This window comes from Variovorax sp. AC103 (assembly GCF_979254005.1).
This window is the reverse complement of record NZ_CEEDFC010000014.1, coordinates 1-56,642: the sequence shown is the minus strand read 5'-3', so window position 1 is coordinate 56,642 and position 56,642 is coordinate 1. Positions and strand designations below refer to the sequence as shown.

The following is a 56,642-nucleotide window of genomic DNA, read 5'->3' as shown; positions in this document are numbered from 1 at the left end:
CAGGGCGTAGAGCGGGCGCACGCGCACCGTCACCGTCTGCTGCACGGTGCGGTTGAGCGACGTCCAGCCGCAGGCCAGCTGGTTGTTGGTGGTGCCGGTGCCGGTGGGCTGGGTGGTGTTCGGCTGCGTGGTGCAACTGCCGCCGCCCGAGGCGGTGGCCGAGATGAACATCAGGTTGGCCGGCAATGTGTCGAGCACGCGCACGTCGTAGGCGCGGCTGAAGCTGCCCTGCGGCACGTCGCGGTTCACGGCCGTCAGCGTGTAGGTGAGCAGCTGGCCGACCGGCACCGAGGCCGGGCTGGCGCTCTTGGTCACCAGCACGTCGGTGCGCGCGGTGTACCAGGCCGTGGCGCTGGCGTCGTTGTTGGCAAGGTTCGGGTCCGCCGGCGTCGCGCCCACGGCGCGCGCCGTGTTGTCGATCTGGAAGCCGTGGTCGGTGGCCGAGGCGCCGTCGCCGTAGTGCGAGGCGACGACGCGCACCACCGGGCACAGCGGCAAGGCGCTGGCGGCGTCCGTGCTGGCGCGGCAGACCGGCAGCACCGACAGCGTGCAGCCGCCGAGCGTGGCGGTGCCGAAGCCGTTGCCGTTGGCCGGCAGCGCGCAAGTGCCCGAGAAGGTGCCGCCGTTGGCCACCTGGGTGACGGCACCGGCGCCGACCACCTGCGCGAAGCTGTCGCTCACGACCACGTTCTGCGCCTCGCGCGGGCCGGTGTTGACCACCTCGATTTCCCAGGTGACGGCCTGGCCCGCGGTCTGGCGGTTGGCGGCGCTGTCGCCGATGCCCACCACGCGCTTGAGTGTCCTGACGTCGGCGGCATCGCCCGCTTCGTTCACGCCCGTGCCCAGGTTCACGCAGTCGTTGCCGGTCTGCGCGTCGGGGTCGGTGCCCGAGGCCAGCGCCACGTTCACGCACATGTTGTTGACGATCTGGTCGCCCGGGGCCAGTGCCGCGGGAATGGTGGCGTTCACGACCACGTAGCCGGCGTTGCGCGCGGTGGCGCCGTTGGAGGTGTCGACGCCGATGTCGGCCGTGAGCACGCGCGAGCAGTTCACCGTGGCGGGGCCGTCCACCGGCGCGACGACGGTCGCGCCGCCCTTGACGATGGTGCAGCTGTAGCCGTCGGGCGAGGACACGCTGTTGATGCGCACGCCGGCCGGCATGCTGTCGACCAGGCTGACGGTGCTGCCGGCCAGCAGGCGCGTGGGGCCGAGGTTGGTGGCGCCTACCTGGTAGTCGAAGGCCTGGCCCACGGGCACGTTGCTTTGCGGCCAGCCGCGGCGCTTGTCGGCGCGGAAGTCGGTCTCGGACACCGCCACGTCGGCGGACACGCTGCCCGTGGCCGAGCCGACCACCGGGCCGGTGGCGCTGACGGTGGCTTCGTTGACCACGCCCAGGCCGGGCGCCACGGCGATCACCGGGATCACGATGTCGCCGAGCGCCACGCCGGCGCCGCTGGTGCCGATGTCGGTGCGTGTGCAGCTGACCGTCTGCCCGGCGGCCGAGCAGCTCCAGCCCGCGGCTGCGCCGATGGGGGTCTGAACCTGGAAGTTGGCGGGCAGCGTGTCGCTCAGCGTGACGCCGGTGGGCGCGCTGCCGCTGAAGCTGGGCCTCAGCCTGAAGTTGAAGCGCTGGCCCACCAGCAGCTGTCCGCCGTCGTGGGTCTTGACGAGCTGCAGCACGGAGCCGGGCGTGACCGTGGTGTTGGCGGTGGCGCTGTTGTTGACGGAAACGCCGTCGTCGATGCCCCCGGCCGGCGCCACGGCCGGCTGGTGCGTGATGGTCGAGCCCGAGCCCGCGGTGACCACGCCGTTCACGTTGAGGGTGCGCGAGCCGTTCAGGGCGATGGCCGCGACATTGCAGGTCAGCGTGCCGCCGGCCACGGAGCAGCCTGCGGGCAGGCCGCTGCCGGAGACCGACAGGCCCGTGGGAATCGGGTAGGTCAGCGTCGAGCCCGAGCTGGCGTCGGGGCCGTTGTTGGTGAGCGTGAAGCCGATCACCACCGTGGAGCCGCTCGGGGCGCTGCCCGGCACGGCGATCGCCACGGCCATGTCGGCCCCCTGGTTCACGGTGATGGCCTTGGTTTCGATCGAGCCGCCGCCGCTGGGCGTGGCGGTGACGCTCAAGGTGCCCTGCTGCGTCGTGCGCAGCAGCACCTTGAACTCGCGCAGCTGGTTGGCCGCCAGCGTGATGCCCGAGCACGTCAGCGTGCCCGCGCCTGCGGCGCCCACGGCCACGGTGGACGTGCAACTGCCCACGGGCAACGGGCCGGTGCCCATGTAGATCGTGTCGGGCGGAATGGAGTAGGTGAACGAGGCGCCCGGCTCGTCGATCGCCAGGCTGTCGCTGTCGGCGATGGTGACGGTGCTGGTCACCGTGCCCCCGGCGGGGAGGATGTCGGGCACATGCACCAGGCTCGACACCTGCGGCACCGCATGGGCAGCGGCGGCGAAGAGCAGGCCGGCCAGCAGGGCCGTGAACGGGGCAGCCAGGCGCGCGATGCCGGACCGGCGCGCCAGCGGACCTTGCCCGCTGCGATGCCGCACCGGCGCTGCGTTGGAAGACACGTCGCGGCGCGCGCAAGCGGCGGCCGACAGATTCGTTGGGGTGCTGGACATCCTGTCCCTCGCGATGGCTCTGATGGACCGGGCACCGTGGGGTGGGGTGGCGCCGCTGCATGCGGCGGGGTGCTCCGGAAAGAGGGCGAGTCTTGGGCCGCGGGCCTGCGCGCACCTTTGGGATTCAGGACAAAACGTTTGCTTTAACTGACGTTTGTTTACGAATGCAACGTAATGTGAAATTCTTCACATGGCATTTCAGGGCGTCGCCCCTACCCTCGCGGCATGTCTTACTGGTCGACCATCCCGCCCCGCCGCGCGCACATCCTTCTCATCGACGACAACATCGAAGAAGTGCAGCTGCTGCTGGGCGCGCTGCGCGAGGCGGGGCACCGCATCAGCCTGGCGTTCGACGCCATGCAGGGCTACCGCCGCGTGACGGCGCTGCAGCCCGACCTGGTGCTGCTGGACGTGCGCATGGGCGCCACCAACGGCTACGCCACCTGCCGGCTGCTGAAGGCCGACCCCGCCACGGCGCACATTCCGGTGATCTTCGTGACCTCGTCGGGCTCGGTGGAAGAGCGCCTGACGGGGCTGCGCGAGGGCGCCGTCGACTACATCCTGAAGCCCTTCGAGCCGGCCGAAGTGCTGGCGCGCGTGGCGGTGCACCTGGCGCTGTCGGGCAGCCGCCAGCAGGCGCAGGCCTGCATGGCCGAGGCCGCGAGCGCGCTGGACAACGCCCGCGGCGAGCGCGCGAACGCCGGCAGGAACCCCGACAGCCTCGGCCGGGTGCTCGTGCAGGCCGCCGAACGCGTGGTGCGTGCGGACCTGGCGCAGGTGCCCGCCCTGCCCGAGCTCGCGGCGCGCGTGGGCACGCACGAAAAGCGCCTGTCGCGGGTGTTCCGCGAACAGACCGGCGGCTCGGTGTTCGCGTTCGTGCGCCAGGCGCGGCTGGGCGAAGCGCAGCGCCTGCTGGGCGCGTCGGCGCTCAGCGTGGAAGAGGTGGCGCAGGCGGTGGGATTCTCGAACGCAGCCAACTTCTCGACGGCGTTCCGCGAGCGCTTCGGCTGCACGCCCACGGCATTCCGCCACGCACCGGCGGCCGCACGGCAGGCACCGTCGTCATTGCCGGCACCGCTGGCATGAGCCGGCGGTGACCCCGGCGCGCGGGCTCGCCGCCCTGCTGCTGTGCGCGGTGTTCTGGCTGGCAGGCACGCCCGCGGCGCAGGCCGGCACGCTGCGCCTGGACGGCACGACGCAGTGGCCGCTGGACATCGACAACGCGCTGGAGCTGTTCGAGGACACCGGCGCGCAGCTGTCGCGCGACGAGGTCGACGCGCTGGGCAGCGACACGCCCGGCGGCTTCCAGCCCGGCAACCCGGCGCGCATGCGGCAGGGCTTTTCGAAGTCGGCCTTCTGGCTGCGGCTCAGGCTGTCGAACGAGAGCGGCGCGCCGCAGTCGCTGCGGCTGGTGCTCAACGCCACCTGGCTGCAGCACGCGGACTTTCACGTGCTTCAGGGCACCACGTCACGCGCCGCATGGGCCCATGAAGAGGCCGGCGTGTCGGTGCCGCTGCACGGCGCACGCGACCGGGTGCCCACGCTGTCGCTCGACCTGCGGCCCGGCGAGCAGGCGCGCGTGCTGGTGCGCGTGCAGTCGCGCAGCAGCGTCAAGCTGGCGCCCGAGCTGCACACTGCCGACAGCTGGCGCGAAGCCGAGAGCAGCCATGCCTTGCTCGACGGCCTGCTGATCGGCGGGCTGCTGGTGCTGGCGGTGTATTCGCTGGCGCTGTGGTTCATCTCGCGCAGCCTGCCGATGGCGCTGCAGAGCCTGGGCTTCGCCCTGGTGGCGCTCTACGAGAGCGTCTACCGCGGCCATGCGCGGCTCGCCCTGTGGCCCGACAACTTCGAGTGGAGCTACCGCGCGGCCGGCGTCACCGCCGGCTGCTGCGTGCTCAACCTGATGTGCCACCTGTATGCGGTGTCGCGGCGCGGGCCGGTGCGCGCACCCGGCCTGCCGGTGCTGCTGGCGCTGGCGGCGCTGCAGTGCGTGGTGGTGATCGGCATGGCGTGGGGCCCGTACGCGCCGGCCGCCAAGCTCGCCACGCTGAGCGGGCCGCTGGCGGTGATTGCGCTCACGATCAGCACCTTCGTGTACATGCGGCGCGCGGGCCCCGGCGGCCAGCTGGCCTTCGTGTTGATGTGCATCATCACCCTGGGCATGTGCCTGCGGCTCACCGAGCTGGTGATGCCGGCGCACACGATTCCCGGCTTCGACGCCTATGCGCTCGGCTTCCCGGGCATGCTGTTCGGCCTGGTGGCACTGGCCACGTGGACGCACCACCTGTCGCGCCAGCGCCTCGAGGCGCAGCGCACGCTGGGGCACTGGCAGGCCGACGAGCAGCAGCGCCTGCACGAAGAAGTGGCGCGCAAGACGCATGCGCTGAACGCCGCGCTCGAGCAGGCCGAGCACGAGGCGCGCGAGCGGACGCGGCTCATGGCCTATGTCAGCCACGACCTGCGCGCGCCGCTGGCCACCATCATCGGCAACGTGCGCCTGCTGCGCGACGAAAACCTGCCGCCGGCCGAGCGGCTGCAGGCCATCGAGCGCAGCGCAACCTACCAGCTCACGCTGATCGACGACCTGCTCGACTATGCCAAGGGCGAGCTGCTGCCCTTCTCGTTCGAACCCCGGCCGGTGCACCTGCGCGCGCTGATCGACGATATCGCGCAGTACGCCGACACGCTTGCGCAGCGCCAGCACAACCGGTTCGAACTGGAGGTGAAGGGCGCGCTGCCGATCGGTGTGCACCTGGACAGCAAGCGCTTCCTGCAGCTGCTGCTCAACCTGCTGTCGAACGCCGCCAGGTTCACGCGCGACGGCAAGATCGGCCTGCGCGTGCAGGCGCGGCCACGCGCGGACTCATGGCGGCTCCAGTTCGAGGTGTGGGACAGCGGCGTGGGCATCGACAAGGCCGACCAGGCGCGCATCTTCCAGGCCTTTGCGCAAGGTGCGGCGAGCGCGGACGGCAACGGGCTCGGGCTGATGATTGCGCGGCGAATCGTTCAGCGCATGGGCGGGCGGCTGCTGCTGGAAAGCCGCCGCGAACTCGGCACGCGCGTGCGCTTCTCGGTGATCGTGAAGGACGCGCCCAAGGAACTGCTGCCGTTCGCACTCGCCAAGCCGCAGCCTCCGCGCCCTGTCCCTGCGGCCCAGAGCCGCAGGCGGCGCCCGCCCCTGCCCGCGATCGCGCCGCTGCCTGCGGCGGTGCGCGAAGAACTGGAAATGCTCGCGCGCGACGGCCGCTGGAGCGACCTGCACGAATGGGCCGACCGGCTGGACGGCGACACGCCGCATTCGGCGTTGGTCGACGCGGTGCGGCACGCGCTGGACCTGCTGGACTTCGAGCACATCCGTCTGCTGGCGCGTGCCACGCCGAGCGCGGGTCAGTGACGCGGCGGTGCGCTGGCGCCCGCGCGGCGGTCAGGCCCGCGCAGCGGGTGATTCAGGTGCGGGCGCAGCGCCCTGTGCTGCGTCCTGCGGATGGCTTGCCGCATAGCGTTCGAGGAACAGGTAGAGCACCAGCCCGCCGGCCAGCGGCAGCAGGTAGTACAGCGCGCGGTACGCAAGCACGGCGCCCATCAGCGCGCCCTGCTTCACGGTGCCCGACAACAGCGCGAGGTAGACGGCCTCGAGCACGCCAAGCCCGGCCGGAATGGGTGTGATCACGCCGACGATGGACGCGGCGAGCAGCACGCCCAGCGTGGTCGCGTAGGGCACCTGCTGGCCCAGCAACAAGTACATGGCCGCGCCCATCAGCGCCCAGTTGCTCGCGGAAATCGTCAGCTGGACCACGGCCAGGCGCGCACTCGGCAGGTGGAGGCGCTTGCCCCTGAAGCGCCATTCGCGCCCGCGCGACACGGCACAGGCCACCACATAGGCCAAGGCCAGAAGAATCATCACCACGCCGAGCGCGCGCAATGCGAACTCGCCGATGTGCGCCTGGCGCGGCGGCTCTATCACGCCCGAGGCGAACAGCCCGCCAGCCAGCAGCCCGTAGCCGAGCCAGTTGGTGACGAGGCTGAGGCCGACGATCTGCGCGACGGTCGCGTCGTTCAGGCCGGCGCGCGCATAGAGGCGCGCGCGCATAGCGATGCCGCCGACCAGGGAGCCAAGGTTGAGGTTGAAGGCGTAGCTCGTCACCGCAATGGCCCAGGTGCGCCAATACGGGAGGCGGTGGCGCACATGGCGCTTGCCGATCAGGTCGAAGCAGCCGTAGAGCGCATGGCTGGCCGTCGCGAGCCCCAGCACCGCGAGCAGCAGCCAGGGCGAGTAGCGCTGCAACGCGTGCCAGGCGCCAGCCCAGTCGACCTTGTGCGCGTGCGACAGCAACAGGCCCAGCACGGCGATGCCGAGCAGAGGCAGCGCCCATTTGCGGCAGCGTTGCCACAGCGAGCCGGGCGGTCGTGCAGCGTCCTGCGCGGCGTCCAGAGAAGCAGCCGCGTGGGTCGTCTGGAAACTCATGGCCGTGCGCCTCAGGCCGGGTCTTGCTTGCCGCTCGTCGCGGGCGTCTTGGCTCCCGCGGAGCCCTTCTCCTGGAGCTTGTCGTTGCGCACCTGCTTCATCAGTTCCTCGCCCTCGGTGTCGCGGCCATCGCTGGGCACGGACTCTTCCTGCGTGACTTCGGGTTCTTCGTGCCTTGAAGGCTTGGACGTGGACATGGACGACTCCTCGATCTCTGTGTGGATGCGAAGAGTTTTCGGCGTCCGGGGCGCAGGCACCGCCATCCGTCGGCGACGACCGGTGCAGGACATTTGCCATAGCCGCAGGTCGGCGGGAGGCGCCCTCCGGCGCCCACGGCCTCGCCGCAGAGGTCACGATCTCATGCCGGCGGACCCTGGTCGGCTGCCTGCCTTACAGGGTCATTTGCTGCGGCAGCCAGGTCACGATGCCGGGCACGAAGTAGATGAGCAGCACGGCCAGAACCATCAGCAGGAACATGGGGAGTGCCACCTTCGCGATATACGGCAACTGGCGTCCCGTCATGCCTTGAAGGACGAAAAGGTTGAACCCGACGGGTGGCGTGATCTGCGCCATCTCGACCACGAGCACGATGAAAATGCCGAACCAGATCGGGTCGATGCCCGCCGCCAGCACGGTGGGCATGATCACACCCATCGTCAGGACCACCATCGAAATCCCGTCCAGGAAGCATCCCAGCACGATGTAGAAAATGGCCAGCATCATGATGAGCTGAAACTTCGATAGGCCCTGCGAACCGATCCACTCGGCAAGATGGCGTGGCAGACCGATGTAGCCCATGGCCAGCGTCAGAAAGGCCGCACCCGCCAGGATCAGCGCCATCATGCAGTACAGCCGCGTGGCCCCGAGGAGCGACTCCTTGAAGGAGCTCCAGTTCAGGGAACCTTGCACGGCCGAAATGACAAGGGCACCCACGACGCCGACCGCCGCAGCTTCCGTCGCCGTGGCAATCCCCGCGTAGATGGAGCCGAGCACCGCCAGGATCAGAAGCGCCACGGGAATCAAGCTGCGGGATTCGCGCAGTTTTTGCATGAAGCTCATCTTGGCGTCGGCCGGCGGAATTTGATCCGGGTGGCGCAGGGCCCACAGCGCGATGTAGCCGGAGAACAGCAATGCCAGGAGCACGCCGGGCAGGACACCGGCGATGAACAGCTTGGCAATGGACACGTCCGCGCTGACCCCATAGACGATCATGATGATCGAGGGCGGAATCAGCAGCCCCAGCGTACCGGCGCCGGCCAGCGTGCCAATGACCATGTCCTCCGGATAGCCGCGCTTCTTGAGTTCGGGAAGCGTCATCTTCCCGATGGTTGCGCAGGTTGCGGCACTCGACCCCGACACCGCTGCGAAGATGGCGCAGCCCACGACGTTGGTGTGCAGGAGCCGCCCTGGCAAGGCCTGCATCCAGGGCGCCAGACCCTTGAACATGTCCTGCGACAGCCTGGTGCGAAACAGGATCTCGCCCATCCATACAAAGAGCGGCAGCGCGGTCAATGTCCAGCTGGAAGCGGATCCCCAGATCGTGACGGCCATCGCATCCCCGGCGGAGCGCGACGAAAAGAGCTCCATGCCGATCCAAGCCACCCCGGAGAGGGTGAGGCCGATCCAGACACCGCTGCCGAGAATGAGGAACAGGCTGACGATCAGCAGGCCTGCAACGGCGATGTCATTCATGGCGCAGCGCCTCGTTGTTTTGAGGTGCTACCCGGCCACGCCACTCGAGGACAAATTCGTCGATCGAGGCGATGGCGAGGATCACGGTGCCGATGGCCATGGCCAGTTGAGGAATCCACAGCGCCGTCGCATCGTTGCCGGTGGAGATGTCGTTGAAGACATGGGAGTTCCAGACCAGCCGCACGCTGTAGAACGCGAACAGACCGGCAAGCAATGCGCCTGCGCCCATCGCCCAGCGCTCCAGCCAGCGCCGGGCGGAAGGCTTCAGACTGGAGACGATCAGCGTCACCCGGATGTGTTCGCCACGCTTGAGCGTGTGCGCCAGGGCCAGGAAGCCGGCGCCGGCCATGAGATAGCCAGCGTAGGCATCCGTGCCCGGTACGTTGAAGTGAAGCTGTCGTCCCACGATCGACAGCAGCACCATCAGCAGCAGACCGATCATGAAAAGCGCCGCCAGGGCGGCGGCACTGTCATAGAGAAAATCGAGCGTCTTGCGCATGGGATGAACGCCCGTGCCCTACATCTTCTTGTAGGCGTCGATGATGGCCTGGCCTTCGGGCCCGGACTTCTCGATCCATTCCTTCTGCATGGTCTCGCCCACCTTCTTCATGTCGGCCTTCAGCTGTGCGGACGGGACGTGGATCGTCATGCCGTTCTTCTTGAGCAGGTCGAGGTATTCGAGGTTCTTCTTCTTCGAGCTGTCCCAGCCACGCTTCTCCGCCTCGGCACCGGCCTTCAGCACGGCCTCCTGCGTCGGCTTGTCGAGCGCGTCGAACGCCTTCTTGCTGACCAGCACCGCGTTCTTCGGCAGCCAGGCCTGGGTGTCGTAGAAGTTCTTGATGTATTCATACGTCTTGGTGTCGTAGCCCGTCGAGCCGGAGGACATGTAGGACTCGATCACGCCGGTTGCCATGGCTTGCGAGAGCTCGGCTTGCTGCACGGTCACCGGCTGTGCGCCGACCAGATCTGCGATGCGCGCCGTCGCGGGGCTGTAGGCACGCCACTTCACACCTTTGAGGTCTGCGGCCGATTCGATGGTCTTCTTGACGAAGATGCCCTGAGGCGGCCATGCCACAGCGTAGAGCAGCATGATCCCTTGGTCGCCGAGTTTCTTTTCGAGCGCCGGCTTCTGCGCCTGATAGAGCTTCCATGCCGCGTCGTAGCTGTCCGCCAGAAATGGAAGACCATCCGCCCCGAAGCCCTGCCACTCGTTCTGGTAGTTGACCAGCAGGATTTCACCCATCTGTGCCTGCCCGCCTTGCACTGCGCGCTTGATCTCGGGGGCCTTGAAGAGTGACGCGTTCGCGTGAAGCGTGATCTTCAGCTTTTCACCGGAAGCCTTGTCGACGTCACCGACGAACTGGGCGAGATTTTCGGTATGAAAATTGTTCGCCGGGTACGCCGTCGGCAGGTCCCACTTGGTCTGGGCGAATGCAGAGACACCCAGTGTCAGACCAGCAAGGCCGAGACAGAACTTGAAATTCATGATTGCTCCGGTGGAAGGAATGTCGAGACGACAAGGATAGGAGCAAATACCGGGCCATCGTCTCCGGGTTGCCACGGGCTTTCCGCTCGCTCTGGTTGCCGCAGCTTCCGCCAGCCTTCTACAAGAGCATGAACGCTGCGGCAGCGACCATCGTCGGCCCGAGCGCTCCGAGCAGCAGGCCGCCGGCGCCGATCGTCTCGTCGGAGAACCCCTTCTTGAGAAGCGCAACGCCTGCCGGGTTCGGCGCGTTGGCGATCACCGTCAGTCCGCCGCCAGCCACCGCCCCGGCAAGGAGCATGTATTTGGACTCGTCCGAGATTCCCGCGATGAGCGACCCCAGATAGGTCAGCGCCGCGTTGTCCGTGATGGCTGTCAAGCCGAGGGCGCCGAAGAACAAGGCCACCGGCTCCAGGCTGGACACCACCGGCTGCAACCACCACTGCTGCATTCCGCCGAGCACCACCAGGCCAGCCAGGAAGAATCCGACGAGCAACGCCTCCTTGATGATCAGTGGGTTCTGATGCCGCTCGTAGGCTTGTGTGAACCCCAGGAACATCAGGAAGAGCCCGAGAAAGGCCACCGGATGGTGGGCGAACATCACGATGCCAGCAAGCAGGACCAGGTGTGTCAGCACCACCGGAACCGGTACCCGCGCATCGGAAGACGCCGCACTTGCAGAGACAACGGGCAAGTGCCTGCGCAACACATACGTGGCGACGGTGGCATTGACGAGCACAGCCAGCGCGGCCTTCCAGCCGAAGGTGACAACCATGAACGCGCTGTCCCACTGCCAGGTCGCGGCGACCATCAGAACGGGTGGCGCGGCATAGGAAGTGAGCGTGCCTCCGATCGACACGTTGACGAACAGCACTCCCAAGGCCAGGTATTTCAGCGACTCGGGCACCTGTGGTCTGAAAATCTGCGGCGCGAGCATCAACGCAGCGATGGTCATCGCCGCCGGTTCGGTGATCAGGGATCCGAGCAGCGGAACAGCCGCGAGCCCGAGCCAGGCCGCCGCGATCGGCGTAGGCAACGGCACCACCCGCGCAATGGTGTTCACGCTGGACATGACCGTCATCAGCACCGGCCGGGACGCAGCCACCACCATGACAACGAAGACGAAGAGCGGTTCTGTGTAGTTGCGCGACTCCGCGTAGGCCAGCGCGTGATCGCCGCCGACCACCAGCGCCATCGAAAGAACGAGCACGATGGCCCAGAACCCGAAGACGACCTCGACCTCGCCCAGCAAGTGAAACATGCCGGCATGCCGCGGAAAACGGTGCGACAGGCGCTCGAACTGCTTGACCGTGAAGGTATGGAGGAGCGCCACAGCAAAAAGGGCTGCGGCAATGTATTGGATGGCGGGTTCTTGCATCGGGTGCTGACGTTTCAATTCCGCGTGGCGGCCCGACCAGCGCAAGAACCTGCGTACCGCATCGAGCGGATCCGCACCCTGGTCTCAGTCTAACCGGCCTCGCACGAATGGCCTGTCGAAACGGGGGGCTTGGCTGCACGCAAATCCTGCCGCCCTGGTGCCTGCGCCGCCAGGGCGACCGACGGCGGACAACACAGATGGCCAATACCAAACCTCCAGCCGGCTCTTGCCGTAGAGGATTCATGGTGCCCTGCGAACTGCTCGAACGACTCTGCTCTGCCCAGTTACCGAGAACTACACAGAAGTCGTGCCCTTCGGCGGCGCATCTTCTGCCACCCGAGCGGCAGTCAATCGCGCAACCATCCATTCCTCGTTCGTGCGGATGACGCGCACCGTGACCCCGCTCCGGGCGACGGAGATCACATCGGCGCCCGCTGCGTTTCGCGCCGGGTCGAGGCGAACGCCGAGGAAGTCGAGCCCTTCGCAGATGCGCGCCCGCACCGGCGCGCAGTTTTCACCAATACCTCCGGCGAAGACCAGCGTGTCGAGCCCGCCAAGGGCGGCCGCATAGGCACCGACCCACTTCTTCGCCTGGTAGCAGAACAAGGCGATCGCATCGGCCGCTCTTGCATCGACCGCTTCGCGCGCGAGCAAGTCGCGAATGTCGGAACTGGTTTCCGAGATGCCGAGCAGTCCCGACGCATGGTTGGCCATGGCATCGAACTGCACGGGCGTCATGTGCTCGGTTCTCTCAAGATAGAGCGCCAGGCCGGGGTCCACGTCGCCGGAGCGCGTGCCCATGGGCATGCCGCTGGCGGGCGTGAAGCCCATGCTCGTGTCGATGCCCTCTCCGCCCTTCACGGCAGCCAGGCTGGCACCGCCGCCCAGGTGCGCGAGGATCACCCGCCCCTTCGCGGCAGCGGGACCGGCGGCGCGCGCAAGCGCCAGCATCAGGTATGCATACGACAGGCCGTGAAATCCGTAGCGGCGTACGCCCTTCTCACCCAGGCGCCGCGGAATGGCCAGCATCCTGGCCACCAGCGGCATGCGGCTGTGAAAAGCCGTGTCGAAGCACGCCACGTGCGGCAGCAACGGCACATGCTTGCGCACGGCCTCGATCAACTCGATCTCGTCTGGCAGGTGATCCGGGTCGACCCACTGGATCCGGCGCAGATCGTCCAGCAGGTCGCGCGTGACGAGTTCGGGGTCGGTGTGGCCCATGCCATGGACCAAGCGGTAGCCCACTGCAGTGAGCGTCTCGAAGACCTTGCGCGTGTCCAGCCAGTCGAGCACGGCCTTGGTGGCCGAGGTGTAGTCCCTGACCGCCTTGAGGGGAACTTCGTGTGCCACGCCGTCCACCCCGGCGAAGCGCAGACTGGAGCCACCAATGCCGATACGGTCCAGCTTGCCGTGGAGCTGGCACTCCGGCCTCCCGCCCATGCTGTACACGCCGAACCGGATGCTGGAGGACCCGCCATTCAAGGCGAGGATGACCGGACGCGCAGACTTCATGAGTCGCCGCAGTTTCCGGCGCGCGGCGAACGTAGGTCTGTGCGGTAACGAACATACCGAGCGGCGGACTCCCCGCGCCGGGGCCTCGGCGTCGGCCTGTTCCAGTTGGCCAGGCGGCATGCAAGCAGAACCGACTTGTTCGGGGAGCGGGCCAGATGGAACGGCACGCGCCGCCGGTACAGCCAAGTCCCCGGCCGAGCCCGAGCCCCTCCTTTTTGCGGCAGGCTGCGGATGAACTTAAAGCGCATTCAGCGGGATGCGAAGGTAGGAACCCGGCCAAGGTGCTCGGCATCCTGGATCTTGCCGGGACCGGGCCCCTCCCTGGCTTCGTCATGGTGGGGGCCATCGCTGTGGGCGCGCTGGCCTTCGGGCTGGCCAACCGCCGCGCCGTGTCCTTCCTGGGCGCCGAGATGCGGCTGCCTTGAGCGCGCCACATCGACCGCCGCATGGTCCTGGGCAGCATGCTCTTCGGCATCGGTTGGGGCGTCGCCGGCTTCTGCCCGGGCCCGGCCCTCGTGTCTCTCGGAATGGGCGAAGGTCAAGGCGCTCGTCTTCGTGGCTGCGATGCTGGCGGGCTTGGGCGCTTTCGAGCTTTTAGAAAGCCTCAAGCGCGCGCTCTTGGACCATTGGGCCTGAAATGCAAAAAGCCCTAAGTAGTTGATCTACTTAGGGCTTTTTGTCTTTAGCAGACGTCTGTGGACGACTGCAAAGTAATGAGTGGTGGCCTGGGGCGGAATCGAACCACCGACACGCGGATTTTCAATCCGCTGCTCTACCAACTGAGCTACCGGGCCATTGTGTGCAGCCTCGAATTATACAGCGCTTCTGCGCCCTCTTGAAAGATCCACACCAAGTTGTTTGAGTTTTCTGTACAGATGGGTGCGCTCGAGGCCGGTTTTCTCGGCCACGCGGGTCATGGACCCGTTCTCCATCGCGAGGTGGAATTCGAAGTACGCCTTCTCGAAACCGTCGCGCGCATCGCGCAGCGGGCGGTCGAGGTCGAAGCTCTGGGTCGATTGCGGACCGGCGTCGGCCACAGGCACGGAGGCCAGCGACGCCATCATCAGGCTGTCGCCTGTGGTGGTGATGGCTGCGGCCTGCATGCCGTTGGCCGGAGGGGGTACCACGCCGGCGGCGGCGCGACGTGCGCTTTCACGCGCCAGGCCCTGCTCCACCGCCTTGAGCAGCTTCTGCATGGTGATGGGCTTTTCGAGGAACGCGAAGGCGCCGATGCGCGTGGCGTCGACCGCGGTGTCAATGGTGGCGTGGCCGCTCATCATGATCACCGGCATGCTCAGCAGACCCGAGGTGGACCACTCCTTGAGCAGCGTCACCCCGTCGGTGTCGGGCATCCAGATGTCCAAAAGCACGAGGTCGGGCCGCGCGCGCTGGCGCGCAGCGCGGGCTTCGGCGGCGTTTTCCGCGAGCTCCACGTTGTGGCCTTCGTCATTGAGAATTTCGAAGAGCAGGTCCCGGATGCCCAGCTCGTCATCGACCACGAGAATGTTTGCCATGAGTGCTGCTTGTTGTATGCGCTGGTGTCTGCAAAGGTGTGTAGAAGTCCGCTGGCCCATCCGTCGCCCGTGCGACGGATTCGTGCAGCTCAGGCGGCGGAAGACTTCGAATCTTCGGTGTGAGCGACCGCTGCCCGCGACTCGCTTGCCAGCGCGAATGATAGCGAGACTTGCGCCCCTGCCACAGCCCCACCGACCATGCGGTTGGAAAGCTCGATGCGCGCGCCGTGTTCGTCCGCGATCTTCTTGACGACCGCAAGGCCCAAACCGGTACCTTTTGTTTTCGTGGTGACGTACGGTTCGAACGCGCGCTTCAGAATGTTTTCGGCAAAACCCGGCCCGCTGTCCTGCACCGTCAGGCGCACGCGCTGGCCCGAATCGCCGAGCCGCGTGCGAATGACAACCTCGCCCACCTTGCCCGTGCCGGTGGCACCGGCCTCGGCGGCGTCCTGCGCGTTCTGCAGCAGGTTGTGGATGACCTGGCGAATCTGCTGGTCGTCGCCGCGGATCGGCGGGCAGCGCTCGTCGAGCTCAAAGCGCAGCACGATCGGCAGGCTCTCGGTGTTGTAGAGCTGAAGCACGTCGGCCAGCAGGGCGTTGAGGTCGACCGGCTTCAGGTCGGCTGCGGGCAGCCGCGCGTAATCGCGGAATTCGTTCACCAGCCGCTTCATCGCATCGACCTGGTCGACGATGGTCTTCACCGACTTCACCAGGATGGCCTGCTCGGGCGGCGGCACCTTGCCCGACAGCTTCATCTCGAGCCGCTCGGCCGACAACTGGATGGGCGTGAGCGGGTTCTTGATCTCGTGCGCAAGGCGGCGCGCCACCTCGCCCCAGGCCTGCGCGCGCTGGGCCGAGACGATCTCGGAGATATCGTCGAACACCAGCAGCCGCGCCGCGCCGGGCAGCTCCGCCCCGCGCGCGACGATGTTGATGGCGCCGTCCTTGTGCGGCAGGTCATTCCCGGAGGCGTTCAGCTCGAACGCGTGCTGCCAGTGGTCCAGGCCGTGCTGCATGCGCTCGACGAGGAAGTCGTCGAACTGCTGCTGCACCTTGGCGCCGAACTCGGCCAGGCCCGGCACGTCGACGAGCGCCAGGCCCTCGTAGGCCGCCATCGGCGCGCGCAGCACGCGGGTGGCGCCCGGGTTGGTGGACAGCACCGTGCCCTTGGCGTCCAGAACGATCACGCCCGAGGTCAGGTTGTCCAGGATGGTCTGCAGGTTGGCACGGGCGGCGTCGAGCTGGCCCATGGTCTTCTCGACCGCGCCCCGGGCATCGGCCAGCTGCTGCGTCATGACGGCGAAAGAACGCGTGAGGCCGCCCAGCTCGTCCTTGCCCTGCAGCACGGCGGTGGGCCGCAAGTCGCCGGCCGCCACTTGGCGCACGCCGTCGGCCAGCACCAGCAACGGCCGCGCGAGCTGGTTGCCGAACAGCACGGCCAGCAGCACCGCGCCGAACACGGCCAGGAACAGGCTCAGCGTGAGCGTGCCGATGTACATGCGGCGCAGGCCTTCGCGCGCGAGCGCCCGCTCCTGGTACTCGCGGTTGGCCTCCTGCACGGCGAGCGCGTTGGCCACCACCGCCGGCGGCAGCGGGCGCGTGACCTGCAGATAGCGCGGCGCGGTGTCGAAGTCGAAGCCCGGCCTTTGCACCATGGCCAGCGCGCGCACGCTCGCGATCGGCGGCGCCGCGCCGGGCGCGGCGGTTTCGTCCAGCCCTTCGATGTGGGCCACGGCACGCTCCGGGCGAACCTGGCGAAACTGCTGCACCGTCGGACGCTCGGGGCTGAGCTGGAACCGCGAGGTGCCGGCGCTGGCCACCAGTTGACCGGTGCCGGTCCAGAGGATCACGTCGGTGGCCTCGAGCTGGTCGCGGATGCGCTCGAGCGACAGGCCCGCGCTGGCGTCGGGCACCTGTGCGAGCTGCGCGCTGGCACTGCGCGTCTTGGCCGCGAGGTCGTCGGACAGCGAATCGAGCGTGGCCCGCCCGAGGTTCAGGCCGGCGTCGAGCGCGCCTTCCACCTTCACGTCGAACCAGCTCTCGATGGAGCGCGCCACGAATTGGTAGGACACCACGTAGACCAGCGCACCGGGCACCACGCCCACCAGCGCGAAGATGGCCGCGAGCTTGATGAGCAGCCGGCTGCCGAACTTGCCTTGCCGCAACCGCCGCAGCAGGCGGACGGCGACCCAGCCGATCACCAGCACCAGCAGCACCGCCACCACCACGTTGATGCCGAACAGGCGCACGTAATAGCGCTCGTACAGCGCGCGGTTGTTGGTGGCCTGGGCCAGCAGGAACATCAGCACCAGGCCGATGGCCGTGACCAGGGCCGCGCCCACGCCGAGGGCCCAGCGCGTGGCCCGCGCGCGGCGCGCGGCCGGCGGTGCCGAAGCGCTGCTGCGCCCGGAAGTGCTCACTTCTGCTTCTCCACCGCGAGCCGGGCCGTGCGTTCGGCGGCGATGTTCCAGTCGGACTGGCCGACCACGCCGATCTGGAACGGTCGCGGCAGCTGCGAGGTATCGAGCCGGAAGCTGAAGGTGACCTGGTGCAGGGGGTCGTCACCGATTTCGGCGGTGTCGCCCAGGCGCAGACGGCCCACCCGCTTGATGGCGTCCAGCGCATCGGCCAGGGTGTCGAAGTTCTGGTTCAGCGAGATGCCCAGGCCGGCCGCGCTGCTGATCGGCGCCGCCGACACGTTCAGGCGCCAGCGCCGCGTGAGCGGCTGGTACGCCAGCCGCATGTGGCGCGTGACCTGGGCGACCTTGCGGTCGGTCCAGTACCAGCGCTCCTGGAAGATCTCGGCTTCGGCCACGAAGTAGATGGCAATGCCCTTGTCGAGCACCTCCTCGACCAGCGAGGGCAGGTCGAACTGCACGGCGGCACTGAAATAGACGCCGTCGTCGGCCTGCTCGAGGCGCATCTGCGTGATCGATGTCCCCACGCGTCCCTGCGCCGCCACCGGGGCCGGCAGCCAGGCCATCCATATCACCCACACCCAGAGCAGCACGGCCAGCAGGGCCGGACGGCACCGTTCAGTGCGAGCGTTTTTCGAGCAGTGCGTAGAAGAAACCGTCGTGGTCACCCAGCAGATTGTCCGGGACGCCGCGACCATTCGACCCGTTTTGGGGCAGCAAATGGCCGGGTGACGGCAGCAATCGTGCGTCGGTGTTGTGTACAAGAAACGCATCAATTTGTTGCGAACCTTCTTCGCGAAACACGGAGCAGGTGCAGTAAAGGAGACGGCCGCCGGGCCGCACCAGCGGCCAGAGCGCCGCCAGGAGTGCGGCCTGCTGCGCGGCCAGCTGGGCGGTGTCGCTCTCGCGGCGCAGCCAGCGCACGTCGGGATGGCGCCGCACGATGCCCGAGGCGGTGCATGGCGCATCGAGCAGGATGGCGTCGAACGGCGTGCCGTCCCACCACTGGGCGGGACGCGCCGCGTCAGCCACCAGCACCTTGGCCTTCATGCCGATGCGCAGCAGGGTCTCGTCGATGCGGCGGCTGCGCACGGCGTCGACTTCCAGCGCCGTGACCTCGACCGCGTCGGGGCCGGCCAGCTCGAGCAGGTGCGCAGTCTTGCCGCCGGGGGCGGCGCAGGCGTCGAGCACCCGCAACGGCGCGGCGCCGGGCCTGGCCGCCAGCAGGCCGTCGAGCAGCAGCGGAGCGGCCATTTGCGCGGCGGCGTCCTGCACCGAGCTGGCACCGCCGGCAAAGCCGGGCAGTTGCTGCACGGGCCGGGCGCGCGCCAGTTGCAGGCCGAAGGGGCCCACGCGCGTGGCCGCGAGACCGACGGCTTCCAGCTCCACCAGGTAAGAGGCCGGGGTCGCGCGTTGCGCATTGACCCGCAGCGTCATGGGCGCCTGCGCGTTGTCGGCGCTCAGCACACGCTGCCATTCGCGCGGATGGTCGCGCTTCAGGCGCTCGATCCACCAGCGCGGGTGGTTCCACTGCGCGACCGGCTCGCTGTCGGTCACGGCGACGAGTTCGTCGCGCTCGCGCAGAAAGCGACGCAGGCAGGCGTTGATGAAGCTGGCCTGCGCCCGCGTGGCGGGATTGCGCTTGGCGGCCTCGACCGCCTGGTCGACCAGCGTGAAAGGCTCGTAGGGCGCGCGCTCGCTGTCCCAGGCCAGCGCCAGCGCGGTGCACAGCAAGGCATCGGGCAGCGGCGGCGGCGTGCGCTTGGCCAGGTGGCGGCGCAGCGCCTCGGCGCGGCCGAGCCAGCGCAGCACCTGGAAGCCAAGCGCCTGCACGCCGGGGCGCAGCGCGGGTTCGACTGCCTCGAACGCGACCGACCCCGAGGTGCCGGCGCGGATCGACGCCAGCGCCACCGCGGTCAGTTGCAGTTGGCGCCAGAGCGGGGGTTGCAGCGACGGTGCGCTGCTGCTGCTCGAAGGATCGGAATGTAGTTCTGACAAGTTGGGGCGATGGTAACGGGCGCCTTGGAGCCGGACGCCGCGCAATGGAAAGAAAGAGGAGCCGCGCCGCCTGTTCAGAGCAACGGTGCGGCCGCACGCAGACGCACGGCCCATGCCACCAGAAGCGCCGGAAACTGGGCAATCGCCGCGTTGTAGTGCGCAACCGCCAGGTTGAACTGGCTGCGCGCGATTTCGGCGGCCGCCGACGGCTCCGGCCACGCGATCGGCTCGAACACACCGGGCGTCGCGGCGGCCGAGCCCGGCAGCAACGGCGCCGGCCGCGACAGCGTGCCGTCGGCGTCGAACACGGTCACATCGTCCGGGTGCTGGCGGCGCCACGCGCCGATCCACACCTGCAGCGCCGTGGCCAACGCCGCCATGCCGCCGGCATCGAGGGGATGCAGCCGCGTCGCGCCCAGCAACGTCGACAGTTGCGTGGTCGCCGCCTGCAGGGGCGCAATGGACGAGAGCGACTCGTTCAGCGGCGCTGCATCGTCCGGCGGCGCGGCGGCGATGCTGGCCTGCACGAAGTCCAGCTGCTTGCCCAGGGCCGCGTCGAGCGCGCCGTAGGCCTGCAGCACGGCCGAGCGCAGACGCACCAGCCGGTTGTAGGAACCGACAAACCAGAACAGCAGCACCGCGATCACGATCCAGCTGGCCAGCGATTCGGGCAGCACGCTCATCGACAACAACGCCTCTCGGACAAAACAAAGAAAAACGCCCCCCAACCGGGGGCGGTCGGGGGGCGTGGGGTACCGGTCATGGCCGGTGATGCTAACCAGTTATTCGGTCGCTGCGCCTTCGCTGGCGCTGACCGTGGCGGCTGCATCGCTGCTCTCGTTGGAGGCAGCCATGTCGGCGGCCTCCGACTCGGCAATGGCGCGGCGCTCGGCTTCGTCCATGGCGTCCTTGACCTTGCGTGCCTGGTGGTACGCCATGCCGGTGCCTGCAGGAATCAGGCGGCCGACGATCACGTTTTCCTTCAGACCGCGCAGTTCGTCGCGCTTGCCCATGATGGCCGCTTCGGTCAGCACGCGCGTCGTTTCCTGGAACGAAGCCGCCGAGATGAACGAGTCGGTCGACAGCGAGGCCTTCGTGATACCCAGCAGCAGGTTGGTGAACGTCGCGGGGATCTTGCCTTCGGCGCGCAGGGCGTCGTTGGTGTTGAGCATTTCGCTGCGTTCGACCTGTTCGCCGGAGATGTAGTTCGTCTCGCCGATGTTGTCGACCACGACGCGGCGCAGCATCTGGCGAACGATCACCTCGATGTGCTTGTCGTTGATCTTCACACCCTGCAAGCGGTACACGTCCTGCACTTCGTCCACGATGTAGCGCGCGAGTTCTTCCGAACCCAGCAGGCGCAGGATGTCCTGCGGATCCGCCGGGCCGTCGACCACGCTTTCGCCCTTGTTCACCACCTGGCCTTCGTGCACCAGGATGTTCTTTTCCTTCGGCACGAGGTCTTCGTACACGCCGCCTTCGGGATCGGTGATCTGCAGGCGAATCTTGCCCTTGGTCTCCTTGCCGAACGACACGGTACCGGTCATTTCGGCCAGCATGCCCTTGTCCTTCGGCGAACGGGCTTCGAACAGCTCGGCCACACGCGGCAGACCGCCGGTGATGTCGCGCGTCTTCTGGCCTTCGACCGGAATGCGCGCCAGCACTTCGCCGGGGCCCACGTCCTGGCCGTCGCGGATCTGCACCAGCGAGCCGATCGGGAAGCCGATCGTCACCGAGTGGTCGGTGCCCGGGATCTTCACTTCGGCGCCGGAGGCGTCGATGAGCTTCACCTGAGGACGCACGACCTTGGCGGCGCCGCGGCGCTTCGGGTCGATCACGACCAGGGTCGACAGACCGGTCACTTCGTCCACCTGCTTGGCGACCGTGAGGCCTTCCTCGACGTTCTCGAACTGCGCCTTGCCGGCGAACTCGGTAATGATCGGGCGGGTCAGCGGATCCCAGTTGGCGAGCACGTGGCCGGCCTTGATCTGCTGGTCGGCCTTGACGGTCAGGATCGCGCCGTACGGCACCTTGTGGCGTTCGCGCTCACGGCCGTGCTCGTCATGAATGACGATCTCGCCCGAACGCGAGATCACGACCAGGTCGCTCTTGCTGTTGGTCACGTAGCGCATCGTGGCGTTGAAGCCGATCGAGCCGTTCGACTTGGCTTCCACGCTCGAAGCGATGGCAGCGCGCGAAGCGGCACCGCCGATGTGGAAGGTACGCATCGTCAGCTGCGTGCCGGGTTCGCCGATGGACTGGGCAGCGATCACACCGACGGCTTCGCCGATGTTGATCAGGCCGCCGCGGCCCAGGTCGCGCCCGTAGCAGGTCGCACAGATGCCGAAGCGGGTTTCGCAGGTCAGCGCGGTGCGGACCTTGACTTCGTCGACGCCCTGGGCTTCCAGGACTTCGATGTTGTCTTCGTCGAACATCTCGCCGGCCTTCAGCAGCACCGAACGGTTTTCCGGGTGCAGCACGTCGTCCGCGGCCGAACGGCCCAGGATACGGTCGCGCAGCGATTCGATCACTTCACCGCCTTCGACGATGGCGCGCATCAGGTAGCCGCCGTGCGTGCCGCAGTCCTGCTCGGTCACGACCAAGTCCTGCGTCACGTCGACCAGACGGCGGGTCAGGTAACCCGAGTTCGCCGTCTTCAGCGCCGTGTCGGCCAGACCCTTTCGGGCACCGTGGGTGGAGATGAAGTACTCCAGCACGTTCAGGCCTTCGCGGAAGTTCGCGGTAATGGGCGTCTCGATGATCGAGCCGTCCGGCTTGGCCATCAGGCCCCGCATGCCGGCCACCTGGCGAATCTGGGCCGCGGAACCGCGGGCGCCGGAGTCGGCCATCATGTAGATGGAGTTGAACGACTCCTGCTCGACGTCCTTGCCGTGGCGATCGACGACGCGCTCCTTGGAGAGCTTGGCCATCATGACCTTCGACACTTCGTCGCCGGCCTTGCCCCAGATGTCCACCACCTTGTTGTAGCGTTCGCCGGAGGTCACCAGACCGGACACGTACTGCTGCTCGATCTCCTTCACTTCCTTGGCCGAGCGCTCGATGATGCCGTGCTTTTCAGCGGGCACCAGCATGTCGTCGATGGCGATCGAGATGCCGGCCTTGGTTGCCAGGCGGAAGCCGTTCTGCAGCAGCTTGTCGGCGAACACCACGGTCTCTTTCAGGCCGCACTTGCGGAACGAGACGTTGATGAGCTTGGAGATTTCCTTCTTCTTCAGCGCCTTGTTGATGTTCGAGAACGGCAGGCCCTTGGGCAGGATCTCGGACAGCAGGGCACGGCCCACGGTCGTGTCCACGAGCGAGGTCGACGGCGTGAAGACGCCGGTTTCCTTGTCCTTGGTGTACTCCGTGATCCGCACTGCCACCTTGGCGGTGAGCTCGACTTCGTTGGCGTCCAGCGCGCGCTGCACTTCACCGATGTCGGAGAAGATCAGGCCCTCGCCCTTGCCGTTGATGCGGTCGCGGGTCGTGTAGTACAGACCCAGCACCACGTCCTGCGAAGGAACGATCGACGGTTCGCCCGAAGCCGGGAACAGCACGTTGTTGGAGGCCAGCATCAGCGTGCGGGCTTCCATTTGCGCTTCCACCGACAGCGGCACGTGAACGGCCATCTGGTCGCCGTCGAAGTCGGCGTTGAATGCCGCGCAGACGAGCGGGTGCAGCTGGATGGCCTTGCCTTCGATCAGGATGGGTTCGAAGGCCTGGATGCCCAGGCGGTGCAGCGTGGGAGCCCGGTTCAGCATGACCGGGTGCTCCTTGATGACCTCTTCCAGGATGTCCCAGACCACAGGCGTGCCCGACTCGACTTCCTTCTTGGCAGCCTTGATCGTGGTCGCGATGCCCATGGCTTCGAGGCGCGAGAAGATGAAAGGCTTGAACAGCTCGAGCGCCATCAGCTTCGGCAGGCCGCACTGGTGCAGCTTGAGCGTCGGGCCCACCACGATGACCGAACGGCCCGAGTAGTCGACGCGCTTGCCCAGCAGATTCTGGCGGAAGCGGCCGCTCTTGCCCTTGATCATGTCGGCCAGCGACTTGAGCGCGCGCTTGTTGGCGCCCGTCATGGCCTTGCCGCGACGGCCGTTGTCCAGCAGCGAGTCGACCGCTTCTTGCAGCATCCGCTTTTCGTTGCGCGCGATGATCTCCGGAGCCTTCAGCTCCAGCAGGCGGCGCAGACGCGAATTGCGGTTGATGACGCGGCGGTACAGGTCGTTCAGGTCGGAGGTCGCGAAGCGGCCACCGTCCAGCGGCACCAGCGGACGCAGGTCCGGCGGCAGCACGGGCAGCACTTCGAGCACCATCCACTGGGGCTTGATGCCCGACTTGCGGAAGGCTTCCAGCACCTTCAGGCGCTTGGAGTTCTTCTTGACCTTGACTTCGGAGCCGGTCAGGTCGCCGCGCAGGCGTTCGATCTCGCTGTCGAGTTCGATGCCTTCGAGCAGGTCGCGGATGCCTTCGGCGCCCATCTTGGCAACGAACTCGTCGCCGAATTCCTTGCGCTTCGCGTCGTAGTCGTCCTCGGACATGATGCCGAACTTCTTCAGCGGGGTCATGCCGGGGTCGGTGATCACGTAGGCTTCGAAGTACAGCACGCGTTCGATGTCGCGCAGCGTCATGTCGAGCACGAGGCCCAGACGCGACGGCAGCGACTTCAGGAACCAGATGTGGGCACAGGGCGCGGCCAGGTCGATGTGACCCATGCGCTCGCGACGCACCTTGGTCTGCGTGACTTCAACGCCGCACTTCTCGCAGATCACGCCGCGGTGCTTCAGGCGCTTGTACTTGCCGCACAGGCACTCGTAGTCCTTGATGGGGCCGAAGATCTTGGCGCAGAACAGGCCGTCGCGCTCGGGCTTGAAGGTGCGGTAGTTGATCGTCTCGGGCTTCTTCACTTCGCCGAAAGACCACGAACGGATCTTCTCGGGCGACGCCATGCCGATCTTGATGGCATCGAAATGCTCGTCGGGCGTGAATTGCTTGAACAGGTCGAGTAATGACTTCATGTGACTCTTTCCTTGTTGCTTATGAACGTTCGAGTTCGATGTCCAGGCCCAGGGAACGGATTTCCTTGACCAGCACATTGAACGATTCCGGCATGCCGGCTTCGATGGAGTGTTCGCCCTTGACGATGCTCTCGTACACCTTGGTACGGCCCACCACGTCGTCGGATTTCACCGTCAGCATTTCCTGCAGGACGTAGGCGGCGCCGTAGGCTTCCAGCGCCCACACTTCCATTTCCCCGAAACGCTGGCCGCCGAACTGCGCCTTGCCGCCCAGGGGCTGCTGCGTGACCAGCGAGTACGGACCGGTCGAGCGTGCGTGCATCTTGTCGTCCACCAAGTGGTGCAGCTTCAAGAAGTGCATGTAGCCGACGGTGACCGGACGGTCGAACTGGTCGCCGCTGCGCCCGTCGTACAGGTACGCCTGCGTGCGCGTATCGGTCAGGCCCTTGAGCTTGGCGATGTCGTCCGGGTACGCCAGCTTCAGCATGCCGCGGATTTCATCTTCCGAGGCGCCGTCGAACACGGGCGTCGCGAAGGTCGCGCCGTTCTGCAGGTTGGCTGCCATCTCGAGCAGCTCGGTGTCGCTCAGCGAACCGATGTTCTCCTGGCGGCCAGAGCCGTTGTACAGCTGCTCCATGAACTTGCGCAGCTCGGCCACCTTGGCCTCCTGCTGCAGCATGTCGCCGATGCGCTGGCCGATGCCCTTGCCGGCCCAGCCCAAGTGAACTTCGAGCACCTGGCCCACGTTCATCCGCGAAGGCACGCCCAGCGGGTTCAGGCAGATGTCGCACGGCGTGCCGTCGGCCATGTGGGGCATGTCCTCGACCGGAACGATCTTGGACACCACACCCTTGTTGCCGTGACGCCCGGCCATCTTGTCGCCGGGTTGCAGGCGGCGCTTGACGGCCAGGTAGACCTTGACCATCTTCAGCACGCCCGCGGGCAGCTCGTCGCCCTGCGTGAGCTTCTTGCGCTTTTCCTCGAACGCGAGGTCGAAGCTGTGGCGCGTCTGCTCCAGCGAATTCTTGATCGACTCGAGTTGCGTGGCCACTTCGTCTTCCGCCGGGCGGATGTCGAACCAGTGGAACTTCTCGACCGACGACAGGTAGGCCTTGTCGAGCTTGGTGCCCTTGGCCAGCTTGTTCGGGCCGCCGTTGGCGACCTTGCCGGTCAGCAGCTTCTCGATACGGTCGAACGCGTCGGCTTCGACGATGCGCAGCTGGTCGTTCAAGTCGAGGCGGAAGCGCTTGAGCTCGTCGTCGATGATCTGCTGGGCGCGCTTGTCGCGCGTGATGCCTTCACGGGTGAACACCTGCACGTCGATCACGGTGCCTTGCGAGCCCTGGTCCACGCGCAGCGAGGTGTCCTTCACGTCGGAAGCCTTCTCGCCGAAGATGGCGCGAAGCAGCTTCTCTTCCGGCGTCAGCGTGGTCTCGCCCTTCGGCGTGACCTTGCCCACCAGCGTGTCGCCCGGCTGCACTTCGGCGCCGACATAAATGATGCCGGATTCGTCGAGGCGGTTGAGCTGCTGCTCGGCCAGGTTCGGGATGTCGCGCGTGATTTCTTCGGCGCCCAGCTTCGTGTCGCGCGCCATCACCACCAGTTCCTCGATGTGGATCGAGGTGTAGCGGTCTTCGGCCACGACGCGTTCGGAGATCAGGATCGAGTCTTCGAAGTTGTAGCCGTTCCACGGCATGAACGCGATCAGCATGTTCTGGCCGAGGGCCAGTTCGCCGAGGTCGGTCGACGCACCGTCGGCCACCACGTCGCCCTTGGCGATCTTGTCGCCGCGCTTCACGATGGGACGCTGATGGATGTTGGTGTTCTGGTTCGAACGCTGATACTTGATCAGGTTGTAGATGTCCACACCGACTTCACCGGCAGCCGCTTCGGCGTCGTTCACGCGCACCACGACACGGGTCGCATCGACGTAGTCGACGATACCGCCGCGGGTGGCCGTGACCACGGTGCCCGAGTCGACCGCGGAGACGCGCTCGATACCGGTACCGACCATCGGCTTCTCGGGGCGCAGCACAGGCACGGCCTGACGCTGCATGTTGGCGCCCATCAACGCGCGGTTCGCGTCGTCGTGCTCCAGGAACGGCACGAGCGATGCGGCCACCGACACGATCTGCGCGGGCGACACGTCCATGTACTGGATGCGTTCGGCACCGACCAGGATCGATTCGCCGGCTTCACGCGCGGAGACCAGGTCACCGGTCAGCACGCCGTCCTTGTCCAGGGCCGCGTTGGCCTGGGCGATGACGTACTTGCCTTCCTCGATGGCCGACAGGTAGTCGATTTCCATCGTGACCTTGCTGTCGACCACGCGCCGGTACGGCGTCTCGATGAAGCCGTACTCGTTCAGGCGGGCGTACAGGGCCAGCGAATTGATCAGGCCGATGTTCGGGCCTTCGGGCGTTTCGATCGGGCACACGCGGCCGTAATGGGTCACGTGCACGTCGCGCACTTCGAAGCCTGCACGTTCACGCGTCAGACCACCCGGGCCAAGGGCCGACACGCGGCGCTTGTGGGTGATTTCGGACAGCGGGTTCGTCTGGTCCATGAACTGCGACAGCTGCGAGGCGCCGAAGAATTCCTTCAGCGCGGCCGAGATCGGCTTGCTGTTGATCAGGTCGTGCGGCATCAGCGGCTCTTGCTCCGCTTGACCCAGACGTTCCTTCACGGCCTTTTCAATACGTGCCAGGCCGGTGCGGTACTGGTTTTCGGCCAGTTCGCCCACGCAGCGCACGCGGCGGTTGCCCAGGTGGTCGATGTCGTCGACTTCGCCGTTGCCGTTGCGCAGGTCCACGAGGATCTTGACCACGGCCAGGATGTCTTCGTTGGTCAGCACCATCGGGCCGGTCGATTCGTCGCGGCCGACCTTGGCGTTGAACTTCATGCGGCCCACGCGCGACAGGTCGTACGTGTCCGGGTTGTAGAACAGGCGCTGGAACAGTGCCTGCACAGCGTCCTCGGTCGGCGGCTCGCCGGGGCGCATCATGCGGTAGATGGCCACGCGCGCGGCGAACTCATCGACGGTTTCGTCGATGCGCAGCGTTTGCGAGATGTACGCGCCCTGGTCCAGTTCGTTCGTGTAGATGACCTGGATGTCCTGCACGCCCGAGGTGCGCAGCTTCTTCAGCAGCGCTTCGGTGAGTTCGTCGTTGGCCTTCGACAGGATTTCACCCGAGTCGGCATCGACGATGTTGCGGGCAATGACGCGACCGATCAGGAAGTCTTCCGGCACGCTGATGTGCGTGGTGCCGCCCTGCTCGAGTTCGCGCGTGTGGCGCGCGGTGACGCGCTTGTCCTTGGCGACCACGACCTTGCCCGACTTGTCGGTGATGTCGAAGCGCGCGACTTCGCCGCGCAGGCGTTCGGCGACGAACTCCATCTGCGCGCCGCTGTCCATCAGGCGGAAGTTGTCGTTCACGAAGAAGTTCGCGAGGATCGATTCCGGGTTCAGGCCGATGGCCTTCAGCAGGATCGTGACCGGCATCTTGCGGCGACGGTCCACGCGGAAGTACAGCATGTCCTTCGGGTCGAACTCGAAGTCGAGCCACGAACCGCGGTAGGGAATCACGCGGGCCGAGAACAGCAGCTTGCCCGAGCTGTGCGTCTTGCCCTTGTCGTGTTCGAAGAACACGCCCGGCGAACGGTGCAGCTGCGAAACGATCACGCGTTCCGTGCCGTTGATGATGAACGAACCCTTTTCGGTCATGAGCGGCACTTCGCCCATGTAGACCTCTTGTTCCTTCACTTCCTTGACCACCTTCGACTGCGAGGTCGAGGACTCGCGGTCATAGATGATGAGCTGCACCTTGGCGCGCACGGCCGAGGCGAAGGTCAGACCGCGGGTCTGGCACTCGCGCACGTCGAACGCAGGCTTCGCCAGGTTGTACTCGAGGAACTTCATCTCGACGAAACCGTTGTGCGAGACGATCGGGAAGGCGGCGTCGAACGCGGCCTGCAGGCCTTCGACGGTGCGCTGTTTGGGGGCGATGCCGGCTTGCAGGAACGCGGTGTACGCGTCTTTCTGCATCTGCAGCAGGTAGGGAATTTCGACGACGCTGTCGCGATTACCGAAACTTTTTCGGATGCGCTTGCGTTCGGTGTAACTGTACGCGGACGATTGGGCCATGAGAGCTCCGGAGCTTGAGATCTTCAGCGACTTGTCAACAGTGCCTAGGCACTGATGCTTGGCGGCTGGCCACTACCAGCCGTTGGCGGACAGCGATGCGTTGCACATCGCCCGAACCAAGGGGTCTTCTGCAGTCGGGGTCAGAAGACACTCAAAAAGCGTCTCGTTTTTGGCTTTTCCGTCGACCTGAAGGTCTCCGGGAAAACCGGCAACGAGCCGGCTTTTGGGTGCGCTCTGAAAGCGGCAAAGGCTGGAGGGCCTTTTCAGGCACCTCCAGCCCTCTAGGGGGTCTGAATTACTTCAGTTCCACCTTGGCGCCGGCTTCTTCCAGCTTCTTCTTTGCAGCTTCAGCGTCAGCCTTGGACAGGGCTTCCTTGACAGCCTTGGGAGCGGCTTCCACCAGGTCCTTGGCTTCCTTGAGGCCCAGGCCCGTGATTTCGCGCACGGCCTTGATGACCGAAACCTTGTTCGCGCCGACTTCGGTCAGCACGACGTTGAATTCGGTCTGTTCTTCCACTGCGGCAGCAGCGGCACCGCCACCAGCGCCGGCCGGAGCGGCCATTGCAGCGGCGCTCACGCCGAACTTCTCTTCGATGGCTTTCACCAGGTCGTTGAGTTCCAGGACCGTCATGCTGTCGAGCGCGGTCAGAAATGCGTCTTTATCGAATGCCATTTTTGTTTCCTAACAATTGGGTTGAATATTTCAGACGCAGGCTTATGCAGCCTGCGCTTCTGCCGGTGCATCGGCAGCGGGTGCAGCTTCGCCACCACCGCGCTTCTCGGCCAGCGCCGCGAGCACGCGGGCGGTACGAGAGATCGGGGATTGCATCAAGCCCAGCAATTGCGCCAGCAGCACTTCCTTGGAAGGGATGTTGGCCAGTTGCTTCACGCCGTTGACGTCCAGGGCCTTGCCGCCAAACGCGCCACCGCGAATCACCAACTTGTCGTTGGTCTTCGCGAAGTCGGCCACCACCTTGGCGGCGGCCACTGCGTCTTCGGAAAAGCCGTAGATCAGCGGACCGGTCATCTGGTCACCGACGACTTCGAATGCGCTACCAGCAACAGCACGGCGTGCCAGCGTGTTCTTCAACACGCTGAGGGTCACACCCTTGCTGCGAGCTTCGCTGCGCAGTTTGGTCATATCGGCAACCGTGATGCCACGGTATTCCGCCATCACGAGCGTTTGAGCTTTAGCGGCGAGGCTGGTCACATCACTGATGACCGCTTCTTTCTCACTGCGATTCAGACTCAAGGTCTACTCCTTTTAATGCGATCTTCGGCAGGAGCCTCGGATCGCGCTTCATGCAGCGACCAACTGTTTCGGAACAAAAATCAAATTCCTTGCAGCGGGGTCGCCATCTGCGCTGGATACCGGAAGGATCGATCCGGCGATTAAGTGCAGCGCCCTGCACACCAGCGGTCTTGGATGGCTCACGGCAACCGAGGCTGCCGCGACCCACCACATCCGCCCTGCTCCTTCCGGAGCCGGGCAAATCTCTTCAGCTCGCCGAGATGGTTTGCGTGTCCACGCGGACACCCAGACCCATGGTCGACGACACAGCCACCTTGCGCAGGTACACGCCCTTGCTGGTCGCCGGCTTGGCCTTGACCAGAGCGTCGATCAGCGCGGCGAGGTTGCCTTGCAGCTTGTCGGTGTCGAACGAACGACGGCCGATCGTGCCGTGGATGATGCCGGCCTTGTCGACGCGGAACTGGACCTGGCCAGCCTTGGCGTTCTTCACGGCCGTGGCGACGTCCGGGGTCACGGTGCCAACCTTGGGGTTGGGCATCAGGCCGCGCGGGCCGAGGATCTGGCCCAGCGTACCGACGACGCGCATGGCATCCGGTGCGGCGATCACGACGTCGAAAGGCATGTCGCCAGCCTTGACCATGGCAGCCAGGTCGTCCATGCCGACGATGTCGGCGCCGGCGGCCTTGGCTTCTTCAGCCTTGGCGCCCTGGGCGAACACAGCCACGCGCTTGGTCTTGCCCGTGCCGTTGGGCAGCACGACGGCGCCACGCACGACCTGGTCGGACTTCTTCGCATCGATGCCGAGTTGCACAGCCACGTCGATCGATTCATCGAACTTGGCGGTGGCGGCTTCTTTCACGAGACCGATGGCGTCAACGAGGGCGTACAGCTTGTTGCTGTCGACCTTGCCTTCGAACGACTTTTGCTTCTTGGTGCTCTTGGACATTTACACGCCCTCCACATTCACGCCCATCGAACGGGCAGAGCCGGCGATGGTGCGAACTGCTGCGTCGAGGTCGGCGGCAGTCAGGTCCTTCATCTTGGCCTTGGCAATTTCCTCGAGCTGAGCGCGCGTGATCTTGCCGACCTTGTCGGTGTGCGGACGGGCCGAGCCCTTGTCCAGCTTGATGGCCTTCTTGATCAAGGTGATCGCCGGGGGCGTCTTGATGATGAAGGTGAAGCTCTTGTCAGCGAACGCGGTGATGACCACCGGCAGCGGCAGACCCGGCTCGACGCCTTGGGTTTGCGCGTTGAACGCCTTGCAGAACTCCATGATGTTCAAACCACGCTGGCCCAGTGCGGGACCGATGGGTGGTGACGGGTTGGCCTTACCAGCTGGGACTTGCAGCTTGATGAAGCCGACGATTTTTTTCGCCATGCTTTGCTCCTTGCGGGTGATATCGCCTGGCCTTGCGGCCGCGGCTCCCCGGGGTTGAACGACTCTTCGAGATCAAGGCCGCGCGCCGAGTCGGACAACGCGCAACCGAAAAACGGGCGGGGCTTTCAGCCCCGGAGGCTCAGGTCTTCTCGACCTGGCTGAACTCGAGCTCCACAGGTGTCGCACGGCCGAAAATCATGACCGACACGCTGACCTTGCTCTTCTCGTAGTTGACGTCTTCGACGGTGCCGTTGAAGTCGGTGAACGGACCTTCCTTGACACGCACGAACTCGCCGACGGTGAACTCGACCTTGTGACGCGGCTTCTCGGTGCCTTGCTGCATCTGGCTGACGATGTCCTCGACCTCTTTCTGCGAGATCGGTGCCGGACGGTTCTTGGCGCCGCCCACGAAGCCCGTCACCTTGTTGGTGTGCTTCACAAGATGCCAGCTCTCGTCGGCCATGATCATTTCGACCAGCACGTAGCCAGGAAAGAAACGACGCTCGGTGGTGCGCTTCTGGCCGTTCTTGATTTCGACTACTTCTTCGGTCGGAACCAGGATGCGACCGAACTTGTCCTGCATGCCGGCGCGGTTGATGCGCTCGATGATGTTGCGCTCGACGGCCTTTTCCATGCCCGAATAGGCATGCACCACATACCAACGCAGATCAGGGTTGGCGGCGGGGGCCAGAAGAGGATGAACGTCCTCTTGCGGCGTGGTTTCAACTGCGTCGTCGGTCATTGCTTATTTTCTCCAGCCCAGAATGAGGTCGAAAAACACCCATTCGAGCGTCTTGTCGGTGAGCCAGAGGAAGACGGACATGATTGCCACGAAGGCAAACACGTAGGCCGTCATTTGCATCGCTTCCTTGCGGGTCGGCCACACAACCTTCTTGACCTCGCGCCACGAATCGCGACCGAAGGCCCACAACTGACGGCCGTTCTCCGAACTGCCGAAGGCAGCCACTGCGGCAGCCAGGCCGACCAGCAGCGCAGCCCATTGCACCAGCGAGCCCTGGCGCGACAGCAGATAGAACGCCACGATGGCGCCCACTGCCAACACGACCGCCACGGCCAGTTTGGCCTTGTCGGCACCGGTGCTCACGGTTTCGATTTGAGAAGTGGCCATGTTCGGCTGTTTTCCTGTGGCCTTTCAGCCTTCAATTCAATGCGTCTCTTGAGACGCCGAAGCCCGTCGGGACGCGACGGGCTTTTTTCGGGGTGCCACCTAGGTGGCAGGGGCAGTAGGAATCGAACCTACAACCTTCGGTTTTGGAGACCGACGCTCTGCCAATTGAGCTATACCCCTCCGGTACTCTTTACGCTCGGCTTAGATGTCGAGGATCTTGGCCACAACGCCCGAACCCACGGTACGGCCGCCTTCACGGATGGCGAAGCGCAGGCCTTCTTCCATCGCGATCGGGTTGATCAGCTTCACGGTGATGCTGACGTTGTCGCCAGGCATGACCATTTCCTTGTCCTTGGGCAGCTCGATCGCACCGGTCACGTCCGTCGTACGGAAGTAGAACTGCGGGCGATAGTTGTTGAAGAACGGCGTGTGGCGGCCGCCTTCGTCCTTCGACAGCACATACACCTCGGCGGTGAAGTGCGTGTGCGGCTTGATCGAACCCGGCTTGCACAGCACTTGGCCGCGCTCGACGTCTTCGCGCTTGGTGCCGCGCAGCAGCACGCCCACGTTGTCGCCAGCTTGACCCTGGTCCAGCAGCTTGCGGAACATTTCCACGCCGGTGCAGGTGGTCTTGACCGTCGGGCGGATGCCCACGATTTCGATTTCTTCACCAACCTTGATCACGCCACGCTCCACGGCGCCGGTCACCACGGTGCCGCGACCCGAGATCGAGAACACGTCTTCGACGGGCATCAGGAAGGCACCGTCCACGGCGCGCTCTGGCGTCGGGATGTAGGTGTCCAGCGCGTCGGCCAGCTTCATGATGGCTTCTTCGCCCAGCTTGCCCTTGTCGCCTTCGAGGGCGAGCTTGGCCGAGCCGTGAATGATGGGGGTGTCGTCGCCAGGGAACTCGTACTTGTCGAGCAGCTCGCGCACTTCCATTTCAACGAGTTCGAGCAGCTCGGCGTCGTCGACCATGTCGCACTTGTTCAGGAAAACGATGATGTAGCCCACACCCACCTGGCGCGCCAGCAGGATGTGCTCACGCGTCTGGGGCATCGGGCCGTCGGCGGCCGAGCACACCAGGATCGCGCCGTCCATCTGAGCGGCGCCCGTGATCATGTTCTTCACATAGTCGGCGTGACCGGGGCAGTCGACGTGTGCGTAGTGGCGGTTGGCCGTTTCGTACTCGACGTGCGCGGTGTTGATCGTGATGCCGCGGGCCTTTTCTTCAGGCGCTGCGTCGATCTGGTCGTAGGCCTTGGCTTCGCCGCCGAACTTGGCCGACAGCACCGTAGCGATCGCAGCCGTCAGCGTGGTCTTGCCGTGGTCGACGTGACCGATCGTGCCCACGTTGACGTGAGGCTTGGTGCGGGTGAATTTACCTTTTGCCATTTTTCGACTCCGAAAAAAACGTTTTCAACGTATGCAGATGGGTTGCAAAGCTGCCGCTGCAACCCCCAAAACTGGTGCCCTTTGCGGGAATCGGACCCGCGACCTCTCCCTTACCAAGGGAGTGCTCTACCACTGAGCCAAAAGGGCTTTTGTAACAAAGTTACGAATTCACATCGCCTCAACAACAAACCGGGCCTCTGGAGCGGGAGACGGGAATCGAACCCGCGTCATCAGCTTGGAAGGCTGGGGTTCTACCATTGAACTACTCCCGCATCGGGGGCACTTCAAGGCACCCAAAGCGCTAGATCCAATCGCTCTTAGAAACCAAATTCATCGCTGGTGGAGAGGGCTGGATTCGAACCAGCGTACTCGTTAGAGGGCAGATTTACAGTCTGCTGCCATTAACCACTCGGCCACCTCTCCGGCGAACCTCGAAATATAGCACGGTTTTGTGACTACCCAGAAATCCCAGCATCACAACAATGCGGAAGATCTGCCCGAGGACGAATCCTTCGATTATCAGCGAAGTTCAGGCCTCCGGCCGCTGAGCCTCTCGCCAAGCACGCGCTTCTCCGAAATGGCCGCAGCCGATGAACGGAACCGGCGGGCGCAACGCGGAAAGCGGCGACGGATGATTCGACATCAGCACCTTATGGCGCTCAACGTCAATCAACGCACGCTTACTTTGTGCATGAGCACCCCATAGCATAAAAACAACAGGTTTGGCGCCATCCGAAACGTGACGGATGACGGCGTCCGTCAGCACCTCCCAGCCCTTGCCGGCATGGCTTGCCGGCTGCGCCTCTTCGACCGTCAGGCAGGTGTTGAGCAGCAGCACGCCGTGGGTCGCCCACTTCACCAGGCTGCCGCCCGGATCGGGAAACGGCGGCGGGGGCGTGCCCAGGTCGCGCTGGAGTTCCTTGAAGATGTTGCGCAGCGACGGCGGCAGGGCCACACCGCTCGCCACCGAGAACGCCAGCCCTTCAGCCTGGCCGCGCCCGTGATACGGGTCCTGCCCCAGGATCACCACCCGGACATCGTCGGGCGGCGTCAGCTCCAGCGCGCGCAGTGGCTGCGGCGGAAAAATCACGGCGCCTGCATCGAGGCGCTCTCGCAAAAAGCCCTGCAGCTTCTGCCCCACGACACCCCTGAAAAAGTCATCGACCAGTGGCTGCCAGCCCGGCGCCACTGGCCAGTCCGCCGGGTCGCTGCTCGACAGCTGATCGGGCCGGCTCATTGGAACAACGCAGCGAGGGCCTCGCCGGGTTCCTTGGCGCGCATGAACGCCTCGCCGACCAGGAAGGCATTGACGCCCGCCGCGCGCAGCGTAGCGACGTCTGCGCGCGTGGCGATGCCCGACTCGGTCACCGGCAGGCGGTCGGCCGGCAGCCTGGGCAGCAGATCGATGGTCGCCTGGATCGACACCTCGAAGTTGCGCAAATTGCGGTTGTTGACCCCGATCAGCGCCGTCTTGAGCTTGAGCGCCCGATCGAGTTCGGCCGCATCGTGCACCTCGACGAGCACCGCCATCCCCAGGCCGCGCGCAATGGCTTCGTAGTCCTTCATCTGCGCGTCGTCCAGGCAGGCGGCGATCAACAGGATTGCATCGGCGCCCATCGCACGCGATTCGTACACCTGGTACGCATCGATGATGAAGTCCTTGCGCAGCACCGGCAGGTCGCACGAGGCGCGCGCCTGCTTCAGATAGTCCACGCCGCCCTGGAAGAACTGCTTGTCGGTCAGCACCGAGAGGCAGGCGGCGCTGATGGCGCCGTCGCCTTCGGCGTAGCTTTGAGCGATGTCCGCCGGAATGAAGTCTTCGCGCAGCACGCCCTTGCTCGGACTCGCCTTCTTGACTTCGGCGATCACCGCGGCGTGGCCGGCGGCGATCTTGGCGCGCAGCGCGGCTTCGAAGTCGCGCGTCAGCACGCGGCTTTCGGCGTCGAAGCGAACCGCTTCCAGCGGCGCGCGCTTCAAGGCCGCGGCCACTTCCTGGCGCTTGACGGCAACGATCTTGTCGAGGATGTCGGACATAACTTCGGTGTTCTCTCGGGTGACTGGGGACTCAGACGGTCGTGGAGGCCTGGACCAGCTCGGCCAGCTTGGCCTTTGCGGCGCCCGACGCAATGGCGCTGCGCGAGCGCTCCACACCTGCGGCGATGGAGTCGACCACGTTCGCCGCATACAGCGCAGCGCCGGCATTCAGCAAAACGATGTCGAGCGCGGGGCCCGGCTGATTGTCGAGCACCCCCAGCAGCATCGTCTTCGACTGCTCGGGCGTCTCCACGCGCAGCGCGCGGTTGCTCGACATCTGGAAGCCGAAGTCCTCGGGGTGCAGTTCGTATTCGCGGATCTCGCCGTCCTTCAACTCGCCCACCATCGTGGCGGCGCCGAGCGAGATCTCGTCCATGCCGTCGCGCCCGTACACCACCACCGCATGCTCGGCGCCGAGCCGCTGCAGCGCGCGCACCTGGATGCCCACGAGGTCGGGGTGGAACACGCCCATCAGGATGTTCGGCGCGCCGGCCGGATTGGTCAGCGGCCCGAGGATGTTGAAGATCGTCTTGATGCCGAGCTCCTTGCGCACCGGCGCCACGTTCTTCATGGCCGGATGGTGGTTCGGCGCGAACATGAAGCCGATGCCGCACTCCTCGATGGAGCGCGCGATCTGCTCGGGCTTCAGGTTGATGTTCACGCCCAGCGACTCGAGCACGTCGGCACTGCCCGACTTGCTCGACACGCTGCGCCCGCCGTGCTTGCTCACCTTGGCGCCCGCGGCGGCCGCGACGAACATCGAGCAGGTCGAGATGTTGAAGGTGTGCGAGCCGTCGCCGCCGGTGCCCACGATGTCCACGAGGTGCGTGGTGTCCTTCACGGGTACCTTGGTCGACACCTCGCGCATCACCTGCGCGGCGGCGGTGATCTCGCCGATGGTTTCCTTCTTCACGCGCAGGCCGGTGATCAGCGCGGCCATCATCACGGGCGAGCACTCGCCGCTCATTATGAGGCGCACGATGTGCAGCATCTCGTCGTGGAAGACTTCGCGGTGTTCGATGGTGCGCTGCAGCGCTTCCTGGGGGGTGATCATGACAAGTCTCCTCGAGAGTGAATCAGCGGCCGATGCGAACGGCGGGCGCGTCGGTGAACGCGAGCTTGAGGCCGAAGCCGATGAAAAGAACGCCGGCCGCACGGTCGAGCCAGTGCATGCCCTTGCGCACCGCGCCGCGTTTCGCCATCCAACCCGCGGCCAAGGCCCAGCCCACGTTCACGGGAATGGCGTTCAGGTTGAACAGCACGCCCAGCAGCACGAAGTACAGCGCCTTGTCGTCGGCGCCCGGCGCGATGAACTGCGGCACGAAAGCAAGGAAGAACAGCGCCACCTTCGGGTTGAGCACGTTGGTCCAGAAGCCGCCCATGAAAATGGCCTTGAGACTGCGCTGCGCACCCGCCGCGACAGCCGCCTGGTCGATGTCGGCCGCCGGCGCCGGGCGCGACAGCACCATGCGCACGCCCAGGTACAGCAGGTACGCCGCGCCGACGTACTTGAGCACGGTGAAGGCCGCAGCCGATGTCGCCATCAGCGTGCCGACGCCCACTGCGGCCGCGAAGATGTGGACGAAGCAGCCCGCCGTGATGCCCAGCCCCGCCACGATGCCGGCGCGCACGCCGGAACGCAGCGAGTTCGCCACGACGTACAGCACGTCGGGCCCGGGCGTGAGGTTCAGCAGCCAGCCGGCGGCGATGAAGGCGAGCAGATGGGGCAAATCAGGCATCGCGTCCTCGCAGGGCTCAGGCGTTGAAGAAGGCGCGGATCGCGGCGACGGCCCGGTCGACGCCGGCGGCATCGACATCGAGGTGCGTCACGAAGCGCAGGCGGTACAGCCCCGTCGCCAGGATGCCCTGGCTGTTGAGGCTCGCGATCAGCTCCGAGGAGCGCGCCTGCGCGGCACCCGTGAGATCGGCGAACACGATATTCGTGTGCGGCGCCTCCACCGTCAGGCCTTCGATGCCTTCGAGCCCCTGCGCGAGCCGTTGCGCCAGCGCATGGTCGTCGGCCAGGCGATCAACATGGTGGTCGAGCGCATGCGACGCCGCCGCGGCCAGCAGCCCCGCCTGCCGCATGCCGCCGCCCGCCATCTTGCGAATGCGGTGCGCCCGCGCGATGAACTCGCGCGAACCGACCAGCGCCGAGCCGATGGGCGCGCCCAGCCCTTTGCTGAAGCACACCGACACACTGTCGAAGCACTGCGCGATGCGGCGCGCTTCCGCACGGATGTCGCTGCGGTTGTTCAGTGCAGCCTGCGCCGTGGCCGCATTGAAAAGACGAGCCCCGTCCAGATGCCGCTGCAGTCCCTTGCGCTTGGCCAGGTCGGTCGCGGCCTGCACGTATTCGAAGGGCAGCAGCTTGCCGCCCAGCGTGTTCTCCAGCGCCAGCAGCCGCGTGCGCGCGAAGTGCGCGTCGTCGGGCTTGATGGCTGCTTCGATCTGCGCGAGCGGCAGCGTGCCGTCGCTCGCATGGTCGAGCGGCTGCGGCTGCACGCTGCCGAACACCGCCGCGCCGCCGCCTTCCCAGCGGTAGCAGTGCGCCTGCTGGCCGACGATGTACTCGTCGCCGCGGCCGCAATGCGACAGGATCGCGCACAGGTTGCTCTGCGTGCCGGTCGGCACGAACAGCGCCGCCTCGAAGCCCAGCAAGGCCGCGATCTTTTCCTGCAGCGCGTTCATGCTCGGATCGGTGCCGAAGACGTCATCGCCCAGCGGCGCCGCCATCATGGCCTCGCGCATCGCGGGCGTGGGTTGCGTGACGGTGTCGCTGCGCAGGTCGACGAGGGAGGTGCGATCGGTCATGGTGGCTCAGTCCAGGAAGTTCTTGAGCATGGCGTGGCCGTGCTCGGTAAGGATCGATTCGGGATGGAACTGCACGCCTTCGATGCGCACCTCGTGCGCGAATCCAGTGTGCCGCACCCCCATGATCTCGCCGTCATAGGTCCAGGCGGTGACGGCCAGGTCCTTGGGACAGCTTTCGCGCTCGATGGCCAGCGAGTGATACCGGTTGACGACGAACTTCTCCGGCAGCCCCGCGAACACGCCTTCGCGCGTGGTCGTGATCTCGCTGGTCTTGCCGTGCATCAGCTGCTGCGCGCGCACGATCCTGCCGCCGAAGGCTGCGCCAATGGCCTGGTGGCCCAGGCACACACCCAGAATCGGCAGCTGGCCCGCGAAGGCTTCGATGGCCGCCACCGACACGCCCGCCTCCGCCGGCGAGCAGGGCCCCGGCGACACCACGAGCCGCGTGACGCCCGAGGCGATCAGCTCGCCGATCTGCGCCACCGTGATCTCGTCGTTGCGATGCACCTGCACATCCGCACCCAGCTCGCCGAAGTACTGGACGATGTTGTAGGTGAAGCTGTCGTAGTTGTCGATCATCAGCAGTTTCATGGCTTGCTCACAATCCGGTGCACGCCCTTCACGACAGGGAACACGTTGAAGTTGATCAGCAGCCCCAGCTTCAGGCCCGACAGGCGCAACGCCGCGAGCACCTGCGCGCGGTGCAGGTCGGTCAGCACGTCGACCGCCTTGAGCTCCACGATGACCGACTGCTCGATGACGAAGCCCGCGCGGTACACATCGCCGAGCGAGCGGCCCTTGTAGCTGGCCGACAGCGCCACGTCGCGCGTGAAGCCGATCTCGCGCTCGGCCAGCTCGATGGCCAGCGCCGCGGCATAGGCGCCTTCGTCGAGCCCCGTGCCGAGCACGCGCTGCACCTCGACGGCGGCGCCGATGATCTCGTGCGAAAAGTCGTTTTGAATATCAGGTGCAGTGCTCATTCCAGGCCTTCCTCGACCAGTTCGGCGGCGCGCAACAGTGCGCGTGCCTTGGCCTCTGTTTCTTTCCATTCCAGCTCGGGCACCGAGTCGGCCACCACGCCGGCCGCGGCCTGCACGTGCAGCATCTGGTCCTTCACGATGCCGGTGCGGATGGCAATGGCCACGTCCATGTCGCCGGCATAGCTGATGTAGCCGCAGGCGCCGCCGTAGAGGCCGCGCTTGGTGGGCTCCAGCTGGTCGATGAGCTCCATCGCATGCACCTTGGGCGCGCCGGTCAGCGTGCCCGCCGGGAACGTGGCCTTCAGCACGTCGATGGCGGTCATGCCGTCCTTCAGCGTGCCTTCCACGTTGCTCACGATGTGCATCACGTGGCTGTAGCGCTCCACCGCGAAGGCCTCGGTCACCTTCACGGTGCCGGTCTTGGCGATGCGCCCGATGTCGTTGCGCGCCAGGTCGATCAGCATGACGTGCTCGGCGCGCTCCTTCGGGTCGTTGATGAGTTCTTCTTCCGCGGCCTTGTCGAGCTCGAGCGAAGCGCCGCGCGGGCGCGTGCCGGCCAGCGGCCGGATGGTGATCTTCTGCTCGCCGTCGCTCGTGTTCTCCTGGCGCACCAGGATCTCGGGCGAGGCGCCCACCACGTGGAAGTCGCCCAGGTGGTAGTAGTACATGTACGGCGAGGGGTTGAGCGAACGCAGCGCGCGGTACAGCGACAGCGGCGACTCGGTGTAGCGCTTGCTGATGCGCTGCCCCACCTGCACCTGCATGAAGTCGCCGGCGGCGATCATTTCCTTGGCGCGCTCCACGGCCGCGATGTAGTCGGCCTTGGCGAAGCTGCGTTCGGGTGGATGCGCCTGCGTGGGCTTGACGACGGGTGCGCTCACCGAGTACTTGAGCTTGTCCTTCAACTCGCGCAGACGGCGCTTGCCCGTGGCATAGGCTTCGGACTGCTTCGGGTCGGCGTAGACGATGAGGTACAGCTTGCCCGACAGGTTGTCGATGACCGCCAGTTCCTCGCACTGCAACAGCAGGATGTCGGGGCAGCCCAGCGTGTCGGGCGGGCAGCTCTTCTCGAGCTTGCGCTCGATGTGGCGCACCGTGTCGTAGCCGAAGTAGCCCGCCAGGCCGCCGCAGAAACGCGGAAGGCCGGGCCGCAGCGCGACCTTGAAGCGCTTCTGGTACTCGGCCACGAAGTCGAGCGGGTTGCCCCGCGCGGTCTCGACGACCTGCCCGTCGGTCACCACCTCTGTCACGGCCTCCTCGCCGAAGCCCGAGGCACGCAGCAGCGTCTTCGCGGGCAGGCCGATGAAGCTGTAGCGCCCGAAGCGCTCGCCGCCCACCACCGATTCGAGCAGGAAGCTGTGCTTGCCGCCGCCCTGCGAGTGGGCCAGCTTGAGGTAGAGGGACAGGGGGGTTTCGAGGTCGGCAAAGGCCTCGGCCATCAGCGGAATACGGTTGTATCCCTGGGCGCTGAGGCTCTTGAATTCAAGTTCGGTGATCACGGATTCGTTCTCCAGTTGCCAGACGGCGCGCCTTCGGCCGGTGGCAAGGTCATTCACTGGTGGTCCGGCGTCTGTGGCGAGCCGGAACCGCGGGCGCACGGCGTGCGCCGTGCAATCAAACAGTCAGCGAAGTATGGCTACGCCAGGGCCAGGCTCCCCGGCTGCCTTCACCTGTTTGAATGATGTGATGAACGAACATGGAGCGCGGAGTTTAGCCCACGAAAACGAAAAAGGCGCGCAACAAGGCTGCCATTGGCGGTCTTCAGGGTTCCCCCGAAGGCTGCCACGTAAAACAAAAAGATACATTCGCACGACCGTTCGCAAAACTCCAAGGAGACTCCCCGTGCCCGCTCATTCGCTTCCGACCGTGTGTGCCCGCCTCATCGTGGCGGCTTGCCTTGCAACCGCCTCCGGCGCGTTCGCCGCGCAGGTCGACGTGGCCGGCGTCAAGCTCGAAGACCGCATGGACCTGCGCGGCACCGCGCTGCAGCTGAACGGCGCGGGCGTGCGCTACAAGGCCATCTTCAAGGTCTACACGGCCGGCCTGTACGTGGGCCAGAAGGTGTCCACGCCCCAGGAAGCGCTGGCGGCGCCCGGCCCCAAGCGCGTGGCGATCACCATGCTGCGCGACATCGACGCCAACGAACTGGGCAAGCTCTTAACCAAGGGCGTGGAAGAGAACTCGCCCAAGAGCGAAATGGTCAACCTCATTCCGGGCCTGCTGCGCATGGGACAGATGTTCGCCGACCAGAAACAGCTCAAGACCGGCGACACCTTCACCATCGACTGGCTGCCCGGCACCGGCACGCTCATCACCGTGCGCGGCGTGCCGCAGGCCGACCCCGTGAAGGAGCCGGCCTTCTTCAATGCGCTGCTGCGCATCTGGCTCGGCCCGAACCCGGCCGACTGGAAGCTGAAGGACGCGCTGCTCGGCATCAAGCCCTGACCGGCAACGCCGGCGACTTCAGAGGTCGGCCAGCGAATCCACGAAGCCGTCCGCATCCACGCTGCGCACCGGCTCGCCATGGTTGTAGCCGTAGGTCACGAGCACCACCGGGCAACCCGCGTCCCGGGCTGCGCGCGCATCGTTGCTCGAGTCGCCGACCATCAGCGTGCGCGCGGGTGCGGTGCCCAGCGCCTCGCAGGTCTTCAAGAGCGGCAGCGGATCGGGCTTCTTGCGCTCGAAGGCATCGCCACCGAACACCAGCTCGAAGAATCCATCGAGCCCTTTCGCGGCCAGCAAGGGCTTGGCGAACGACGCCGGCTTGTTGGTGAGGCAAGCCAACCGCAGGCCTCGCGCGCGCAACGCCTTCAGGCCTTCGATCACACCGGGGTACACAGCCGAGTGCTGCCCGTTGATGCCGAGGTAGTGGTGCTGATAGCGCTCCCACGCGCGGTCGAACAGCGCCCTCGCCTTCGCATCGGCGCCTGCCGCACCGTCAGGCGTCATCACATGCACGAGCGCCGAATGAATCAGGTGCTCCGAACCCTTGCCCACCATCCGCTCGATGGCGGCAGCCGACACCGGCGGCAGTTCGAGGTCGCGCAGCATGCGGTTGAGCGCCTCGGCGAAATCGCCGAGCGTGTCGACCATGGTGCCGTCGAGGTCGACGATGGCGGCGTCGAAGCGGGAGTGGTCGAAGCGCATAGAGTTCAAAACAGAAAAATGGAGTTACGAAAACAATCCTGCACTTTACCGAGCATCGAAAAATGGCGTTCAAGACATTTCGAAGACCCGACCGAGAGGAGAAGGTGCCGGCCCGGATTCGGACTGTGCAACGGCACCGATTTTCAGCGGCGACCCACGCCCTCGGCGGCCACGAATCGGCGCTCGCGCATCCACTTCGTCATGACCCACTTCTCGCCCCGGGTCACGGTCGCGCTGGCGTGCAGCGACCTCGCATCGACGCGGCCGTTGTCGTCGCAGTACTCGAAGTAGCAGGCATTGCCGCGAATCGGCGAGACCGCGAGGCCCAGTTGCGGGAAGACGGTCTGGCCGCCGTCCGGCACTTCGTTCAGATAGGTCACCAGGGTGCTCACGCGCTGACCGCTTCGCGCGATGGATTCACGGTTGGCGGCGTTGGTCGGCGCCAGATAGTCGTGGTGAGGTTCGCTGCCTGCACCGGTGGGGTAGTACAGCACCTGCAACCCCTCGCCGTTTTCCAACGGAAGGTTCATCAGCATCGAGAGGCGTCGATCGAGGCGAGCGACCAGGTCGTTTTCCTCGAGGCGAAAAAACATGCCCCAGCTTGCGCGCTTGTCGCTCACCACATCGCGGCCGCTCATCGGATCGACCAGGGTGGAAGGCTTCAGGCGCGGCCGCGCCATGTCGATGATGGACCTGCATTCGTCGGCGTCCACGACGTTGCCAAGCGCGGCAAAGACCGGGTCTTCGCCGCGCGAGTGCACGACGATGTCACGGTCGCCCGCCAGGATCCGCGTGCCCGGCGCGAGCCGCGCCGCGGGCCTGGAAGAGGCCTCGTCGGGCAGTTCGATGGCGTCCGCCGGCATGGCCCCGCCGCGTTGCCGCGCCTCGACGAAGGCCGCGACGATGGCCTGCGCGGGCCGCTCGTTCATGCCCTGCACGCGCATCGTGGCCACCAGCGACTGTGGCGCCTGGCCGGCGTCGAGGTTGCGCGTGACCCAGCGGCCGAGGTCTGGCGAGAAGCGGACGACGCTGCTCATCGGTGCACCCTTGGCGCGGCACTCATGAGCGCGTCACACCGGACCCGCGTGAGCGACCCAGCCCTTGTCGCCGAGCGCGAATCCCTGGCGCAGCTGCAACTTGCCGCCCGCGCCGTTCATGATGCGCGTGATCATCGGGAACACGCGCTGCGCGTCGGCGTTCTGCATCCACGGCGCCGGGTCGACCTGGTAGGTGTAGCTCACCACCGCCAGCTTGTGTTGTGCGTCGGAAGCATCGAGCTTGACGTCGACGATCTTCTCGCGCCTGAGATGGGCCACGCAGAAGTCGTGGGCGTGTTCGGTGCCGCGGGCCGCTTGCACGCGCGGCTTGTAGAACTTGCGGCCGGCCTCGGTGAGTTCGAATCGCTTGACTGCGCCGTCCGGGTTCTCGGCGCTCTTCGGCGCGGGGACGATGGTGCTGTGCACCAGCCCCAGCTGTTCCATCACCGGAAACTGAACGGCATGGCGCGCACCTGAACCGGCCTCTGCTTCGGTCAGGTCGATCGGCCAGTCGAACATGGCAAGGCAGAGGTCGCCGCTCTGGGCCAGGTAGTCGTCCAGCGGGGCCGCGAGATTGTCGGCCGTGGGTGCCTTGGCATCGTTGCCGGTGCCGCATGCGGCCAGCGCGCAGACCATGGCGATGCCGGTCAGGGCCTTGATCGAAGTCCGGGTGCGTCGGCTCGGGCGGGTAAAGCGGAAATTCATGCGGTCTCTTGTTGATTGATGGATGACGGTGGCGGGCGGCGTGACGATCGCGGCCTCAGTGCGCATCGAGCTCGTCCGCAACCCAGCCGTGCCGCGTCAGGTGGACGCCAAGGCGCACCTGCATCGTTCCTTCGCGCTGGATGGCGCGCGCCAGCAACGGGAAGGCTTGCAGCACCTCGGGCGTTCCAGCCCAGGGCTCGGGTGCGATGCGGTACGTGAAGAGCAGCGAGGTCGCGGTACGGCCGTCGCGTGTTTGCGGCGGATCCCAGCCGATCAGGCGATCCAGGCTCAGCGTGGCCGCGCAGAAGTCGGCCGGGTGCGTGAGCGTCTGCGTCGTCGTACGTATCACCACGGGCACCTGCAGGTAGTACTTGCGCCCTGCATCGGTCAGCGCGTATTCACGGGCTGGCACGGTCGCCGTGGTGTCCTTGGTGGTGGTGGCGACGACATCCTTGCCGGTCACCAGGCCCAGCTTCTCAAGCACGGGCATCTGCTGCGCATCGGCTTCGTGCGATCCGGCCGCGACCGTGATCGGCCATTCGTATTTGGCCAGGCACACGTGCCCGCGCTGGGCGAGGTAGTCGTTCGTCGTCGCGGTGAAGTTCTCCCGGTTCGCAAAGCGCGCCTGCTCGTTGTCGCAACCGGCGAGCGAGGCCAGCAGCATCAACAGCAACGCGGCGCCACCGACGCGGCGCGCAAGGGCTGGGGCTCTGTTCGCCTTCACTTCACGCACCTGCCGGTGGTCGGTGGTGCGGAGGGAGGCTGGTAGCCGTCGCTCAGCACGCCCAGGAAGCAGACCAGGTCGGCGATCTGCTGCGGGGTCATGACCGGTGGGGAGCCGGGCTGGCGCGGCTTCGTGCCGCTGGCGAGCGTCTTGTCGCCGCCCTCGCCCGTCCCCATCGGCAATTCCTCGTCGATGCTGCCTTGCTGCACTTGCGGCAGGTCGTTGAACTTGTCGACCGTTGCGCCCGGCACGGAGGTGGGCTGCAGCGCCCAGCCCGGGTTGGCCTGCTGCTTGCCAGTGCCGTCGGCACGCGCCGGATACCAGTACTCCGGGTTGGTGTCCCGCGTGTTGTAGAAGTTGACGACCTGGTCCAGCGAATGGAGCACGCCGTTGTGGAAGAAGGCGCCGCGCGTCGCCACGTTGCGCAGCACCGGCACCTTGAACATGCCGCAGTACGGGTGGGGCGTGTCCGGCGTGGCGGGCATGTGGTCGGTGCGGTAGGGGCCGCAGAGGCCCATGTCGAAGTATCTGGGGTCGTCGTTGGCCGGAATCGGATCCGGGTTGTTCGGGATCGACCTGTCGTTGCGCGGCGCACCCAGGGCCTGGTAGGTGAAGTCGGTCATCAGGCCGGAGTTGCCGTTGAAGTTGGCGCCCGTGTAGTGGCAGCCCGAGCAGTTGGTGACGCCGGTGCTGTGAAACAGAACCTCGCCGCGACGCTCGGCTGGCGTCAGCACGCCACCGATCTTGTTGAAGACATAGAGGTCGTATTTGCTGCTGTACGGGTGAAAGCTTAGGTCTTCGGTCTCCAGCGCCTGGATCGCGGTGCCCAGGGCGTCGAAGGCGGCATCGGTGTTGTCGAACACATCGGCGCCGAACGCCTGCTTGAACAGGCCGGCATAGGTGCTGCCCTGAACCACCTTCACGACCGCTTCCTTGGAGGTGTTGTTCATCTCGAGCGGGTTGAGCAGCGGCATCCCGGCCTGTGCCGCCAGCGTCGTCGCGCGGCCATCCCACATGAAGCCGCCACCCGGAGAGCTGGAGGTCACGCCGTCGGGGTTCGGTGCGTCCTCGCTGAAGGCCGGCGTCGATTCCCTGTAGCGCAACGAAGGCACGGCGCGCGCGCCGGTCTTCGTGACATCGGAGCCCAGCTGCACCGAGATGCTGTTCGGCGGACCGTAGGCGTATTGCGGGTCGTGGCAGCTCGCGCACGACATGTTCTTGGCGCTCGACAGGTTCTTGTCGAAGAAGGCCAGCTGCCCGACCTGGGCCTGGGTGCTCAGGACCTGCTTGCGCGGGCCGGAGGTGCTTGCCGCCGCCGTGGCGTTCCTGCCATCGCAAGCCGTCAAAGCCAACAGCGCTACCGAGAGCGCCATGACGAGCGAGACCATCTTGTCCGTGACCAGATTCATCAAAAGGAAAATCGCTTCATGCTGCGCCGCGGTGGCCCGCAGGCGAGACGCCTCGCGTCCGGCCCCCGAACCCTCCGCGGCTTTTCTGTCGTCTGTCTGTCTGGCCGCTCTTCGCTTTACTTCGTTGCCCAGACGCTGCTCTGGCTCGCGTCGGCACCGACCTGCGGCGTGATCTGGCCTTCCAGCTTGCCCGTGTCCGGGTCCTGCACGCCGACGATGTCGTTCGCGTACAGCTTCTGCTTGTAGTTGGCCGGGATCACGTAGGCATGGTTGATCGGCCGCACCGAGTCGAAGTGCGTGTCCGCGCTGTTCTGGTATTCCGGCAGCGCAAGGATGTTGGCCGTGATGAACGCTTCCGAGTACTTGGCGCGGTTCAGGTACGTCGCATCGACAGCCGGGTCGGCAAGCTGGAACATGTCCTGCAGCGTGCGCACGAACGAGAAGTGGCTGTAAGCGTCGCTGTCAGCAACCTTCTTCTTCGCCGTGCCCACGTCCTGCTGGTTGGTGAGGATGCCGAAGATCGAATTGCCGTGGCCGAAATTGCCCCCGGCGTAGTTGGCCGGCGGCGTGGTGGCGGTCGCCTTGCCGCTTGCGTCCACGGTCACCGGTGCGGCGCCGGAATTCGGGCCGCCCGCGTTCCAGCCGCAGCACGAGCCGTTGCTGCCGCCTTCGCCTTCGTCGAACATCACGACGATCGCAACGCGCTTGTTCGGGTTCTTCCACAGCGCCGAGTTCTGGATCGCCTTGACCGTCATGCCCAGGTAGATGTCGGCGCGCTTGATGTTGGGGCCCTGGCCGTCGTTGCCGCCCTGGCAGCTCGTGTCGCTGCCGACGCCGTGCATGTCGTCGCACTGGTCCGGAACGATGAAGTTGATGTTGCCCACATCGCCCGCGGCCAGGTCCTTGGTGAACTGGTCATAGACCCAGCCGCTCGGGACCTGGTAGGCCGTGGTCTTGAGCCAGTCCGCTTCCTGGTACTGCGTGCCGAAGATGGTGCGGTTGGTGGCCGCGAACTCGGGCAGCTTGCGTGCTTCCTGGAAGGCGATCGACGGGCCGTGCTTGACCTTGTACAGCCCGTTCACCACCGCGAAGTTGGGCGTGCCGACGAGGGCGGGAATGGCGGAGCCGTCCAGGTTGGTGACGCCCTTCAGGCGGCTCGTGTCGTACGTGGCGACCACGCTGGTGTCGGCAATGCTGTCGGCGCGCACGTCCTGGCCGGGGTTCATCGACTCGCTGTAGGTGCGGATCGTGCGGCCCGTCCTGGACATCAGCGTGAACAGGTTGTCTCCGGGGACGTTGTGCACGGTGCCGCCGGTCGGGGTGTCGCCGCAGCTCGTGCTGGCCGCGCTGTAGCCGGCGCGGTGGGCGCTGGTCGCCGGCGGGAGCTTGGCCTGCGCGGGCAAGGGCTGGCCGTCGGAGGCCGTTGCACCGGCGAACGCAACGTCGGTGACCGCATACGGGCCGACAGCACCGCAACCGAACCAGTTGTCGTCGTGAATGCCGAAGTCGTCGCCGCCGCCCAGCGCGGTGTAGTTCGGCTCGGACGGGTTGCCGGTCGAATAGTACGTGCTCAGTTGGTTGTAGTTGTTCAGGATGTGATTGACGTTCACAGCCCGCGGGTTGCCGACGATTGCATCGGTCGACTTGTTTTCTTCGACGATGACGAAGATGTTGTCGTACGCCGGCACGCCTTCCACGTTGAAGGCCGCCTGCTGCGCCTGGGCGAAGGTGATGGGCGCCTGCTTTTGCAGCGGCCCCGTGGGGGTGGCCTTGGTGCCGTCCGCGTTGGTGAGCGTCGCGCTCGACAGGCCGGCCAGGCGGGGGTCGCCGCCCAGGACGGCCAGGTTGTCGGGGAACAGGTCCTTGCGGTCGAGCTTGGCCGTCGCATAGGTGTAGCGGTTGGTCAGCTCGTTGTCTTGGTACAGCGCGGCGTACTGGGTGGCGCCGCTCAGGGTGTTCACATCGGCGAGCGGGTCGCTGAACTTGGCGTCGCCCAGATTGAAGGCCGGGCCATTCATGCGTGCGACGAGGTTGGCCTTTTCGGTCGCATAGCTGCTGCCGTTGGCTTCCACCAGGCGTTGCGCTTCGCTCGACAGCGGGCTGATGACGATCTTGCCCGCGCCCTGGTCGGCGATCTGGTCGGTCGAGGCGCGCAGGATGAGGTGGCTGGCCACGGCGGCGCCGGTGGCGGTGTTGGTCGCGCTGGTGCCGATGTCGGCGACCAGCGGTCCGGTGCTGGTGGTCGTCAGCGTGAACTTGCCGCTGGCATCGGTGGTGGTCGAGGTTTCGCCGCTGTCGAGCACGCCGTTGCCGTTGGTGTCGACGAAGACCGTGGCCTTCTGGTAGTAGCCGGCCTTCAGGGTCGGGTTGCCCGTGGTGCTTCCCGGCGCGTAGCCGCTGGCGGCGACCACGCCGCTGAGTGTCGTGCCGGTCGTGCTGGCGGGCGGCGTGCTGATCGGGAAGAAGCCGCTGTTTCCGTCACTCCCTCCCCCACAAGCGGCGAGCACGCAAGCCGCAACTGTCGTCAATGACGTCAGCAAAACTCTTCTTTCGAAAATCATCATATAGGTTGGGAAGTTGGTTATGGATGGTTTTGACCGGCCTGCATGGGACTGCGGGCATCGTGCGTTTTGAATGCAAAACGCCACATCGAGGAGAAATGTAGGAATTGCGAATGACGTCTTTGTGTCAAAAAACGGCGCCGCCGCCCGCTAATTCATTGCTAATTCCTTGCTAATAAATGAAGGCGCCGTCGCCCCATCCAATTCCCGCTCCGCATTTGACTGACCACTGACTGACTTCAAAATTAGATGGGAATTAGCATGCCCACTGGAGGCGAATTCCGAGCAAATTCGGCTTGCTTCTGCCGGCAGGCGCGGCGGCCGATCGGCCACTCCTGGGGCTGCCGATGGCTGTGCTCCGCCTGAGCTCTATTCCGCGCGGGTATTTCTGGCGAATGAATGCGCAGTGAACTTGAACATGCCGCCTCGGGCACGATCAATACCGATATGCACATTGAGGCCCCCCCCGCGCGGCGCCCACACGACCGACCGTCGTGGAACAACAGCCCGCAGGCGCGTCTTCAACTCCATTGCTTGATGCTTGCGGCAACCCCCGTGCAATCAACGTAATTCCCGAACCGTGCTGCGACATCCCGGGTGGGGGTAGATGCCAAAAGAGTTCAAACGGGATTTGAGAGTTGCCGCCGAAGTTGATGCGCGCACTGGTCGTCGCACCCCGGCCAGGCCCGTGCCGGAAACTTTTACCGGCGTTCAGACACCTACAGGGCGTACCTGTCTCGCGCGAACGCGCCGGACACCCCTTCACCGCCTTGCCCATGCAAGGCCGATCCACGAGGAATACTCCATGCGTCTGACGACCAAGGGCGGCTTCGCCCTGACAGCCATGATCGATGTCGCGCTGCGCGAGAGGGACGGCCCCGTGCCATTGGCATCGATCAGCCAGCGCCAGCACATCGCCCGCTCCTCGCTCGAACTGCTGTTCAGCAAGCTTCGCCAGCATGCCCTCATCAAGGCGACACGCGGGCCCGGCGGCGGCTACACGCTGACGCGCAGGGCTTCGGAGATCACCGTGGCCGACATCCTCGCGTCGGTCGATGGCCAGGTTCCAGCGGACGCCGACACGCCCCCGCGCGACAGCAAACAGGACGCGGCCGAAGTCGGCTGCTATTCCACCGAGGCCCTCTGGGCCTCCGCCAAGCACCACGTGATGGAGTTCCTCGGCTCCGTCACGCTGCAGAGCCTGGTCGACGACCAGCTCGCCAAGGGTCTGCGCGTCGACGACGAACCGACGCGCAAGAAAGCGTCGCCTGTGCGCACCGAGCCCAGCCTGCGGCATGTGAACGCGCCGAACTCGGTGTTCGCGTGGAACGGCGTGTTCGCCAAGCGCTGACGAAAAAACGCCATGAACGAAATCTCTCTCTGCATCTTCGGCTTCTCCGCGCTCCTGCTCTACCTGGCATGGCGCGAACGGGCCGGCGCGAACGGCCGCGACGCCAGGCTGCTGGCGGGTGCCGCCGGCTTCTCGGGCATTGCCGGCGCTGTCGCCGCCGTCGCGGCCGTGGCCGAGTGACGGGCTGACGCACAGGCGCATGCTGCCCCGCGCTGCCGCGCCGCGCAGGCTCAGCGCAGCGTCGCGTGCGGATGAAGCGGGTGTGCCAGCGTGTCCGCAATCAGGCGCAGCGCCTGGTCGCACTGCTCGCGCGACATCGGCCCGCCCAGGCAGATGCGCACCGCATCGGGCGGGTCGCCGTCGGTGGAAAAGGCTGCGCTCGCCACCACGCCCACGTTCTGCGTGCGCAGGTACGACGCGAACTCCACCGGGCTCCAGCCGGGCGTGAGCGGCAGCCAGGCGTGGAAGCCCTCGGGGTGCGCCTGCAACCCGGCGTCGCCCAGGTAGCGCATGGCCAGCACCTGCCGCGCCACCGACTCGGCGCGCACCGCCTGCAGCATCTCTTCGGTGCTGCCGTCTTCCACCCACAGCGTGGTCAATGCATTGGTGATCGGCGAGGCCATCACGGTGGTCGCGCGCATGGCGCCGGCCAGCCGCTGCGACTGCACCACCGTCGGCGAGCACACATATGCGCTGCGCAGCCCGGCGCCGAAGCACTTGGAAAACCCGCTCACGTAGTAGGTGAGCCCCGGCGCCAGCGTGGCCAATGACGCGGGCGTCTGGCGCGGCAGCATGCCGTAGGCGTCGTCCTCGATGATCGGCACCGCGTAGCGCAGCGCCACGTCGGCCAGCGCCTCGCGCCGCGCGCGCGACACGGTGGCCGCGGTCGGGTTCAGCAGCGTGGGGTTGCAGTACAGCGCCTTGGGCTTGAGTGTCTTGCAGGCGTGCTCGAAGGCGTCGGCGATGGGTCCGTCGTCGTCCATCTGCAGCGCGTGCAGCTGCACACCCAGCTGCGCCGCGATGGCCTTGACGCCCGGGTAGGTGAGCGACTCCACGCAGATCAGCTCGCCCGGGCGCGCCAGCTGCGAGAACAGCGCGGTCAGCACCGCATGGATGCCGGGGCACACCAGGATGCGGTCCACGCTCGCATGGGGCACGAAGGGTCGCAGCCACTGCATCGCCACCTCGCGGTCGTGCGCGGTGCCGCCGAAGTCCTGGTAGCGCAGCAGGTCGTGCAGATCGAGCTGCGCGAAGGCCTTGCTGGCGCTGTCGTGCAGCCGCGCCATCAGGTGCGCGTCGTCGGGCTCGGGCGGCATGTTCATCGTCATCTCGGCGCCGCTGCCGCCGCGCAGCCGCAGGCTGGGGCTGCCCGAGCGGATGAAGGTGCCGGTGCCCGCGCGCGAGTCGATCAACCCGCGCTTGCGCGCCTCGGCGTAGCCGCGCGCCACCGTCGTGTAGTTCAGTTCCAGCTCGCTTGCGAGTTCGCGCAGCGTGGGCAGGCGGTCGCGCACGCCCAGGCGGCCAGTCTTGATGTCGTCGGCGATCAGGTCGGCCAGCAGCAGGTAGGCCGGCTTCGCGGTGGTGCGCAGCTGCCTGCGCCAGTGGGCGGTGATGGTGGGCATCGGGGAGGGTCCGGCAAGTTGATTGCATTCATTGATTGCATCTGGCCGCCCATCAACACGCAGGAATCGCGCCGGGATTCACGGCCGCCAGAGGGCGAAGACGCCGGAAGAATGCTTCGATGCGGTGCGATCAACCCCATTGATCGGGTGCATTGATCGCACGGGACATGCGTCGTCCCGGTGCGAAACGGGCTGCCTCTTCCCACCCAGGCCGGGCAATTTCGGGCGCCGCAAAAAATTTTGTCGCCACCCGGCCCGCACCGCCGCTCATTGATCGCGACTTGATCGCACGTCGGCCTTTGGGCGCTGGCACATCGCCTGCGATGAGAAAGGCACGCAAGACCTGCGTACCCCTCACCCAACCGGAGTACCCCATGCCCAAAGTCACCCGCCCCCGCAACGAAAAAGGCGAGTTCCTTGTCGACTACGAAGAGAAGGTGTTCGAAGACGTCAAGGCAGAGCCCGGCGAGAAGGCGCTCGTCACCTTCCACACCGTGGCCTTCGAAGGCTCCATCGGTTTCGTCAACCTGCTGCAGGCCACGCGCCTGAAGCGCAAGGGCTACGACACCTCGGTGCTGCTGTACGGCCCCGGCGTGACGCTGGGCGTGCAGCGCGGCTTCCCCACGCTGGGCGACGAGGCCTTTCCGGGCCACCAGAACTTCAACAAGCAGATCGTCAAGTTCATGGAAGAAGGCGGCAAGGTGTATGCCTGCCGCTTCGCGCTGCAGGCTTTGTACGGCCACGGCGAAGGCGCGCTGATCGAGGGCATCAAGCCCATCAACCCGCTCGACGTTCTGGACATCGTGCTGCTGCACAAGAAGGCCGGCGCGGTGATCCTCGACACCTGGACCTTGTAAGGCAGGACAAGGAGATGGCTTCCACCCCCCGCACCGTGCGCGCCGCCGCGATCCAGATCGCGCCCGACTTCGAGCGCCCCGACGGCACGCTCGAGCGGGTGTGCAGCGCCATCGACGAGGCCGCGGCCAGGGGCGCGCAGATCGCGGTGTTCCCCGAGACCTTCGTGCCCTACTACCCGTACTTCAGCTTCGTGCTGCCGCCGGTGCTGCAGGGTGCGCCGCACCTGCAGCTGGTGGAGCGCGCGGTGGTGGTTCCCGGGCCGGTCACGCAGGCCGTGGCCGAGCGGGCCCGCGCGCGCAACATGGTGGTGGTGCTCGGCGTGAACGAGCGCGACCACGGCAGCCTCTACAACACGCAGCTGGTGTTCGACGCCGACGGCACGCTCGCGCTCAAGCGCCGCAAGATCACGCCGACGTACCACGAGCGCATGGTCTGGGGCATGGGCGACGGCGCGGGCCTGAAGGTGGTGGACACCGCCGTCGGCCGTGTCGGCGCGCTCGCCTGCTGGGAGCACTACAACCCGCTCGCGCGCTACGCGCTGATGGCGCAGCACGAAGAGATTCATTGCGCGCAGTTCCCCGGCTCGCTGGTCGGGCCGATCTTCGCGGAGCAAATGGAAGTGACCATCCGCCACCATGCGCTCGAGTCCGGCTGCTTCGTCATCAACGCCACCGGCTGGCTCACCGACGAGCAGATCCGCAGCGTCACGCCCGACGCCAACCTGCACAAGGCGCTGCGCGGCGGCTGCCACACGGCCATCGTCTCGCCCGAGGGCAAGCACCTCGCGCCGCCGCTCACCGAGGGCGAAGGCATGGTGGTGGCCGACCTCGACATGGCGCTGATCGCCAAGCGCAAGCGAATGATGGATTCGGTCGGCCACTACGCGCGGCCCGAACTGCTGTCGCTCGCCATCAACGACCGGCCGGCGCAGACCACCGTGCCGATGCACGCCACGCAACCCTCAGTTCAACGGAGCCCAGACCATGACCACCACGATCGCAACGACGACACCCCAGGACAGCCGGCAGCTGATGACCGAGCTCCAGTCCTTCGGGTTGCGGCTGGTTGACCCGTCGGCCGGCGTTGCAAGCCGCCGCGGCGGCGCGGGCCCTTCGGACCACAAGGCCGTGACGGTCGACGGCCACACGATCATGGTGCCAGTGCACACCTCCACCGCCTGGCACTCGCCCTTCACCGCCGAGGCGCCCGACGAAGAAGGCATGAGCCGCGTGATGCGCGGCAGCATCCCCATTGCCAGCATCAGCTTTCCGAAGCAGCCGCGCTTCTACGCCATGCAGACCTTCGACGGCGTGCCCTACTCGCACATCGCCACGCTGCACGGCAGCGACGTGCTGGCCACCACGGTGCTGCAGACATGCATCCGCTACGAGAGCCGCAAGAAGAGCTGCAAGTTCTGCGCGATCGGCCAGTCGCTCGCGGCGGGCCGCACCATCGCGCGCAAGACGCCCGAGCAGCTGGCCGAGGTGGCGCGCGCCGCCGTGCTGCTCGACGGCGTGAAGCACATGGTCATGACCACCGGCACGCCCAACGCCACCGACCGCGGCGCGGCCATCCTCTGCGAGAGCGCTTTCGCCATCAAGGCGGCGGTCGACATTCCGATCCAGGGCCAGTGCGAGCCGCCCGACGACGACCAGTGGTTCCACCGCATGAAGGCCGCTGGCATCGACACGCTGGGCATGCACCTCGAAGTGGTGACGCCCGAGGTGCGCGAACGCCTCATGCCGGGCAAGGCCAGCGTGCCGGTGTCGCGCTACATGAGCGCCTTCGAGGCGGCAGTGGGCGTGTTCGGGCGCGGACAGGTCAGCACCTACATCCTGGCCGGGCTGGGCGACACGCGCGAGGCCATCCTCGACACCTGCGACCAGCTGCTGGCGCGCGGCGTGTACCCGTTCGTGGTGCCGTTCGTGCCGATCAGCGGCACGCCGCTCGAAGACCACCCCGCGCCCACGCCCGAGTTCATGAAGTCGCTGCTCGCGCCGCTGGGCCAGCGCGTGGTGGCGGCGGGCCTGCGCTCGGGCGACATCAAGGCCGGCTGCGGCAAGTGCGGCGCGTGCTCGTCGCTGTCGATCTACGAAAGCGAAAGCTGACCATGCTGTGCATCGACGACCTCTTCGAAATGGCGGACCACTACGCGCCCGTCGAGTACCTGGTGCGCGAAGCCGCCCAGCAGTGGGAGCGCGACGAGGCCATGGCGCTGCGCCGCGCGGTGTTCTGCATCGAGCAGGGCATCTTCGCGCGCGACGACCGCGACGCCACCGACGACCATGCGCGGCTGCTGGTGGCCATGTCGTGCAACGGCGGCATGCCCGAGCAGGTGGTGGGCACGGTGCGCATCCACCGCGGCGAGGCAGCGGGCGAATGGTGGGGTTCGCGGCTGGCCGTGCACCCCGCGTTCCGCAGCCAGGGGCACCTGGGCGCCACGCTGATCCGGCTGGCCGTGTCCCGCGCCCACGCCCTGGGCTGCGAGACCTTCCTTGCGCAGGTGCAGCTGCAGAACGTGCCGCTGTTCAGGAAGCTCGGCTGGCAACTGCTGGCAGAGACCCAGGTGCATGGCCGTGCGCATGCGCGCATGCAGGCCGACCTCGGCTGGTACCCGCCCTGCCACGACCCCGTGAGCGGCTTCGTCACGCGCGCGAAGGTGGCGGCATGACCGAGCCCGCGAACGTCCACGCCATCGCCGAAGCCCTGCGCGCCACGCGCGGCTTCGCCCACAAGCGTGACATCAGCGACGTGGTGGCCGCGCTCGGCCGCTCGCTGCCCGGCGGCCATGCCGCGCTCGCCCAGGCCGTGCCCATCGGCGACGACTGCGCGGCCATTCCCGACGGCCACGGCGGCTACCTGCTGTTCGCCATCGAGGGCCTGGTCGAAGACTTCATCGTGCGCATGCCCTGGTTCGCCGGCTACTGCGGCGTGATGGTCAACGTGAGCGACATCTACGCGATGGGCGGGCGGCCGACGGCGGTGGTCGACGCGCTGTGGAGCACCGGAATGAACCCTGCGGACGACGTGCTGCGCGGGCTGGCCGAGGCTGCCGTGCGCTACGGCGTGCCCGTGGTGGGCGGGCACAGCAACAACCGCAGCGAGCGACCGCAGCTGGCCGTCGCCATCCTCGGCCACGCACGCAAGCTGCTCACCAGCTTCGACGCGAAGCCCGGCCACCTGCTGGTGATGGCGGCCGACCTGCGCGGCGCGTACGAGGAGCCATTTCCCTACTGGAACGCCTCCACTCGCGCGCCGGCCGCGCGGCTGCGCGCCGACCTGGAGCTGCTGCCCCTGCTGGCCGAAGACGGGCTGTGCGGCGCGGCCAAGGACATCAGCATGGCCGGCGCCGTGGGCACGGCCCTGATGCTGCTCGAATGCTCCGGCGTGGGCGCGCGCATCGACCTCGACGCGCTGCCCCGGCCCGACGGCGTGCCGCTGATGCGCTGGCTCTCGTCGTTCCCGAGCTACGGCTTCGTGCTGAGCGTGGCGCCCGCGCAGGTGGCCACGGTGCTGGCGCGCTTTGCTGCGCGCGACATCGCCTGCGGCGTGATCGGCGAGGTCGACGCCACCCGGCAGGTGCGGCTGCGCCAGGCCGGCGACGAAGCGCTGCTGTGGGACTTCGGCCGCGACGCCTTCATCCAGCCGCCCGCCATGACCGAGACCCTGCCATGCCCGTGATGCACTTCCACGTGCGCTGGCCCGACGCCAGCGAAACCCGCTGCTATTCGCCTTCGCTGGTGGTGCAGGAGTACCTGACACCCGGCCAGCGCTACGCCCTGGGCGACTTTCTGGCGCGCACGCGCGAGGCGCTGGGCATCGCCTCGGAGCGGGTGCGCGCCAGGTACGGCTTTGCCTGTTCGCAGGCGATGGACCAGCTCGCCGAAATCGAGCACATCGCCGCGCGCTTCGGCCCGTCCGCCGACGGGGCCGACGCCGAAGTCACCGTCGTCGCCTTCGACTGACGTCCCTCCCCTTCCAGAGAAAGAAGCACCCCATGTCCCATCCC

At 66.4% G+C, this 56,642-nt stretch carries 48 protein-coding genes, 5 tRNA genes and 1 pseudogene (1 of these 54 running past the window's edge); 12 read left to right on the top strand and 42 right to left on the bottom strand.

Going from position 1 to position 56,642, the window contains the following annotated elements:
- Window positions 1–2,616, bottom strand: the 5' end (the start) of a protein-coding gene (locus AC0IYU_RS20490) for an SdrD B-like domain-containing protein (protein WP_472120513.1). The gene continues 5,457 nt to the left of window position 1, outside the view; the window shows 2,616 of its 8,073 coding nt (coding positions 1–2,616); the start codon lies at window positions 2,614–2,616; its stop codon lies off the left edge, out of view.
- Window positions 2,617–2,841: 225 nt separating this feature from the next.
- Here AC0IYU_RS20490 and AC0IYU_RS20485 point away from each other — a divergent pair, with 225 nt between their 5' ends.
- Window positions 2,842–3,702: a response regulator gene (locus tag AC0IYU_RS20485; protein WP_472120512.1), complete on the top strand. Its 861-nt coding sequence runs from the start codon at window positions 2,842–2,844 to the stop codon at window positions 3,700–3,702.
- A gap of 7 nt (window positions 3,703–3,709) precedes the next feature.
- Window positions 3,710–6,010 (top strand): sensor histidine kinase, encoded by a 2,301-nt coding sequence (locus AC0IYU_RS20480; protein WP_472120510.1) that lies wholly within the window; start codon window positions 3,710–3,712, stop codon window positions 6,008–6,010.
- Window positions 6,011–6,040: 30 nt separating this feature from the next.
- Here AC0IYU_RS20480 and AC0IYU_RS20475 read toward each other — a convergent pair whose 3' ends face one another.
- From AC0IYU_RS20475 to AC0IYU_RS20445, 7 genes are all read right to left on the bottom strand, one after another.
- Window positions 6,041–7,081, bottom strand: coding sequence for a lysylphosphatidylglycerol synthase domain-containing protein (locus tag AC0IYU_RS20475; protein ID WP_472120508.1), 1,041 nt, complete (start codon window positions 7,079–7,081; stop codon window positions 6,041–6,043).
- An 11-nt stretch (window positions 7,082–7,092) separates the two neighbouring features.
- Complete coding sequence (locus AC0IYU_RS20470) at window positions 7,093–7,278, bottom strand: hypothetical protein (protein ID WP_472120506.1); 186 nt, start codon at window positions 7,276–7,278, stop codon at window positions 7,093–7,095.
- A gap of 193 nt (window positions 7,279–7,471) precedes the next feature.
- Window positions 7,472–8,773, bottom strand: a complete 1,302-nt coding sequence (locus tag AC0IYU_RS20465) for a TRAP transporter large permease (protein ID WP_472120504.1) — start codon at window positions 8,771–8,773, stop codon at window positions 7,472–7,474.
- Window positions 8,766–9,272, bottom strand: coding sequence for a TRAP transporter small permease (locus tag AC0IYU_RS20460; protein WP_435486442.1), 507 nt, complete (start codon window positions 9,270–9,272; stop codon window positions 8,766–8,768). The genes AC0IYU_RS20465 and AC0IYU_RS20460 overlap by 8 nt, the downstream gene beginning before the upstream one ends.
- 18 nt (window positions 9,273–9,290) lie before the next feature.
- Window positions 9,291–10,259, bottom strand: coding sequence for a TRAP transporter substrate-binding protein (locus AC0IYU_RS20455; protein ID WP_472120729.1), 969 nt, complete (start codon window positions 10,257–10,259; stop codon window positions 9,291–9,293).
- Between the two features lie 118 nt (window positions 10,260–10,377).
- On the bottom strand, window positions 10,378–11,634 hold the full coding sequence (locus AC0IYU_RS20450) for a putative Na+/H+ antiporter (protein WP_472120502.1): 1,257 nt from the start codon (window positions 11,632–11,634) through the stop codon (window positions 10,378–10,380).
- 294 nt (window positions 11,635–11,928) lie between these two features.
- On the bottom strand, window positions 11,929–13,146 hold the full coding sequence (locus AC0IYU_RS20445) for an acetate/propionate family kinase (protein ID WP_472120501.1): 1,218 nt from the start codon (window positions 13,144–13,146) through the stop codon (window positions 11,929–11,931).
- Window positions 13,147–13,361: 215 nt separating this feature from the next.
- On the opposite strand from AC0IYU_RS20445, the pseudogene AC0IYU_RS20440 reads away from it, so the two are divergent.
- Window positions 13,362–13,782: pseudogene (locus tag AC0IYU_RS20440) on the top strand (DUF6691 family protein).
- 82 nt (window positions 13,783–13,864) lie between these two features.
- Here AC0IYU_RS20440 and AC0IYU_RS20435 read toward each other — a convergent pair.
- From AC0IYU_RS20435 to trpE, 27 genes are all read right to left on the bottom strand, one after another.
- Window positions 13,865–13,940 (bottom strand) — tRNA-Phe (locus AC0IYU_RS20435).
- Between the two features lie 18 nt (window positions 13,941–13,958).
- A complete protein-coding gene (locus AC0IYU_RS20430; protein WP_435437832.1) occupies window positions 13,959–14,660 on the bottom strand; it encodes a response regulator in 702 nt (233 codons plus the stop codon).
- A gap of 89 nt (window positions 14,661–14,749) precedes the next feature.
- Window positions 14,750–17,080 carry a sensor histidine kinase gene (locus AC0IYU_RS20425; protein WP_472120499.1) on the bottom strand — a complete coding sequence of 777 codons (2,331 nt, stop codon included), beginning with the start codon at window positions 17,078–17,080 and terminating at the stop codon, window positions 14,750–14,752.
- Window positions 17,077–17,643: a DUF4390 domain-containing protein gene (locus AC0IYU_RS20420; protein WP_472120727.1), complete on the bottom strand. Its 567-nt coding sequence runs from the start codon at window positions 17,641–17,643 to the stop codon at window positions 17,077–17,079. Before AC0IYU_RS20420 ends, AC0IYU_RS20425 begins: the two co-directional genes overlap by 4 nt.
- Window positions 17,644–17,695: 52 nt before the next feature.
- A complete protein-coding gene (gene rsmB, locus AC0IYU_RS20415; RefSeq protein WP_472120725.1) occupies window positions 17,696–19,027 on the bottom strand; it encodes a 16S rRNA (cytosine(967)-C(5))-methyltransferase RsmB in 1,332 nt (443 codons plus the stop codon).
- Window positions 19,028–19,149: 122 nt separating this feature from the next.
- On the bottom strand, window positions 19,150–19,758 hold the full coding sequence (locus tag AC0IYU_RS20410; RefSeq protein ID WP_472120497.1) for a LemA family protein: 609 nt from the start codon (window positions 19,756–19,758) through the stop codon (window positions 19,150–19,152).
- 99 nt (window positions 19,759–19,857) lie between these two features.
- Entirely contained in the window at window positions 19,858–24,093 is a 4,236-nt protein-coding gene (rpoC, locus tag AC0IYU_RS20405) for a DNA-directed RNA polymerase subunit beta' (RefSeq protein ID WP_472120495.1), read from the bottom strand.
- A gap of 19 nt (window positions 24,094–24,112) precedes the next feature.
- Window positions 24,113–28,237 (bottom strand): DNA-directed RNA polymerase subunit beta, encoded by a 4,125-nt coding sequence (gene rpoB, locus AC0IYU_RS20400; RefSeq protein WP_472120493.1) that lies wholly within the window; start codon window positions 28,235–28,237, stop codon window positions 24,113–24,115.
- A gap of 295 nt (window positions 28,238–28,532) precedes the next feature.
- Window positions 28,533–28,910, bottom strand: a complete 378-nt coding sequence (rplL, locus tag AC0IYU_RS20395; protein ID WP_435437826.1) for a 50S ribosomal protein L7/L12 — start codon at window positions 28,908–28,910, stop codon at window positions 28,533–28,535.
- A 42-nt stretch (window positions 28,911–28,952) separates the two neighbouring features.
- A complete protein-coding gene (rplJ, locus tag AC0IYU_RS20390) occupies window positions 28,953–29,489 on the bottom strand; it encodes a 50S ribosomal protein L10 (protein ID WP_093243510.1) in 537 nt (178 codons plus the stop codon).
- Between the two features lie 247 nt (window positions 29,490–29,736).
- Entirely contained in the window at window positions 29,737–30,435 is a 699-nt protein-coding gene (rplA, locus tag AC0IYU_RS20385; protein ID WP_435437825.1) for a 50S ribosomal protein L1, read from the bottom strand.
- Entirely contained in the window at window positions 30,436–30,867 is a 432-nt protein-coding gene (gene rplK / locus AC0IYU_RS20380; RefSeq protein ID WP_056584627.1) for a 50S ribosomal protein L11, read from the bottom strand.
- Between the two features lie 139 nt (window positions 30,868–31,006).
- On the bottom strand, window positions 31,007–31,609 hold the full coding sequence (gene nusG / locus AC0IYU_RS20375) for a transcription termination/antitermination protein NusG (protein WP_472120491.1): 603 nt from the start codon (window positions 31,607–31,609) through the stop codon (window positions 31,007–31,009).
- A gap of 3 nt (window positions 31,610–31,612) precedes the next feature.
- Window positions 31,613–31,996, bottom strand: coding sequence for a preprotein translocase subunit SecE (gene secE, locus AC0IYU_RS20370; protein ID WP_093057178.1), 384 nt, complete (start codon window positions 31,994–31,996; stop codon window positions 31,613–31,615).
- 104 nt (window positions 31,997–32,100) lie between these two features.
- Window positions 32,101–32,176 (bottom strand) — tRNA-Trp (locus AC0IYU_RS20365).
- Window positions 32,177–32,197: 21 nt separating this feature from the next.
- The gene (gene tuf / locus AC0IYU_RS20360) at window positions 32,198–33,391 is read right to left on the bottom strand and encodes an elongation factor Tu (protein ID WP_472120489.1); all 1,194 of its coding nucleotides are present in this window, start codon (window positions 33,389–33,391) and stop codon (window positions 32,198–32,200) included.
- Between the two features lie 72 nt (window positions 33,392–33,463).
- Window positions 33,464–33,538: transfer RNA gene (locus AC0IYU_RS20355), tRNA-Thr, on the bottom strand.
- 51 nt (window positions 33,539–33,589) lie between these two features.
- Window positions 33,590–33,663, bottom strand: a tRNA-Gly gene (locus AC0IYU_RS20350).
- 65 nt (window positions 33,664–33,728) lie between these two features.
- Window positions 33,729–33,814: transfer RNA gene (locus tag AC0IYU_RS20345), tRNA-Tyr, on the bottom strand.
- Between the two features lie 106 nt (window positions 33,815–33,920).
- Window positions 33,921–34,628 (bottom strand): uracil-DNA glycosylase, encoded by a 708-nt coding sequence (locus AC0IYU_RS20340; protein WP_472120487.1) that lies wholly within the window; start codon window positions 34,626–34,628, stop codon window positions 33,921–33,923.
- Window positions 34,625–35,425 (bottom strand): indole-3-glycerol phosphate synthase TrpC, encoded by an 801-nt coding sequence (trpC, locus tag AC0IYU_RS20335; protein ID WP_472120485.1) that lies wholly within the window; start codon window positions 35,423–35,425, stop codon window positions 34,625–34,627. The genes AC0IYU_RS20340 and trpC overlap by 4 nt, the downstream gene beginning before the upstream one ends.
- Before the next feature lie 31 nt (window positions 35,426–35,456).
- Entirely contained in the window at window positions 35,457–36,479 is a 1,023-nt protein-coding gene (gene trpD / locus AC0IYU_RS20330) for an anthranilate phosphoribosyltransferase (RefSeq protein WP_472120483.1), read from the bottom strand.
- A gap of 22 nt (window positions 36,480–36,501) precedes the next feature.
- Window positions 36,502–37,164, bottom strand: coding sequence for a LysE family translocator (locus AC0IYU_RS20325; protein ID WP_472120482.1), 663 nt, complete (start codon window positions 37,162–37,164; stop codon window positions 36,502–36,504).
- A 16-nt stretch (window positions 37,165–37,180) separates the two neighbouring features.
- The gene (gene ltaE, locus AC0IYU_RS20320) at window positions 37,181–38,239 is read right to left on the bottom strand and encodes a low-specificity L-threonine aldolase (protein WP_472120480.1); all 1,059 of its coding nucleotides are present in this window, start codon (window positions 38,237–38,239) and stop codon (window positions 37,181–37,183) included.
- A 6-nt stretch (window positions 38,240–38,245) separates the two neighbouring features.
- Window positions 38,246–38,830 (bottom strand): aminodeoxychorismate/anthranilate synthase component II, encoded by a 585-nt coding sequence (locus AC0IYU_RS20315; protein ID WP_472120478.1) that lies wholly within the window; start codon window positions 38,828–38,830, stop codon window positions 38,246–38,248.
- Complete coding sequence (locus AC0IYU_RS20310; protein ID WP_354359134.1) at window positions 38,827–39,219, bottom strand: GxxExxY protein; 393 nt, start codon at window positions 39,217–39,219, stop codon at window positions 38,827–38,829. The genes AC0IYU_RS20315 and AC0IYU_RS20310 overlap by 4 nt, the downstream gene beginning before the upstream one ends.
- Window positions 39,216–40,718, bottom strand: coding sequence for an anthranilate synthase component I (gene trpE, locus AC0IYU_RS20305; RefSeq protein ID WP_472120477.1), 1,503 nt, complete (start codon window positions 40,716–40,718; stop codon window positions 39,216–39,218). Before trpE ends, AC0IYU_RS20310 begins: the two co-directional genes overlap by 4 nt.
- 343 nt (window positions 40,719–41,061) lie before the next feature.
- Between trpE and AC0IYU_RS20300 the strand changes: the two genes are divergently transcribed.
- The gene (locus tag AC0IYU_RS20300; RefSeq protein WP_472120475.1) at window positions 41,062–41,664 is read left to right on the top strand and encodes a chalcone isomerase family protein; all 603 of its coding nucleotides are present in this window, start codon (window positions 41,062–41,064) and stop codon (window positions 41,662–41,664) included.
- A gap of 18 nt (window positions 41,665–41,682) precedes the next feature.
- Here the strand turns inward: AC0IYU_RS20300 and AC0IYU_RS20295 are convergent, their stop codons facing one another.
- The 6 genes from AC0IYU_RS20295 to AC0IYU_RS20270 all read right to left on the bottom strand — a co-directional run bounded on the left by AC0IYU_RS20295 (window position 41,683) and on the right by AC0IYU_RS20270 (window position 48,802).
- Window positions 41,683–42,366 (bottom strand): phosphoglycolate phosphatase, encoded by a 684-nt coding sequence (locus AC0IYU_RS20295; RefSeq protein ID WP_472120724.1) that lies wholly within the window; start codon window positions 42,364–42,366, stop codon window positions 41,683–41,685.
- Between the two features lie 143 nt (window positions 42,367–42,509).
- Window positions 42,510–43,403, bottom strand: a complete 894-nt coding sequence (locus tag AC0IYU_RS20290; RefSeq protein WP_472120474.1) for a 2OG-Fe(II) oxygenase — start codon at window positions 43,401–43,403, stop codon at window positions 42,510–42,512.
- A 33-nt stretch (window positions 43,404–43,436) separates the two neighbouring features.
- Window positions 43,437–44,108 carry a hypothetical protein gene (locus AC0IYU_RS20285; protein WP_472120473.1) on the bottom strand — a complete coding sequence of 224 codons (672 nt, stop codon included), beginning with the start codon at window positions 44,106–44,108 and terminating at the stop codon, window positions 43,437–43,439.
- A 55-nt stretch (window positions 44,109–44,163) separates the two neighbouring features.
- Entirely contained in the window at window positions 44,164–44,832 is a 669-nt protein-coding gene (locus AC0IYU_RS20280; protein WP_472120471.1) for a hypothetical protein, read from the bottom strand.
- On the bottom strand, window positions 44,829–46,241 hold the full coding sequence (locus AC0IYU_RS20275; protein WP_472120469.1) for a cytochrome-c peroxidase: 1,413 nt from the start codon (window positions 46,239–46,241) through the stop codon (window positions 44,829–44,831). The genes AC0IYU_RS20280 and AC0IYU_RS20275 overlap by 4 nt, the downstream gene beginning before the upstream one ends.
- A gap of 116 nt (window positions 46,242–46,357) precedes the next feature.
- A complete protein-coding gene (locus tag AC0IYU_RS20270; protein WP_472120723.1) occupies window positions 46,358–48,802 on the bottom strand; it encodes an alkaline phosphatase family protein in 2,445 nt (814 codons plus the stop codon).
- An 805-nt stretch (window positions 48,803–49,607) separates the two neighbouring features.
- Here AC0IYU_RS20270 and AC0IYU_RS20265 point away from each other — a divergent pair.
- Both AC0IYU_RS20265 and AC0IYU_RS20260 read left to right on the top strand, forming a co-directional pair.
- Window positions 49,608–50,153, top strand: a complete 546-nt coding sequence (locus AC0IYU_RS20265; RefSeq protein WP_435488229.1) for an Rrf2 family transcriptional regulator — start codon at window positions 49,608–49,610, stop codon at window positions 50,151–50,153.
- Between the two features lie 12 nt (window positions 50,154–50,165).
- Window positions 50,166–50,333 (top strand): hypothetical protein, encoded by a 168-nt coding sequence (locus tag AC0IYU_RS20260; RefSeq protein WP_472120467.1) that lies wholly within the window; start codon window positions 50,166–50,168, stop codon window positions 50,331–50,333.
- 50 nt (window positions 50,334–50,383) lie between these two features.
- Here the strand turns inward: AC0IYU_RS20260 and AC0IYU_RS20255 are convergent, their stop codons facing one another.
- Complete coding sequence (locus tag AC0IYU_RS20255; RefSeq protein ID WP_472120465.1) at window positions 50,384–51,775, bottom strand: aminotransferase-like domain-containing protein; 1,392 nt, start codon at window positions 51,773–51,775, stop codon at window positions 50,384–50,386.
- Window positions 51,776–52,149: 374 nt separating this feature from the next.
- Between AC0IYU_RS20255 and AC0IYU_RS20250 the strand changes: the two genes are divergently transcribed.
- Genes AC0IYU_RS20250 through AC0IYU_RS20225 form a run of 6 tightly spaced genes read left to right on the top strand, consistent with a single transcriptional unit; the run spans window position 52,150 to window position 56,598 of the window.
- The gene (locus tag AC0IYU_RS20250) at window positions 52,150–52,632 is read left to right on the top strand and encodes an MSMEG_0572/Sll0783 family nitrogen starvation response protein (protein WP_108142592.1); all 483 of its coding nucleotides are present in this window, start codon (window positions 52,150–52,152) and stop codon (window positions 52,630–52,632) included.
- A gap of 14 nt (window positions 52,633–52,646) precedes the next feature.
- Window positions 52,647–53,702: a Nit6803 family nitrilase gene (locus tag AC0IYU_RS20245; protein ID WP_472120463.1), complete on the top strand. Its 1,056-nt coding sequence runs from the start codon at window positions 52,647–52,649 to the stop codon at window positions 53,700–53,702.
- Window positions 53,665–54,741 (top strand): MSMEG_0568 family radical SAM protein, encoded by a 1,077-nt coding sequence (locus AC0IYU_RS20240; protein WP_472120721.1) that lies wholly within the window; start codon window positions 53,665–53,667, stop codon window positions 54,739–54,741. Before AC0IYU_RS20245 ends, AC0IYU_RS20240 begins: the two co-directional genes overlap by 38 nt.
- Before the next feature lie 2 nt (window positions 54,742–54,743).
- On the top strand, window positions 54,744–55,304 hold the full coding sequence (locus AC0IYU_RS20235; RefSeq protein ID WP_472120461.1) for an MSMEG_0567/Sll0786 family nitrogen starvation N-acetyltransferase: 561 nt from the start codon (window positions 54,744–54,746) through the stop codon (window positions 55,302–55,304).
- Complete coding sequence (locus AC0IYU_RS20230; protein ID WP_472120460.1) at window positions 55,301–56,314, top strand: sll0787 family AIR synthase-like protein; 1,014 nt, start codon at window positions 55,301–55,303, stop codon at window positions 56,312–56,314. The genes AC0IYU_RS20235 and AC0IYU_RS20230 overlap by 4 nt, the downstream gene beginning before the upstream one ends.
- Complete coding sequence (locus AC0IYU_RS20225; RefSeq protein WP_472120459.1) at window positions 56,305–56,598, top strand: MSMEG_0570 family nitrogen starvation response protein; 294 nt, start codon at window positions 56,305–56,307, stop codon at window positions 56,596–56,598. Before AC0IYU_RS20230 ends, AC0IYU_RS20225 begins: the two co-directional genes overlap by 10 nt.
- The last annotated feature ends 44 nt before the right edge of the window (window positions 56,599–56,642 follow it).

What these genes read in the sequence shown, in the direction of transcription:
- AC0IYU_RS20485 (WP_472120512.1), top strand. Translation starts at nt 2,842, where the DNA reads ATGTCTTACTGGTCGACCATCCCGCCCCGCCGCGCGCACATCCTTCTC.
- AC0IYU_RS20475 (WP_472120508.1), bottom strand. Translation starts at nt 7,081, where the DNA reads ATGAGTTTCCAGACGACCCACGCGGCTGCTTCTCTGGACGCCGCGCAG.
- AC0IYU_RS20470 (WP_472120506.1), bottom strand. Translation starts at nt 7,278, where the DNA reads ATGTCCACGTCCAAGCCTTCAAGGCACGAAGAACCCGAAGTCACGCAG.
- AC0IYU_RS20465 (WP_472120504.1), bottom strand. Translation starts at nt 8,773, where the DNA reads ATGAATGACATCGCCGTTGCAGGCCTGCTGATCGTCAGCCTGTTCCTC.
- AC0IYU_RS20460 (WP_435486442.1), bottom strand. Translation starts at nt 9,272, where the DNA reads ATGCGCAAGACGCTCGATTTTCTCTATGACAGTGCCGCCGCCCTGGCG.
- AC0IYU_RS20455 (WP_472120729.1), bottom strand. Translation starts at nt 10,259, where the DNA reads ATGAATTTCAAGTTCTGTCTCGGCCTTGCTGGTCTGACACTGGGTGTC.
- AC0IYU_RS20450 (WP_472120502.1), bottom strand. Translation starts at nt 11,634, where the DNA reads ATGCAAGAACCCGCCATCCAATACATTGCCGCAGCCCTTTTTGCTGTG.
- AC0IYU_RS20445 (WP_472120501.1), bottom strand. Translation starts at nt 13,146, where the DNA reads ATGAAGTCTGCGCGTCCGGTCATCCTCGCCTTGAATGGCGGGTCCTCC.
- AC0IYU_RS20430 (WP_435437832.1), bottom strand. Translation starts at nt 14,660, where the DNA reads ATGGCAAACATTCTCGTGGTCGATGACGAGCTGGGCATCCGGGACCTG.
- AC0IYU_RS20420 (WP_472120727.1), bottom strand. Translation starts at nt 17,643, where the DNA reads ATGGCCTGGCTGCCGGCCCCGGTGGCGGCGCAGGGACGCGTGGGGACA.
- AC0IYU_RS20410 (WP_472120497.1), bottom strand. Translation starts at nt 19,758, where the DNA reads ATGAGCGTGCTGCCCGAATCGCTGGCCAGCTGGATCGTGATCGCGGTG.
- rpoC (WP_472120495.1), bottom strand. Translation starts at nt 24,093, where the DNA reads ATGAAGTCATTACTCGACCTGTTCAAGCAATTCACGCCCGACGAGCAT.
- rpoB (WP_472120493.1), bottom strand. Translation starts at nt 28,237, where the DNA reads ATGGCCCAATCGTCCGCGTACAGTTACACCGAACGCAAGCGCATCCGA.
- rplL (WP_435437826.1), bottom strand. Translation starts at nt 28,910, where the DNA reads ATGGCATTCGATAAAGACGCATTTCTGACCGCGCTCGACAGCATGACG.
- rplA (WP_435437825.1), bottom strand. Translation starts at nt 30,435, where the DNA reads ATGTCCAAGAGCACCAAGAAGCAAAAGTCGTTCGAAGGCAAGGTCGAC.
- rplK (WP_056584627.1), bottom strand. Translation starts at nt 30,867, where the DNA reads ATGGCGAAAAAAATCGTCGGCTTCATCAAGCTGCAAGTCCCAGCTGGT.
- nusG (WP_472120491.1), bottom strand. Translation starts at nt 31,609, where the DNA reads ATGACCGACGACGCAGTTGAAACCACGCCGCAAGAGGACGTTCATCCT.
- secE (WP_093057178.1), bottom strand. Translation starts at nt 31,996, where the DNA reads ATGGCCACTTCTCAAATCGAAACCGTGAGCACCGGTGCCGACAAGGCC.
- tuf (WP_472120489.1), bottom strand. Translation starts at nt 33,391, where the DNA reads ATGGCAAAAGGTAAATTCACCCGCACCAAGCCTCACGTCAACGTGGGC.
- AC0IYU_RS20340 (WP_472120487.1), bottom strand. Translation starts at nt 34,628, where the DNA reads ATGAGCCGGCCCGATCAGCTGTCGAGCAGCGACCCGGCGGACTGGCCA.
- trpC (WP_472120485.1), bottom strand. Translation starts at nt 35,425, where the DNA reads ATGTCCGACATCCTCGACAAGATCGTTGCCGTCAAGCGCCAGGAAGTG.
- trpD (WP_472120483.1), bottom strand. Translation starts at nt 36,479, where the DNA reads ATGATCACCCCCCAGGAAGCGCTGCAGCGCACCATCGAACACCGCGAA.
- AC0IYU_RS20325 (WP_472120482.1), bottom strand. Translation starts at nt 37,164, where the DNA reads ATGCCTGATTTGCCCCATCTGCTCGCCTTCATCGCCGCCGGCTGGCTG.
- ltaE (WP_472120480.1), bottom strand. Translation starts at nt 38,239, where the DNA reads ATGACCGATCGCACCTCCCTCGTCGACCTGCGCAGCGACACCGTCACG.
- AC0IYU_RS20315 (WP_472120478.1), bottom strand. Translation starts at nt 38,830, where the DNA reads ATGAAACTGCTGATGATCGACAACTACGACAGCTTCACCTACAACATC.
- AC0IYU_RS20310 (WP_354359134.1), bottom strand. Translation starts at nt 39,219, where the DNA reads ATGAGCACTGCACCTGATATTCAAAACGACTTTTCGCACGAGATCATC.
- AC0IYU_RS20295 (WP_472120724.1), bottom strand. Translation starts at nt 42,366, where the DNA reads ATGCGCTTCGACCACTCCCGCTTCGACGCCGCCATCGTCGACCTCGAC.
- AC0IYU_RS20290 (WP_472120474.1), bottom strand. Translation starts at nt 43,403, where the DNA reads ATGAGCAGCGTCGTCCGCTTCTCGCCAGACCTCGGCCGCTGGGTCACG.
- AC0IYU_RS20285 (WP_472120473.1), bottom strand. Translation starts at nt 44,108, where the DNA reads ATGAATTTCCGCTTTACCCGCCCGAGCCGACGCACCCGGACTTCGATC.
- AC0IYU_RS20275 (WP_472120469.1), bottom strand. Translation starts at nt 46,241, where the DNA reads ATGAATCTGGTCACGGACAAGATGGTCTCGCTCGTCATGGCGCTCTCG.
- AC0IYU_RS20270 (WP_472120723.1), bottom strand. Translation starts at nt 48,802, where the DNA reads ATGATTTTCGAAAGAAGAGTTTTGCTGACGTCATTGACGACAGTTGCG.
- AC0IYU_RS20265 (WP_435488229.1), top strand. Translation starts at nt 49,608, where the DNA reads ATGCGTCTGACGACCAAGGGCGGCTTCGCCCTGACAGCCATGATCGAT.
- AC0IYU_RS20260 (WP_472120467.1), top strand. Translation starts at nt 50,166, where the DNA reads ATGAACGAAATCTCTCTCTGCATCTTCGGCTTCTCCGCGCTCCTGCTC.
- AC0IYU_RS20255 (WP_472120465.1), bottom strand. Translation starts at nt 51,775, where the DNA reads ATGCCCACCATCACCGCCCACTGGCGCAGGCAGCTGCGCACCACCGCG.
- AC0IYU_RS20250 (WP_108142592.1), top strand. Translation starts at nt 52,150, where the DNA reads ATGCCCAAAGTCACCCGCCCCCGCAACGAAAAAGGCGAGTTCCTTGTC.
- AC0IYU_RS20245 (WP_472120463.1), top strand. Translation starts at nt 52,647, where the DNA reads ATGGCTTCCACCCCCCGCACCGTGCGCGCCGCCGCGATCCAGATCGCG.
- AC0IYU_RS20240 (WP_472120721.1), top strand. Translation starts at nt 53,665, where the DNA reads ATGACCGAGCTCCAGTCCTTCGGGTTGCGGCTGGTTGACCCGTCGGCC.
- AC0IYU_RS20235 (WP_472120461.1), top strand. Translation starts at nt 54,744, where the DNA reads ATGCTGTGCATCGACGACCTCTTCGAAATGGCGGACCACTACGCGCCC.
- AC0IYU_RS20230 (WP_472120460.1), top strand. Translation starts at nt 55,301, where the DNA reads ATGACCGAGCCCGCGAACGTCCACGCCATCGCCGAAGCCCTGCGCGCC.
- AC0IYU_RS20225 (WP_472120459.1), top strand. Translation starts at nt 56,305, where the DNA reads ATGCCCGTGATGCACTTCCACGTGCGCTGGCCCGACGCCAGCGAAACC.